This is a genomic window from Paraburkholderia sp. GV068 (assembly GCF_003058125.1).
Classification (GTDB): domain Bacteria; phylum Pseudomonadota; class Gammaproteobacteria; order Burkholderiales; family Burkholderiaceae; genus Paraburkholderia; species Paraburkholderia graminis.
Genome location: NZ_QBUB01000006.1, coordinates 114201 through 169996 on the forward strand (window position 1 = coordinate 114201; position 55796 = coordinate 169996).

At 62.2% G+C, this 55796-nt stretch carries 56 protein-coding genes (2 of these 56 cut by a window edge); 28 read left to right on the forward strand and 28 right to left on the reverse strand.

Going from position 1 to position 55796, the window contains the following annotated elements; all coding sequences use genetic code 11:
* A protein-coding gene (locus C8K18_RS14610) for an MFS transporter (RefSeq protein WP_107707896.1) crosses the window boundary here: on the forward strand, positions 1 to 511 show its 3' portion. It extends 719 nt beyond the left edge of the window; the window shows 511 of its 1230 coding nt (coding positions 720–1230); its start codon lies beyond the left edge, outside the window; the stop codon is at positions 509 to 511.
* 98 nt (positions 512 to 609) lie between these two features.
* Here C8K18_RS14610 and C8K18_RS14615 read toward each other — a convergent pair whose 3' ends face one another.
* Both C8K18_RS14615 and C8K18_RS14620 read right to left on the reverse strand, forming a co-directional pair.
* A complete protein-coding gene (locus tag C8K18_RS14615; RefSeq protein ID WP_006050386.1) occupies positions 610 to 1023 on the reverse strand; it encodes a VOC family protein in 414 nt (137 codons plus the stop codon).
* Between the two features lie 176 nt (positions 1024 to 1199).
* The gene (locus C8K18_RS14620; protein WP_006050387.1) at positions 1200 to 1775 is read right to left on the reverse strand and encodes a TetR/AcrR family transcriptional regulator; all 576 of its coding nucleotides are present in this window, start codon (positions 1773 to 1775) and stop codon (positions 1200 to 1202) included.
* A 189-nt stretch (positions 1776 to 1964) separates the two neighbouring features.
* Here C8K18_RS14620 and C8K18_RS14625 point away from each other — a divergent pair, with 189 nt between their 5' ends.
* The gene (locus tag C8K18_RS14625; RefSeq protein WP_107707897.1) at positions 1965 to 3374 is read left to right on the forward strand and encodes an amidase; all 1410 of its coding nucleotides are present in this window, start codon (positions 1965 to 1967) and stop codon (positions 3372 to 3374) included.
* 270 nt (positions 3375 to 3644) lie between these two features.
* Positions 3645 to 4541, forward strand: coding sequence for an oxidoreductase (locus C8K18_RS14630; RefSeq protein ID WP_107708133.1), 897 nt, complete (start codon positions 3645 to 3647; stop codon positions 4539 to 4541).
* A gap of 45 nt (positions 4542 to 4586) precedes the next feature.
* Here C8K18_RS14630 and C8K18_RS14635 read toward each other — a convergent pair whose 3' ends face one another.
* Positions 4587 to 5324, reverse strand: coding sequence for a FadR/GntR family transcriptional regulator (locus C8K18_RS14635; RefSeq protein WP_107707898.1), 738 nt, complete (start codon positions 5322 to 5324; stop codon positions 4587 to 4589).
* A gap of 139 nt (positions 5325 to 5463) precedes the next feature.
* Between C8K18_RS14635 and C8K18_RS14640 the strand changes: the two genes are divergently transcribed.
* The 7 genes from C8K18_RS14640 to C8K18_RS14670 all read left to right on the forward strand — a co-directional run bounded on the left by C8K18_RS14640 (position 5464) and on the right by C8K18_RS14670 (position 13198).
* Positions 5464 to 6342 (forward strand): fumarylacetoacetate hydrolase family protein, encoded by an 879-nt coding sequence (locus C8K18_RS14640; RefSeq protein ID WP_107707899.1) that lies wholly within the window; start codon positions 5464 to 5466, stop codon positions 6340 to 6342.
* Positions 6343 to 7128, forward strand: a complete 786-nt coding sequence (locus tag C8K18_RS14645) for an alpha/beta fold hydrolase (RefSeq protein WP_006050392.1) — start codon at positions 6343 to 6345, stop codon at positions 7126 to 7128.
* 106 nt (positions 7129 to 7234) lie between these two features.
* On the forward strand, positions 7235 to 8572 hold the full coding sequence (locus tag C8K18_RS14650) for an amidohydrolase family protein (protein WP_107707900.1): 1338 nt from the start codon (positions 7235 to 7237) through the stop codon (positions 8570 to 8572).
* 70 nt (positions 8573 to 8642) lie between these two features.
* Positions 8643 to 9662: an ABC transporter substrate-binding protein gene (locus tag C8K18_RS14655; RefSeq protein WP_165919857.1), complete on the forward strand. Its 1020-nt coding sequence runs from the start codon at positions 8643 to 8645 to the stop codon at positions 9660 to 9662.
* Positions 9663 to 9672: 10 nt separating this feature from the next.
* Positions 9673 to 11229 carry a sugar ABC transporter ATP-binding protein gene (locus C8K18_RS14660; RefSeq protein ID WP_107707902.1) on the forward strand — a complete coding sequence of 519 codons (1557 nt, stop codon included), beginning with the start codon at positions 9673 to 9675 and terminating at the stop codon, positions 11227 to 11229.
* Positions 11226 to 12233: an ABC transporter permease gene (locus tag C8K18_RS14665; protein ID WP_107707903.1), complete on the forward strand. Its 1008-nt coding sequence runs from the start codon at positions 11226 to 11228 to the stop codon at positions 12231 to 12233. Before C8K18_RS14660 ends, C8K18_RS14665 begins: the two co-directional genes overlap by 4 nt.
* A complete protein-coding gene (locus tag C8K18_RS14670) occupies positions 12230 to 13198 on the forward strand; it encodes an ABC transporter permease (protein ID WP_107707904.1) in 969 nt (322 codons plus the stop codon). The genes C8K18_RS14665 and C8K18_RS14670 overlap by 4 nt, the downstream gene beginning before the upstream one ends.
* Before the next feature lie 442 nt (positions 13199 to 13640).
* Here the strand turns inward: C8K18_RS14670 and C8K18_RS14675 are convergent, their stop codons facing one another.
* From C8K18_RS14675 to C8K18_RS14700, 6 genes are all read right to left on the reverse strand, one after another.
* Positions 13641 to 13874, reverse strand: a complete 234-nt coding sequence (locus tag C8K18_RS14675) for a hypothetical protein (protein ID WP_107707905.1) — start codon at positions 13872 to 13874, stop codon at positions 13641 to 13643.
* Between the two features lie 90 nt (positions 13875 to 13964).
* Positions 13965 to 14198 carry a hypothetical protein gene (locus C8K18_RS14680; protein WP_029968917.1) on the reverse strand — a complete coding sequence of 78 codons (234 nt, stop codon included), beginning with the start codon at positions 14196 to 14198 and terminating at the stop codon, positions 13965 to 13967.
* Between the two features lie 89 nt (positions 14199 to 14287).
* A complete protein-coding gene (locus tag C8K18_RS14685) occupies positions 14288 to 14521 on the reverse strand; it encodes a hypothetical protein (protein WP_029968915.1) in 234 nt (77 codons plus the stop codon).
* Positions 14522 to 14610: 89 nt separating this feature from the next.
* On the reverse strand, positions 14611 to 14844 hold the full coding sequence (locus tag C8K18_RS14690; RefSeq protein WP_107707906.1) for a hypothetical protein: 234 nt from the start codon (positions 14842 to 14844) through the stop codon (positions 14611 to 14613).
* Between the two features lie 89 nt (positions 14845 to 14933).
* Entirely contained in the window at positions 14934 to 15167 is a 234-nt protein-coding gene (locus tag C8K18_RS14695; protein WP_107707907.1) for a hypothetical protein, read from the reverse strand.
* 332 nt (positions 15168 to 15499) lie between these two features.
* Positions 15500 to 15952: a helix-turn-helix domain-containing protein gene (locus C8K18_RS14700; protein ID WP_107708135.1), complete on the reverse strand. Its 453-nt coding sequence runs from the start codon at positions 15950 to 15952 to the stop codon at positions 15500 to 15502.
* Between the two features lie 141 nt (positions 15953 to 16093).
* Between C8K18_RS14700 and C8K18_RS14705 the strand changes: the two genes are divergently transcribed.
* From C8K18_RS14705 to C8K18_RS14720, 4 genes are all read left to right on the forward strand, one after another.
* On the forward strand, positions 16094 to 16729 hold the full coding sequence (locus tag C8K18_RS14705; protein ID WP_107707908.1) for an NADPH-dependent F420 reductase: 636 nt from the start codon (positions 16094 to 16096) through the stop codon (positions 16727 to 16729).
* A gap of 52 nt (positions 16730 to 16781) precedes the next feature.
* Positions 16782 to 17723: an SDR family oxidoreductase gene (locus C8K18_RS14710; protein WP_107707909.1), complete on the forward strand. Its 942-nt coding sequence runs from the start codon at positions 16782 to 16784 to the stop codon at positions 17721 to 17723.
* A 151-nt stretch (positions 17724 to 17874) separates the two neighbouring features.
* Positions 17875 to 18495: an NADPH-dependent F420 reductase gene (locus C8K18_RS14715; RefSeq protein ID WP_107707910.1), complete on the forward strand. Its 621-nt coding sequence runs from the start codon at positions 17875 to 17877 to the stop codon at positions 18493 to 18495.
* A gap of 62 nt (positions 18496 to 18557) precedes the next feature.
* The gene (locus tag C8K18_RS14720; RefSeq protein WP_107707911.1) at positions 18558 to 18953 is read left to right on the forward strand and encodes a nuclear transport factor 2 family protein; all 396 of its coding nucleotides are present in this window, start codon (positions 18558 to 18560) and stop codon (positions 18951 to 18953) included.
* Between the two features lie 57 nt (positions 18954 to 19010).
* Here the strand turns inward: C8K18_RS14720 and C8K18_RS14725 are convergent, their stop codons facing one another.
* Entirely contained in the window at positions 19011 to 19589 is a 579-nt protein-coding gene (locus tag C8K18_RS14725; RefSeq protein ID WP_107707912.1) for a TetR/AcrR family transcriptional regulator, read from the reverse strand.
* 287 nt (positions 19590 to 19876) lie between these two features.
* Here C8K18_RS14725 and C8K18_RS14730 point away from each other — a divergent pair, with 287 nt between their 5' ends.
* Positions 19877 to 20581, forward strand: coding sequence for an SDR family oxidoreductase (locus tag C8K18_RS14730; RefSeq protein WP_006050409.1), 705 nt, complete (start codon positions 19877 to 19879; stop codon positions 20579 to 20581).
* A gap of 37 nt (positions 20582 to 20618) precedes the next feature.
* On the opposite strand, the gene C8K18_RS14735 is transcribed toward C8K18_RS14730, so the two are convergent.
* Positions 20619 to 21473, reverse strand: coding sequence for a PA4780 family RIO1-like protein kinase (locus tag C8K18_RS14735; RefSeq protein ID WP_006050410.1), 855 nt, complete (start codon positions 21471 to 21473; stop codon positions 20619 to 20621).
* A 356-nt stretch (positions 21474 to 21829) separates the two neighbouring features.
* On the opposite strand from C8K18_RS14735, the gene C8K18_RS14740 reads away from it, so the two are divergent.
* From C8K18_RS14740 to C8K18_RS14755, 4 genes are all read left to right on the forward strand, one after another.
* Positions 21830 to 22312: a MarR family winged helix-turn-helix transcriptional regulator gene (locus C8K18_RS14740; RefSeq protein WP_006050411.1), complete on the forward strand. Its 483-nt coding sequence runs from the start codon at positions 21830 to 21832 to the stop codon at positions 22310 to 22312.
* A gap of 73 nt (positions 22313 to 22385) precedes the next feature.
* Positions 22386 to 23396: a carbon-nitrogen hydrolase family protein gene (locus C8K18_RS14745; RefSeq protein ID WP_107707913.1), complete on the forward strand. Its 1011-nt coding sequence runs from the start codon at positions 22386 to 22388 to the stop codon at positions 23394 to 23396.
* A gap of 107 nt (positions 23397 to 23503) precedes the next feature.
* Positions 23504 to 24856 carry an epoxide hydrolase family protein gene (locus C8K18_RS14750; protein WP_107707914.1) on the forward strand — a complete coding sequence of 451 codons (1353 nt, stop codon included), beginning with the start codon at positions 23504 to 23506 and terminating at the stop codon, positions 24854 to 24856.
* A gap of 55 nt (positions 24857 to 24911) precedes the next feature.
* Positions 24912 to 26258 carry an epoxide hydrolase gene (locus C8K18_RS14755; RefSeq protein ID WP_107707915.1) on the forward strand — a complete coding sequence of 449 codons (1347 nt, stop codon included), beginning with the start codon at positions 24912 to 24914 and terminating at the stop codon, positions 26256 to 26258.
* Between the two features lie 49 nt (positions 26259 to 26307).
* On the opposite strand, the gene C8K18_RS14760 is transcribed toward C8K18_RS14755, so the two are convergent.
* Positions 26308 to 26991, reverse strand: coding sequence for an HD domain-containing protein (locus C8K18_RS14760; RefSeq protein ID WP_107707916.1), 684 nt, complete (start codon positions 26989 to 26991; stop codon positions 26308 to 26310).
* Between the two features lie 220 nt (positions 26992 to 27211).
* Here C8K18_RS14760 and C8K18_RS14765 point away from each other — a divergent pair, with 220 nt between their 5' ends.
* The 6 genes from C8K18_RS14765 (at position 27212) to C8K18_RS14790 (ending at position 33548) form a co-directional block, all read left to right on the forward strand.
* Positions 27212 to 28111 carry a LysR family transcriptional regulator gene (locus C8K18_RS14765; RefSeq protein WP_006050416.1) on the forward strand — a complete coding sequence of 300 codons (900 nt, stop codon included), beginning with the start codon at positions 27212 to 27214 and terminating at the stop codon, positions 28109 to 28111.
* Positions 28112 to 28238: 127 nt separating this feature from the next.
* Positions 28239 to 29561, forward strand: a complete 1323-nt coding sequence (locus C8K18_RS14770) for an MFS transporter (protein WP_029968896.1) — start codon at positions 28239 to 28241, stop codon at positions 29559 to 29561.
* A gap of 42 nt (positions 29562 to 29603) precedes the next feature.
* Positions 29604 to 30644, forward strand: coding sequence for an amidohydrolase family protein (locus C8K18_RS14775; RefSeq protein ID WP_107707917.1), 1041 nt, complete (start codon positions 29604 to 29606; stop codon positions 30642 to 30644).
* Positions 30641 to 31309, forward strand: a complete 669-nt coding sequence (locus C8K18_RS14780; RefSeq protein WP_053860513.1) for an RraA family protein — start codon at positions 30641 to 30643, stop codon at positions 31307 to 31309. The genes C8K18_RS14775 and C8K18_RS14780 overlap by 4 nt, the downstream gene beginning before the upstream one ends.
* Positions 31310 to 31320: 11 nt before the next feature.
* Positions 31321 to 31719, forward strand: a complete 399-nt coding sequence (locus tag C8K18_RS14785) for a hypothetical protein (RefSeq protein WP_107707918.1) — start codon at positions 31321 to 31323, stop codon at positions 31717 to 31719.
* A 149-nt stretch (positions 31720 to 31868) separates the two neighbouring features.
* Positions 31869 to 33548 (forward strand): thiamine pyrophosphate-binding protein, encoded by a 1680-nt coding sequence (locus C8K18_RS14790; protein WP_107707919.1) that lies wholly within the window; start codon positions 31869 to 31871, stop codon positions 33546 to 33548.
* Here the strand turns inward: C8K18_RS14790 and C8K18_RS14795 are convergent.
* The 13 genes from C8K18_RS14795 to C8K18_RS14855 all read right to left on the reverse strand — a co-directional run bounded on the left by C8K18_RS14795 (position 33529) and on the right by C8K18_RS14855 (position 48757).
* Positions 33529 to 34482, reverse strand: a complete 954-nt coding sequence (locus C8K18_RS14795) for a LysR family transcriptional regulator (RefSeq protein WP_107707920.1) — start codon at positions 34480 to 34482, stop codon at positions 33529 to 33531. The genes C8K18_RS14790 and C8K18_RS14795 overlap by 20 nt on opposite strands.
* A 57-nt stretch (positions 34483 to 34539) precedes the next feature.
* Positions 34540 to 35721 (reverse strand): lactonase family protein, encoded by a 1182-nt coding sequence (locus C8K18_RS14800; RefSeq protein WP_258196120.1) that lies wholly within the window; start codon positions 35719 to 35721, stop codon positions 34540 to 34542.
* A 130-nt stretch (positions 35722 to 35851) separates the two neighbouring features.
* Positions 35852 to 36793, reverse strand: a complete 942-nt coding sequence (locus C8K18_RS14805; RefSeq protein ID WP_053860508.1) for a helix-turn-helix domain-containing protein — start codon at positions 36791 to 36793, stop codon at positions 35852 to 35854.
* Between the two features lie 298 nt (positions 36794 to 37091).
* Positions 37092 to 38117, reverse strand: coding sequence for a porin (locus C8K18_RS14810; protein WP_107707922.1), 1026 nt, complete (start codon positions 38115 to 38117; stop codon positions 37092 to 37094).
* A gap of 122 nt (positions 38118 to 38239) precedes the next feature.
* A complete protein-coding gene (locus C8K18_RS14815; protein ID WP_107707923.1) occupies positions 38240 to 39550 on the reverse strand; it encodes an MFS transporter in 1311 nt (436 codons plus the stop codon).
* A 2-nt stretch (positions 39551 to 39552) separates the two neighbouring features.
* Positions 39553 to 41481, reverse strand: a complete 1929-nt coding sequence (locus C8K18_RS14820; protein ID WP_258196122.1) for a hypothetical protein — start codon at positions 41479 to 41481, stop codon at positions 39553 to 39555.
* 81 nt (positions 41482 to 41562) lie between these two features.
* Positions 41563 to 42471, reverse strand: coding sequence for a phosphate ABC transporter substrate-binding protein (locus C8K18_RS14825; protein ID WP_107707925.1), 909 nt, complete (start codon positions 42469 to 42471; stop codon positions 41563 to 41565).
* A 33-nt stretch (positions 42472 to 42504) separates the two neighbouring features.
* The gene (locus tag C8K18_RS14830) at positions 42505 to 43362 is read right to left on the reverse strand and encodes an HpcH/HpaI aldolase/citrate lyase family protein (protein ID WP_006050430.1); all 858 of its coding nucleotides are present in this window, start codon (positions 43360 to 43362) and stop codon (positions 42505 to 42507) included.
* A gap of 61 nt (positions 43363 to 43423) precedes the next feature.
* Entirely contained in the window at positions 43424 to 44410 is a 987-nt protein-coding gene (locus C8K18_RS14835; RefSeq protein WP_006050431.1) for a protocatechuate 4,5-dioxygenase subunit beta, read from the reverse strand.
* Between the two features lie 59 nt (positions 44411 to 44469).
* Positions 44470 to 45750, reverse strand: a complete 1281-nt coding sequence (locus C8K18_RS14840; RefSeq protein ID WP_006050432.1) for an MFS transporter — start codon at positions 45748 to 45750, stop codon at positions 44470 to 44472.
* 34 nt (positions 45751 to 45784) lie between these two features.
* Positions 45785 to 46636, reverse strand: a complete 852-nt coding sequence (locus C8K18_RS14845; RefSeq protein WP_107707926.1) for an amidohydrolase — start codon at positions 46634 to 46636, stop codon at positions 45785 to 45787.
* Between the two features lie 96 nt (positions 46637 to 46732).
* A complete protein-coding gene (locus C8K18_RS14850) occupies positions 46733 to 47758 on the reverse strand; it encodes an amidohydrolase family protein (protein ID WP_053860503.1) in 1026 nt (341 codons plus the stop codon).
* A 24-nt stretch (positions 47759 to 47782) separates the two neighbouring features.
* Entirely contained in the window at positions 47783 to 48757 is a 975-nt protein-coding gene (locus C8K18_RS14855; RefSeq protein ID WP_107707927.1) for an ABC transporter substrate-binding protein, read from the reverse strand.
* Positions 48758 to 49031: 274 nt separating this feature from the next.
* Between C8K18_RS14855 and C8K18_RS14860 the strand changes: the two genes are divergently transcribed.
* Complete coding sequence (locus C8K18_RS14860; protein ID WP_107707928.1) at positions 49032 to 50057, forward strand: porin; 1026 nt, start codon at positions 49032 to 49034, stop codon at positions 50055 to 50057.
* A gap of 54 nt (positions 50058 to 50111) precedes the next feature.
* Here C8K18_RS14860 and C8K18_RS14865 read toward each other — a convergent pair whose 3' ends face one another.
* On the reverse strand, positions 50112 to 51194 hold the full coding sequence (locus C8K18_RS14865; protein WP_258196123.1) for an AraC family transcriptional regulator: 1083 nt from the start codon (positions 51192 to 51194) through the stop codon (positions 50112 to 50114).
* A gap of 146 nt (positions 51195 to 51340) precedes the next feature.
* Here C8K18_RS14865 and C8K18_RS14870 point away from each other — a divergent pair, with 146 nt between their 5' ends.
* A complete protein-coding gene (locus C8K18_RS14870; protein ID WP_006050438.1) occupies positions 51341 to 51775 on the forward strand; it encodes a GFA family protein in 435 nt (144 codons plus the stop codon).
* Between the two features lie 137 nt (positions 51776 to 51912).
* Positions 51913 to 52746, forward strand: a complete 834-nt coding sequence (locus C8K18_RS14875) for a class I SAM-dependent methyltransferase (RefSeq protein ID WP_107707930.1) — start codon at positions 51913 to 51915, stop codon at positions 52744 to 52746.
* A 228-nt stretch (positions 52747 to 52974) separates the two neighbouring features.
* On the opposite strand, the gene C8K18_RS14880 is transcribed toward C8K18_RS14875, so the two are convergent.
* Together C8K18_RS14880 and C8K18_RS14885 are read right to left on the reverse strand one after the other, a co-directional pair.
* Complete coding sequence (locus C8K18_RS14880; RefSeq protein WP_006050440.1) at positions 52975 to 54486, reverse strand: aldehyde dehydrogenase; 1512 nt, start codon at positions 54484 to 54486, stop codon at positions 52975 to 52977.
* A 20-nt stretch (positions 54487 to 54506) separates the two neighbouring features.
* Positions 54507 to 55796: the 3' portion of an MFS transporter gene (locus tag C8K18_RS14885; protein WP_107707931.1), read on the reverse strand. The gene runs 111 nt beyond the window's last position; 1290 of the gene's 1401 nt are visible here — the last part of the coding sequence; the start codon falls outside the window, past its right edge — the gene reads right to left on this strand; its stop codon occupies positions 54507 to 54509.

Here is a 55796-nt window from a genome sequence, read left to right on the forward strand (position 1 = left end):
GTTCGCAGCATTCAGCATTTTCTGGAGTGCACTTGTTCTACCGCTAAGTGCGCCGCCTCATGCAATGTCACATATGGGCATAGGTGCATTCGGTCTGGTCGGGGCACTCGGCGCAATGGCGGCGGCACGTGCCGGCAGCTTGACCGACCGGGGCCACGGTCAGACCACAACGTGCGTCGCGCTGGTTCTTCTCTGCGCGTCATGGCTACCGATCTCGCTTATCGATAAGTCAGTGATCCTATTAATTGTTGGCGTCATACTTCTTGACATAGGCGGGCAAGCAATACACGTCGTCAACCAGAGCATGATATTCAGCACGCGTCCCGAGGCGCACGCCCGCCTGGTCGGCTGCTACATGCTTTTTTATTCCGCTGGAAGCGGCTTGGGCGCGATATCGTCGACGGTGATTTATTCGCGTGCAGGGTGGCCAGGCGTTTGCGCACTAGGTTTCGTCGTCAGCATGACTGCATTCGCATTCTGGGCAGCGACGGTCCGGCATGCCGGGAGATAAATGCCGCTTGCCGGAACGTCTGTGCCCGTTCCTGTCGAAGCCGGACTGTCGCGGCCTTCGCGACTCGTCGCGAAGGCTCCTGCCCGGCGAAGTACTCGTCAGCCGTGTGGCGGAACCGCCTCGGGATCCATCCACATCACTTCCCAGATATGACCGTCCGGGTCCTCGAAACTGCGACCATACATGAAGCCGAAATCCTGCACAGGCGTAGGGTCTGCCTTGCCGCCCGCCTTACTCGCCTTTTCGACAAGGCTGGATACCTGCTCGCGATCATCCGCAGACAGACAGAGCAGCACCTGCGCGTCGGTGTGCGCATCGACGATCCGCTTGCTGGTGAACTGGCGCCACTTGTCGTGTGTGAGAAGCATCGCGAAAATGGTATCGGAGAGCACCATGCACGCTGCGGTATCGTCACTGAATGCGGGATTATTGACCGCGCCAACTGCCGCGTAGAAGGCTTTCGACCGCTCCAGGTCCGTCACCGGCAGGTTAACGAAGATCATCTTGGTCATCATTTTTCCTTTGAGATCGAGCCGCGGCAGGATTGCCGCCACCATACATACCGACGAATGACATGGAGAAGAATCGACGAAAGCCGCGAAGAATTTTTGAACGCGCAACGCGCGCTCAAAAATAACATGTCCGCTTTCGACGATCTCGCGGATTAGGCCGATGTTGGTCCGACCTCTTACCCTGGCAACAAGCCGACTGCCCTGTAAGTGCCGATCAAGGTGTCGAACAAGGCAATGTCCGCCCGCCCGCGCGCCATCAACTGAGCGCCCGCGACTGCGGCGTAAATCGCGCACGCGCGTTCGCGGCTCCCCTCGCCGGTGACGACGCCAGACGCCTCCAGCGACCGACGGAGCCAGGCCACGTTGACGTCAGCGAAGGCCTGCACTTCCTTTTTGACCGCTTCAGGCAGATCGTCGTATTCCGCGGCCATGAAGCTGCTCAGGCACATGCGGTTGTCGCACTCCAAAGACCGGCGAAACGTCTCCGGGTATCGACGCAAACTGACGAGCGGATCGCCTGACGCCGCCGAGAGTTCTTCCAGCGCAGCGGCCGCGTCCTCGTAGTAGCGTCGCGCGACTGCCGCCGCGAGGTCCGCCTTGCTCGCGAAGTGATGGTAAATGCTGGCAGCTTTAATGCCGACATCCTGCGCCAGGTCCCGAATATTGAGCCCGGTATAGCCGTGCGCCTGCGCCATTCTTGTCGCAGCAGCAAGGATGCGGTCCCCTGAGCCGGTGACGGCTGCAATGGTCACGACAGTCTCCTCAAAAAGTTGTTGACCTGACGCATTGTACCGCCTAAAGTTGCCCCTAACAAACGTTAGGTAGACAACCCACACGTCGCATCGCAAGAGCGGCATTTTTTTGATAATGGTTGCCTAACTACTGTTAGGTAGCCTCATCCGTTCCGACTCAATCCGTCCCACAACCGCCAAGGAAAAACCATGACCTCCGAACTCCTTTACCTCGATGCCACCCGACTGGCCGAACTGATCCGCACACACGAAGTCTCGCCCGTCGAGGTCGTGAAGGCACACCTTGATCGCATCGACGCGGTCGATCCGAAAGTCAATGCAATCGTGACGGTCGCGGACGATGCGCTGGAAGCCGCCAGGGCTGCCGAAACGGCAGTGCTGTCGGGCAAGGCGTTGGGGCCGCTGCACGGAGTGCCCTTCACCGCAAAAGATTCGATCGACACGGCGGGCGTGGCGACGCAACGTGGCTCGCCCATCTTTAAAGGACGCGTTCCTGACGCCGACGCAACTAGCGTGGCCCGGCTGAAAAACGCAGGCGGCATCCTTCTCGCAAAAACGAACTTGCCCGAATTCTCGTACTGGATCGAAAGCGACAATCTGCTCAGTGGCCGATCGAATAATCCGTGGGATCTGGAGCGCACTCCGGGCGGCTCCAGCGGCGGCGAATCGGCGGCCATCGCAGCGGGTATGTCGCCGCTGGGGCTCGGCACCGATCTGGCGATCTCTGTGCGCGGACCCGCTGCGCAGACAGGCATCGTGTCGCTAAAGGCGACTCACGGACGCGTGCCCATGACAGGGATCTGGCCGCGCGCCCCACGCCGCTTCTGGCACGTGGGTCCGATGGCTCGCAGCATCCGCGACCTGGCGCTCGCGTTCTCGCAGTTGTCCGGTCCCGATGGGCACGACGCTTTTTCAAGCAGTACCGTCCCGTTCGATGCCGGCGTGGGCCGCTCACCAGACCGTCCGCTGCGAGTGGGCTGGATGGTTGAACCGGGCTTCGGGCCCGTCGATCCGCAAGTCGCGGCAACGGTGCAGGCGGCGGCGGAAGCGCTCAAAAGTTTGGGGCTAGTGGTGGAGCCTGTACGCATTCCTGCCCTCGAGCGTGACTTCGCTCTCGACGTATTCAACCGCCTGCACGTCATGGAAATGAAGCCGGCCTTTGCGGAAGTGACAGCAGGTCGCGCTGAGGACGAACTCTACAAGATGGCCAAGACGATGCTGGCGCTGCCCGACACTTCGATGAGGGACTACATCGACGCTGAACAGGCGGCCGAGCGTCTGCGAGACGGATACGCCGAATACTTCCGGAATTACGACGCGCTGATTACGCATGTGCTTCCGATCCCGGCTCACAAGCACGGCGTGGACACGTTCTCGATCAACGGCCACACAGTGGATGCCACCTATCTTCAGGGCGCAACTGTGCCGTTGAACGTCACGGGCTTGCCTGGCATCTCGATGCGATTCGGCACGAGCAAGGAGGGCCTGCCGATCAACGTGCAGATTGTCGGGAGTTGGCAGGCTGAGTCAACCATTCTTCACGTTGCGTCACTACTCGAATCGGTCAGCCCGGTGCGCGATCTACGTCCGCATATTTGAGCCTTCAGCTCTGCGCAAACCGGCCATCGCCGCCCTGGATCAAGCGACCAAAGCGGCAAAAGTTTAGACTTCGCATCTGGCCGCAAACATGTACGACGCGCTCGACGGCCCGCAGCAAATCGAGAAATCGGCCTCGGCGATTTGCCTGCCTGAAGCGCGTTCGCCGATGTGCTAAAACCTGCGTGGTCGCTCAACGAACTACTGCTCAAACTGCGGCGCGGCATGGGGCCAACCCGCACTAACTACACTGACTATTGAAACGGGACGATGATGACGATGTCAGAAAATCCAACGATCGCCCTGGTTGGGCCGGGAGCAATCGGCACGACCGTAGCGGCGGCGCTTCATGAAGTCGGACGCACGCCGGCCATTTTCGGCCGCTCGGCGCACGAACAGCTGGAACTGCGCTTCGACGGCGGCCGCATCGCGGTGCCGGGACCTGTGCGCACCAATCCGTCCGAAGTCGACAACACGTTCGACCTGGTTTTCGTCGCGGTGAAGTCAACGCAAATCGACGCAACAGCGCCGTGGCTCTCCGCGTTGTGCAACAAGAACACCGTGGTCTGCGTGCTGCAAAACGGCGTCGAACAGAAAGCGCTTGTCGCGCCGCATGTGCCCGGCAGCCCGGTCTTACCCTCGGTGGTTTGGTTTCCTGCTCAACGCGAACCGGACGCCTCGGTCTGGCTACGCGGCAAAGCTCGCATTACGTTGCCGGACACGCCGGAAACCAGCCTTGTCCTTGCGGCATTGAGTGGCACACGGTGTTCGGTCGACGTAGCAGCCGATTTCACATCCGTCGCGTGGCGCAAGCTTTTGCAAAATGCTGTCGCAGGTTTAATGGTTCTGGCGGGCCGCCGTGCCGGCATGTACTCACGAGCCGATATCGCCGGCCTGGCTCTCGCCTACTTGCAGGAATGTCTCGCGGTTGCCCGTGCGGAAGGCGCGACACTCGGCGACGAAGTCCCGCAAGAAATCGTCGATGCATTTCGTGGTTATCCGGCCGACCTGGGCACGTCGATCCTCGCCGACCGGGAGGCTGGCCGCCCGCTCGAATGGGACAGCCGCAACGGCGTCGTGCAGCGACGTGCCCGGTCTCACGGTATCGCCACACCGATCAGCGATCTGGTCGTGCCGCTCCTCGCGGCCGCGAGCGACGGACCGGGCTAATACTTCCACGAAGGATGTGACGGCGCGACGCGCCCACTCTCGGACTCACCCGCCAAACAGGTTGTGCCGGATCTGCTTCAAATGTCCGGTCAGCAATTCGCACGCGAGGTCGGCGTCGCGGTCGCGCAGCGCATCGACGATCGCGCGATGCTGCGCCTCATACTCCGCGCGCCGCTCGGCCGTCAGCGACTTGCGTTTGAGCCGGCCCCACTCGCCCTGCTCGCGCACTTCGTTGGTCAGTTCGAGCACGCGCAGAAAAAAGCTGTTGTGCGTGGCCAGCGCGAATGTCTTATGCAATTCGCCGTCCCACTTCTCGAACTCTTCGATGCTCTGCGCGGCTTCGGAACGCTCGATGCATTCGACCATCCGCGCGAAATCGGCCGCGGTCGCATAACGCACGATCAAGCCGGGCATCAGCGGTTCGATGAGCAAGCGCGCTTCCATCAGCTCGGCGGGACTAGTCTGCACGACCTCTTGTGCGCCATGCGCGGCCTGCGCGTTCTGCGCTTCCACACGCACCGCCGCTGCGGCGACGTCCTTCTGCGGCAGCACGAAAGTGCCGCTTCCCACCACCTGCGTGATGAACCCGCGCCCCTTCAGATCGGCCAGCACGCGCCGCACCGCGCCGCGTGACGCGCCGAATTCCTCGCTCAATTCGCGCTCGGCGGGAAGCTTGACGCCCTCTCGCAAACGCCCGGTGCGGATGGCCTCTTCCAGATAGCTCGCAAGCGCACGCGCGCCCTCCGCTCTCACAGAAATCTTGCCGGTCTCAACGTCGCCCATGACTTTCTTCCTTGCCGGTGAAGCCTCTTGCATAGAACCAATTGGTACTTATTTTTGGTTAACCCTGGTTGGTTGTGGTCGCATTTGGTCCTACAGTGACACAAATTCTCACCAACTGGACCTAGATTAAGGGCTCGACATGAAATTGGCAAATTTGCTGGTAAATGGCGCGAAAACCATTGCTGTGGTAGATCCCGAACGACAACAGTATTGGCCCGTAGCGGAATTGAGCGACGGCTTTCGCGGCGATATGATCCAATTGGTACATGACTATTCGTCGATCAGGAGCGCGCTGGTGCCGAAGCACGACGGCCGACCCTTGAGCGGCGTCACGGTTCGGGCGCCGATCGACGAGCCGCGCCGCAACATCTTCTGCGTTGGCAAGAACTATCACGACCATGCGGAAGAGTTCAGCAAATCCGGCTTCGACAAAAGCGCCCAGGCCGGCGAACACATTCCCGAAGCACCGGTCGTCTTCACCAAACCGGCGACGACGGTGATCGGCCCAGGCGACAAGATTCCGCGTCACGCCGCAGTCACGCAGCAACTCGACTACGAGGTCGAGATCGGCGTCGTGATCGGCAAAGCGGGCCGCGGTATCCGCAAGCAGGATGCACTCGCGCACGTGTTCGGCTACACGCTGATCAACGACGTGACCGCGCGCGATCTGCAAAAGCTGCATCGCCAATGGTTCCTCGGCAAATCGCTCGACGGCTTTTGCCCGATGGGCCCGTATCTCGTCACCGCCGACGAACTCGACGCGAACGACATCGACGTGCGCTGCTGGGTCAACGGCGAGCTGCGTCAATCGTCGAACTCGCGGCATCTGATTTTCGACATCCCCACGCTGATCGAAACCATTTCGGCCGGCATCGAACTGCAACCGGGCGACGTGATTGCAACCGGCACGCCGGCGGGCGTCGGCATCGGTTTCAATCCGCCGCGCTTCCTGCAATCCGGCGACGTCGTGCGGATGGAAATTCCGCGCGTCGGCGTCCTTGAAAACGAGGTGGCATAAATGGCAACAACTCTGGTCCAGGGTCTTTACATCGAAACGCAAGGCGACGGCGCGCCCGTCGTGTGCATTCACGGTCTCGGCGGCTCGTCGAATAACTGGACGCCGGTGCTCGGCGCATTCGAAGGCAAGCGGGTGATTCGCATCGACCTTCCCGGCAGCGCGCGCTCGGAACTGCCGGCGCAAAAGCTGTCGATCGACGGGTACGTGGACGTGATCGCCGCCGCGCTGCGCGAGATGAAGATCGAACAGGCGGACGTGGTCGCACATTCAATGGGCACCATCGTCGCGCAGCATCTTGCGATCCGACATCCGCAACTGGTGAAGAGCCTCGCGCTGTTCGGGCCGCTGCTCGCGCCGCCCGATGCCGGCCGCGAAGGCATGCGTCAGCGCGCGGCGCTCGCACGCGACAAGGGCGTCGCGGGCTTGCAGGAGATCGCCGACGCGATCGTCAAAGGCGCGACGAGCGACGAGACCAAGGCTCAGCGCCCCGTCACGCTCGCGCTGGTGCGCGAGAGCGTGATGCGCCAGTCGCCGGAAGGCTACGCGCAAAGCTGCGAAGCGTTGGCTGGCGCACAGGCCGCGCCGGTCGAACAGATCAAGGTGCCCACGTTGCTCGTCACCGGCGATCAGGACGGCGTGGGTAAGCCCGAAGCCGTGCAGGCGATGGGCGAGCGCATCGCGGGCGCGAAGGTAGTCGTGCTGAGCGGCTGCGGACACTGGACGACGTTCGAAAAGCCCGCGGAATCGCAGGCTCAATTGCAGGCGTTCTACAGCGCCGCCCGCTGATAAAGAAGTGACCGACAAGGCCCAAGCGGGTGATACGTCTTTAGCGAAACATAACCCTTAGGGCGAGATGCGCGCCAGTCGCAGTCCGCCCGCCTGGAGGAGACACATGAGCTCGATCGTATTCACGAACGTAACGGTTTTCGATGGCAGCGGCGCGCAACCCTTCAAAGGCGAAGTGCTCGTCGAAGGCCAACGCATCGCCAAGGTAGGACGCGAAGGCGAGCCGGTCAGCGCGCCGCACGCGCAACGCATCGACGGCAAGGGCGCGTTCCTGATGCCCGGCATGACGGAAGCGCACACGCATTTCTCATGGAACGATCAGCCTTCGCTGTCGGCGATCCAGTTCATGCCGCCGGAAGAACACATGTTGTGGTGCGTGCGCGTCGCCAAACGCTATCTGGAGATGGGCTGGACTTCGGCGCTCGGCGCGGCGGCCGCCAAGCCCCGGCTCGACGTCGTGCTGCGCAACGCGGTCAACGCGGGCGAATTCCCCGGCCCGCGCTATCTGGCCGGCAGCCAGGAGATCACGATACTCGGCGGCCTCGCCGACAACACCCTGCCGCACATGCCGTTCAAGGAACTGAACTTCGGCGCGGTGGTGAGCGGTCCCGAGGAGATGCGCGCCACCACGCGCATGTTCGTCAAGTACGGCGTCGATCATCTGAAGATCAATCTGTCCGGCGAGTACATTGCCGGGATTTCGGCGGAATCGTCGCCATTCTCCGAAGAAGAAATCGCCATGCTCGCCGCCGAGGCGAAACGTGCAGGCAAGCGCGTCGCCGCGCATGCGCGTTCGAGCGAGTCGGTCAAGCAATGCGTGCGTCACGGACTGGAACTGATCTTCCACGCAAGCTTCGCGGACGACGAAGCGCTCGACATGCTCGAAGCGAACAAGGACAAGCACTTCGTCGCGCCGGGAATCGGCTGGCTGATCAGCACGCTGTATCACGCGGAACCGTGGGGCATCAGCGAAGCCGCCGCCACGCAGATGGGCTATAAGCGCGAGCTCGAAACCGCGGCGATCACGCTGCAGAAGATGCACAAGCGCGGCATCCGTATTCTGCCCGGCGGCGACTACGGCTTCGCATGGATGCCGCACGGCACGAATGCGCGGGACCTCGAATACTTCGTGAAGTACATCGGCATGACGCCGATGGAAGTGCTGTTGGCGGCCACCCGATATGGCGGTGAACTGATGATGCGGCCGCATGAACTCGGCCAGATTCGCGAGGGATATCTGGCTGACATCCTGCTCGTCAATGGCGATCCGCTGAAGGACCTGGCCGTGCTGCAGGACCCGCAAAAAATCACGCTCGTCATGAAGGACGGCGAGATCTTCAAGACCTCGCACGACGTCGTGCCGCCGCACGGCGAACTGCATGCGGGCGCGCCGTTGCCGGCCGATGCCGGCGTCGCGCAGACGACTCACGCGCCGGTTCACTGAGCGGCGCGGACTTCGGCGCGGGTGCGGGCCCATCAAAACAGCAACCCCTGTTCACGGGACGGGAGACAGCATGAAATCGCTTGCTCTGCTCGCCGCTTGCGCGGCGAGCTTCGTGTGCGCGTCGGCTTGGGCCGCCGCGCCGGATATCGGTTTATCGAACGGTTATTTCGGAACCGAATGGCGCAATCAGATGGTCGACGGCGCCAAGGAACAGTTTCAGACCTACAAGTCCAAGGGTCTCGCGGGCAATCTCGTGATCCAGCAATCGGGGACGAACACGGGCCAGCAAATCCAGGACATGCGCAACATGATCCGCCAGAAAACCCGCGCGATCATGGTCGACGCGAATTCGGCCACCGCGCTAAACGGCGTGATTTCCGAAGCGCAGCGTAGCAAGATTCCTGTTGTTTCGTTCGATCAGGCCGTGTCGAACAAATACGCGGTGAACGTCACCGTCGATCACTACAAGTGGGGGCAGCGCTACGCCGAGTGGATCGTGCAGCAATTGAACGGCAAGGGTAACGTCGTGGTCCTCGACGGCATTCCCGGTCATCCGGCAGCCGAAGCGCGCAAGAAGGCAGCGCTCGACACCTTCGCGAAGTATCCCGGCATCAAGGTCGTGTGGTCCGGTTACGGCGAGTGGGACGAAGCGAAGGCGCAGGCGGTGATGGCAACGGTGATCGCCGCGCAACCGAAAATCGACGCGGTCTTTACCGAAGACGCGATGGCGCTCGGCGTGCTGCGTGCGTTCGAGAACGCGAACCGGCGCGTCGCGGTGATGACCGGCGAGGCGCAGAAGGGCTTCCTCCAGGAATGGAAGAAGCAGCGCGACGCGGGCAATCCGATGAAGGTGTTCGTGCAGGTGAATCCACCCGACATCAGCCGGACCGCGCTCGGCATCGCGGTGCGGCTCGCGCAGGGTCACAAGCTCAAGCCGCTGCCGGATAACACCTACTACTTCCCGATCACGAAGACGGTCACCGCCGACACGCTGGACGCCACGCTCGCGTCGATGAACGGCAAGCCCGACAGCTATTTTCTGGGGCAATGGCTGAGCGAGCCGGAGCTCGACGCGCTCTTCACGCCCTGACGGAACGCGCATGCCTTTACTGACTGCCACAGGAATCACGCGGCGCTATGGCGGCGTGGTCGCGCTCGATAACGTCAGCATCGAAGTGAACGCCGGTGAAGTGCTCGGTTTGCTCGGCGCGAACGGCTCCGGCAAGTCGACGCTGTCGAGCATTCTCGCCGGCGACAATCGGCCCGACGCGGGCACGCTTTCGCTCGACGCGCATCGTCTCCCACCGGGCGAGCCGCGTGCGGCTCGCGCGGCGGGCATTGCGATCGCGCATCAGCATCCGGGGCTCGCACCCGATCTGCCGGTCTGGGAGAACGTGTTTCTCGGCGCGGAAATGTGCCGGCGTGGGCGCTTTCTCAATCGCACGGTGGCAAGGCGGCGCGCGGCGCAGTTGCTCTCGAGCCTGCGTGCCGGCTGGAACCTGGACCTTCCCGCGGGGCAACTCTCCGTCGCGGATCAGCAGCTCGTCGAAATAGCCAAGGCGCTGGCGCTCGAACCGCGCGTGCTGATCTTCGACGAACCGACGGCCGCGCTCGCCGCCGCCGAAGTCGACAGCCTGATGCGCGTGATCCGCGCACTGGCCGCGCGCGGTACAGCGATCGTGTTCATCTCGCATCGAATGGCGGAGATTCAGGCGCTGTGCGATCGCGTGATGGTGTTGTGCAACGGAAGGGATGCCGGCGAAATTCCGGTGCAAGGCAAGCTCGACGAAGCGCGCGTGCTTGCGTGGATGGGCGGCGCAACTGCTGCGGATATGCACGGTGAAAGTGCGGCCGCTCGCCGGCATTCGCAACACAGTCCGCGCATGAGTGCCGTGATTACAGCTAGCGCATCCAACGACATCAGCCCTATCGCGTTGAGTGCCCGTGGACTGCGCGCCGGCGCCCGCCTGCGCGGCGTGGACTTCAAATTGCGGCAAGGCGAAATACTCGGCGTGGCCGGACTGCAAGGACACGGGCAGGAAGAACTGCTCGATGCGCTCGCCGGATATCGCAAGCTCGATGATGGCGAGATAACGCTCGACGGCGCACCGATCGCTGTCCGCTCGCCGCGTCAGATGATCGACGCGGGCGTGTGTCTGGTGCCGAACGATCGTCATCGGCAGGGACTGTGGCTCGATCATTCGGTCGAGTTCAATCTCGCGCAAGTCGCGGCTAATTTTCAGCGCGAGCCGTGGCGTTTGCGAAGTGCGTCGATCCGCCAGTTGGTCGACTTTGCCGTGAAGCGTCTGCGGATCAAGACGTCCGACGCGCGACAACCCGTGCGTGCGCTGTCGGGCGGCAATCAGCAAAAGGTCGTGATAGGCCGCTGGCTCGATCGCCGAATCAAGGTGCTGCTGCTGAGCGATCCGACCAAGGGCGTCGATGTGATCGCGCGCAAGGAAATCTACGAAGCGATCGGCGCGCTGACCGAAGCGGGCGCGGCCGCGATCGTCTACGCATCCGACACCGATGAACTGCTCGCCGTTTGCGACCGCCTGATCGTGATGTACGAAGGCCGCGTGGTCGCGCAACTCGAAGGACCCGACATGAACGAAGCCCGCGTCACGAGCGCGCTGTTCGGCAGGAGCGCCGCATGAAAGCCGGCCTGACCGAACGACTTCAGCCTGCGCGCGAGCAGCCCGTCCACGGTTTGCGTCAATGCATCCACGCGATCACGTCACGCAACAGCAGCGCGTTGCCGGGCGTCGCGATGCTGCTGATCGTGCTGGCGTGCAATGCGTTTCTTCAACCTGATTTTTTCAGCGCCGATTCGCTGTCGAGCAATCTGCAAAACGCGGCGCCCGTGATTCTCGTCTGCATGGCGCAGGCGGTGATCGTGCTGCTCGGCGAGCTGGATCTTTCAGTGGGGTCCGGGATCTCGCTGATCAATTGCGTGCTCGCCGCAGTGCCGTCGCTCACCGGCTGGGGCACGGCGGCGACCTGCATCGCGGCGCTTGTCATCGCGGTTGCGGCGGGTGTCTGCAACGGCTTGCTGGTCGGCTACCTGCGGCAAAGCGCGCTGATCGCGACGTTCGCCACCGGCGCGATCTGGTTCGGCGGCGCCCTGCTGCTGATGCCGCAGCCCGGCGGCGCAGTGCCCGAAATACTCGGCGAGTGGTTCGCGATGCGCGTCGGCGTGTTTCCGCTTGCGGCCATTCCGGTGCTCGCGGCGTGGGCGTTGTGGGCACTGCTGCAACGTCATCGCTTCGGACGCCGATTGATCGCGACCGGCAGTTCGGCGGATGCGGTGTTCAAGTCCGGCGTCGATACGCGGCTCGTCAAGCTGCTCGGCTATGTGCTCGCGTGGCTGTTCGTGTTCGGCGCGGCGCTTTGCATCTCCGCGCAAACCTCGTCGGGCGATGCGCGCCTCGGCTTGCCGTACACGTTGAATTCGGTGGCAGCGGTCGTGATCGGCGGGATTTCGCTCGCGGGCGGACGCGGCTCGATGCTCGGCGCGATCTGCGGCGCGCTGGTGCTCGTGCTGATCGGCAACGTCGTCTACTTCGCGGGCATTCCGAGCAACTATCAGGAAGTGTTCAAGGGCGCGGTGATTCTGCTCGCGCTCGGTTGCACTTTCATCGGCGCGAGGAAACCGGCATGAGCGCGACGCTGACTTCCCGGCGCATGTTGCTGCTGGTGCTCGTCGTTCTCGTGATGGTCGGCGGACAGTGGGCGGTGCCCGGCTTTACGAACGCGGACCAGTTGGGCAACCAGTTGAAGATTGCCACTTTCCTCGGCCTCTTCGGCATCTCGCAGACGCTCGCGATGATGGCCGGCGGCCAGGGGCTCGACCTCTCGGTCGGCGCGGTCGCGACGTTGGGCGGGATCATCGGCGCGGCGGTGATCAATGTGGGGCCAGCGGGTTTGCCCGTTGGCTTGCCGCTCGCGTTTTTTGCGGCGGCGTTGTGCGGCGCGGTGGTCGGTGTGATCAACGGTTGCGGGATCACGGTGTTCAAAGTGCCGCCGCTGGTGATGACGCTCGCAATGGCGAGTCTGGTCGACGGCGGTTTGATCGTGTGGTCGTCGCTCATGCATGTGAATACCGCGGCCAGTGCGACGCTCGTTGCGCTCGCCGGACGCAGCGTGGCAGGCGTGCCGACGATCGCCGTGTTGTGGCTCGTCGCCGGCACTGCGGTCTGGTGGTTTCTGGATCGCTCGGCATGGGGCCGCCGCCTGATGGCGACCGGCGCGAATCCCACCGCTGCCCTGCTCACCGGCACTCGCGTGCGAGCCGTGCGTATCGCGGCTTATACGGCGAGCGCGATGATTGCCGCGCTGACCGGCGTGCTGCTGGTGGGCTACGTGGGCCAGGCGTTTCTCGGACTCGGCAGTGGCTATGTGCTGACGAGCGTCGTGGTCGCGGTGATCGGCGGCGTGTCGCTGGGCGGCGGACGCGGCGATTACATCGCGGTGGCGATTGCCGCGCTGTTCATCACCGCGCTGACCAGTTTTCTGACCGCGCTGCAGATCGGCGAGGCCGGACGTCAGTGCATCTTCGGCGCGACGCTGATCGTATTTCTGACGATGAACGGCTGGTCGGTCGGACGTCGGGCGATGGCGGCTTGATGCGGGCATCGCCCTGCGGGTAATGCAGCGGTTTTCTGAAGGCGCTCTACGGCCAATACCACATCCATCACCGCAGCGTTTGGAGAAACCGGCCCACACATTTAAGGCACGTAGGGTCGCTCACAACCATTCACCGAACCGGGCTGCGCCCGCAGTCGCAACCAGGACTAAAAAGCGCGCGAAAAAAAGCCCGCCGGGTGGAGTGGCCGGCGAGCCCTTAGATCCAAACCTCGGTGACAAGTCCGGATGGTTCGGAAGGGTAACGAACTAGGGTGGCTGGATCAACCGCTTGGTCCTGCCACTACGCTCCCCTTGTTATGAAACGGTCAACGAGACAGCGCGCGCTATCCTGTCGACGACGCTTGCCGCCCCCGACGCTGCGGAAAGCCCGCGTCACGCGATCGGGCCTTGACCCTTGGGCGCAACGCCCAATCCCTTCGACTCATGCCTTCGCGAACTGCAGGCCGCCGAAATTCTGGATCGTCGGAATCTCGACCTTCGTGTACGTGTCGATCTGCGTGACCGGTGCCACGACGATAGCAGGGCTGGCGAAGCCGCCGCCATAGGCAGCATTGAAGTTGCCGAAGTTGAAGTTGCTGCCGCCGCGTACAGCGCACAGGGCCTTGGCGGACAGGTCTTCGGTATGGGCGATGTCTTTGATGGTGAGCGAGGTCATGGTAGGTCTCCTGGAGCTGTTTGTCTGTTTCGGTTTGGAAGTACGGTCGGCGTGCCGTCAGGGAGAGCGCCGCTCTCCCCGGCGCTTAACTCACGCCTTCGCGAACTGGAAGCCGCCGAAGTTCTGGATCGTCGGGATCTCGACCTTCGTGTACGTGTCGGTCTGCGTGACCGGTGCCACGACGACGCCCGGGCTGGCGAAGCCGCCGCCATAAGCAGCATTGAGGTTGCCGGCGTTGTAGTTGCTGCCGCCGCGTACAGCGGACAGAGCCTTGGCGGACAGGTCTTCGGTGTGGGCGATGTCTTTGATGGTCAGTGAGGTCATGGTAAGTCTCCTGGAGCTGTTTCTTTGTTTCGGGTTGGAAGTACGTTCGGCGAGCAAGGGGGAGAGCGCCGCTCTCCCCGGCGCTTAACTCACGCCTTGGCGAACTGCAGGCCGCCGAAGTTCTGGATCGTCGGGATCTCGACCTTCGTGTACGTGTCGGTCTGCGTGACCGGTGCGACGACGACGCCGGGGCTGGCGAAGCCGCCACCATAAGCAGCATTGAGGTTGCCGAGGTTGTAGTTGCTGCCGCCGCGTACAGCGGACAGAGCCTTGGCGGACAGGTCTTCGGTATGGGCGATGTCTTTGATGGTGAGCGAGGTCATGGTAAGTCTCCTGAGATGTCTCTGTTTCGGGTTTGGAAGGTACAGTCGGCGTGCCGTCAGGGAGAGCGCCGCTCTCCCCGGCGCTTAACTCACGCCTTGGCGAACTGCAGGCCGCCGAAGTTCATGATCGTCGGGATCTCGACCTTCGTCTGCGTGTCGGTCTGCGTGACCGGTGCCACGACCACGCCCGGGCTGGCGAAGCCGCCGCCATAAGCGGCATTGACGTTGCCGACGTTGTAGTTGCTGCCGCCGCGTACAGCGGACAGAGCCTTGGCGGACAGGTCTTCGGAATGGGCGATGTCTTTGATGGTGAGCGAGGTCATGGTAAGTCTCCTGAGATGTTTCTCTGTTTCGGGTTTGGAAGTACGGTTCGGCAAGCAAAGGGAGAGCGTCGCCCTCCCCGGCGCTTAACTCACGCCTTGGCGAATTGCAGGCCGCCGAAGTTCATGATCGTCGGGATCTCGACCTTCGTCTGCGTGTCGGTCTGCGTGACCGGTGCCACGACCACGCCCGGGCTGGCGAAGCCGCCGCCATAAGCGGCATTGACGTTGCCGACGTTGTAGTTGCTGCCGCCGCGTACAGCGGACAGAGCCTTGGCGGACAGGTCTTCGGAATGGGCGATGTCTTTGATGATCAGCGAGCTCATGGTAAATCTCCTGTGAGGGTCTTCAGTCTGGAAGGAAGAGCACTATTCGTTGCGCTCACGGGGGTATTTGCACAGGGTATGCCAGGCTTAATCGCGCAAAGCGGAAATAGCCGTCCAAGCCGCTGAAAACAAAGGGGAATTAAAAATTTACCAGCGGGCTTTTCAAGCGCTTTCGGCACGCGAGAGGGAGAAAGGTGTCGTGCCGTAGCAAACAGGTTTTTGAGGACTGTCTGCGTCGCGAAAACAGCAGCGGGGTTTCGGTAATTCGCGACGCACCCGGTGGTGTGCGCATATCGTTCGTGCGACGTGACACGGCGCGCTTGCCGTCTTGCTTATTCCTTGCTCTCAGGAAACATAGATCCGCCATTGCGGATCAGCGCCTTCACCTCTTCGCTCACTTGCACGGGGTTTCGATTTAATCGGGCAACGAACTCCTTGCAGCGCCGCACGTACGACTTCGAATCGTGCTTCGCGCTCCAAACGACTATGTTAAGCACGACGGGAATGAGGTCCAGGCCCTTCTCGGTCAGCGTGTAGAAGTCCTTCCGCCTGTCGTCGGCACTGGGTGCCCTCGAGAGAATTCCTTGCTCCTCAAGAAACGCAAGGCGCGAAGCAAGGACATTGGTCGCGATTCCCTCCTCCGATCTCAGGAACTCGCCATACGTCTTCTTGCCGGCAAAGACGATGTCGCGAATGATCAGGAGCGACCACCGGTCGCCGAAAACCTCCACGCCGTAGTTCACTGCGCAATGGGACCGAATGTCTTCTTTAGATGTCGTCTTCATGGATGTCGTCTTCATCGCTCGATATTAACATCGCTTGCATAACGCAAGTAATTTGCGCCGTTTACTTGTTTTTTGCAAGCAATGTGTTTAGCATGGTTGTTCGGGAGTACGAGCAGCACCCAACAAACCAGGAGGCTGCATATGAGCACTATCAGCATCATCGGCACAGGCGGCATGGCCGCAGCGATCGGCGGCCTCGCCGCCAAGGCGGGACACATCGTCGAGGTGACGAGTCGCGACGCCGTCAAGGCGCGGACGCTCGCCGCGCAGATCGGAGCCGGCGCGCCGACAGGCGCGTTCGGCGCCGCCCCGGCCGGGGACATTGTCATCCTGGCGGTTCCCTACTCCGCCGTTCTCGACGTGGTAAAGCAGTACGGCGAAGGGCTGGCAGGCAAGGTTCTTGTCGACATCACGAATCCGGTCGCCTCCGATCACACGAGCTTCGTGACCCCTGGAGACAGTTTCGGCGCAAAGGAGATCACTAAGGCCGCCCCTGCCGATGCGAAAGTCGTCAAGGCGTTCAACACCCAGTTCTCCCACGTCCTGGCGGCCGGTCCCGTCCCGGGCCACGCATTGGACGTGTTCATCGCCGGAGACGACGCGCAGGCGAAGGCACGCGTGTCGGCGTTCATCGAGAGCCTCGGATTGCGTCCAATGGATACCGGGCCGTTGCCAATGGCGAGGTCACTGGAGCACGCGTGCCTGCTGTCGCTGGGCCTCCTCGCGCACGCCGTCAAGCACACGAACTTCTCAATCGGCGTCAGCCTTCCCGGCTGAATGCACCGGGACCACCGCTTCCGGCATCACATTACTCATAAGGAACATTCACATGCAGGTTTTCGTCACCGGCGGGACCGGCCATTCCGGCCCGTACATCATCTCCGACCTCATCGCCGCAGGCCATCAGGTCACAGCCCTCGCTCGTTCGGACAAGGCGGCGGCTGCGGTGTCCGCACTTGGCGCGAAGCCGCGTCTCGGTAGCCTCGTGGATCTCGACGGCCTTAAAGAAGCGGCCGCCGCCTCCGACGGCGTCATCCATGTCGCACACCGGCAAGACCTGATTCCGGTCGGCGGGATCAACGCCGTGGCCGATGCGGAGCTTCAGATCATGCTCGCATATGGCGAGGCGCTGGCCGGAACCGGAAAGCCGCTGGTCTCATCGGGAAGCATCGGCTCGCCCGGCTGGGACAACCTGGGCCGGCCGGCCACCGAGGAGGATCCGCCTCTTCCCGGCGGCGATCCGTACAAGAACACCTTGCGGGTTCGTAACATCGTGGAAACCACGGTAATCGGGCTCGCCGAAAAAGGCGTGCGGTCTTCAGTCGTTCGGATCCCTGAAATCATGCACAGCGCGACCGACAATGCCGGCTTCCTTCCGCTGCTAATCGGGCTGGCGAAGGAAAAGGGTGTCGTCGGTTACCCCGGAGACGGTGCGAACAGGTGGGCCGCCGTGCACACCCGCGACGTCGCCACCGTGTTCCGCCTGGCGCTTGAGAAAGGCGCCGCCGGCAGAAGCTGGCACGCGGTTGCAGAGGGGAGCATTGCGTACCGCGAGATCGCCGAGGCGATCGGCAGTCGCTTGAAGCTGCCCGCCGTACCCATTCCCGCGGACGTGCTGATGCTGCCTGGGTACTTCGGATTCCTTGCAAATCTGGTCATACTGGATACCCCGGCGTCGAATGCGATCACGCGCGAGACGCTCGGCTGGACACCAACGCAGCCCGGCCTGTTTGCCGATATGGACAATGGCCACTACTTCCCTGTCCGTTGAACTAAGCAGACGGCAGTGACTCCCCCATCGCGCCGAGCCCGTCACGGAGTAGCAGGAAGGTGACGCAAGTGGCTCGGCGCACACGAAAAAACATCATGGGCGAAGCCTCGTACAGATCACGGGCATACCCCAACTCAGAAGGATATTTGACATGAGCACGATTAGCATCATTGGCGCAGGAACCATGGCCACGGCCGTCGCCGGCCGTATCGCCAAGGCAGGACATACCGTCGAGGTCCTGAACCGCGACCCAGCCAAAGCGCGGGCGCTGGCCGATAAGCTCTCAGCGGGAGCAACCACGGGGACTTACGCCGCCGCGCCGACAGGCGATATCGTCATCCTCGCCGTGCCGTACGGCAGTGCGGCGGCGGTCGTCGCCGATTACGGAAACGCGCTCGAAGGCAAGGTGATCATCGACATCACCAATCCGGTCGCCCCGGACCTTTCCGGCCTCATCACCCCGCACGGCAGTTCCGGCGCGCAGGAGATCGCCAAGGGTCTTCCCGCCACCGCGCACGTCGTAAAGGCGTTCAACACCGTCTTTGGCCACGTACTGGCCAAAAACGGACGCCTCGACGCGTTCATCGCAGCCGACGATGCACAGGCCAAGGCGCGCGTCTCGACCTTGATCGAGAGTCTCGGACTGCGTCCGCTGGATGTGGGTGGCCTGCACATGGCCGCGACGCTCGAGGCGCTCGGTCTGATGATGATCGGCCTCGCGAAAAACGGCGCCGGCACATGGGATATCGCGTTGAACGTCGAGATTGGCTGAATCACCGGCGCGACGTCCTCCGGTGGCTTTTCGGCCACATGAAACAGAAACGGAGAATTTCAATGAGCACGCAAGAGAATGTCCAGATTGTGAAGGATTTTTTTGCAGCAATGGGCCGCGGCGATAAGCAGGGCCTGCTCGCGATTTCCGCCGAAGACATAGAGTGGATCATTCCGGGCGAGTGGCCGCTGGCCGGCACTCATCGCGGACACGCGGGATTGGCGGATTTGCGTCAGAAGGCTTCCGACACGGTTGAAACGTCATACCCAGCCCCTTTCGAATTCGTCGCGCAGGGCGACCGGGTTCTGGTCGTCGGCTTTGCCACGGGCAGAGTCAAAGCCACGAACAGGACGTTCGACGACGATTGGGTCTTCGCCATTACCGTTCGAAATGGCAAGGTGACGAACATCCGCGAGTACATCGACACACTTGCACTGGCGCGGGCCTGCGATCTTTAAAGCTGAAGGCCCCGCAACTCGCGACGTGCTCGCCCGCCGTGAATTCGGAGCCAGCGCTCATGGCGCCTTAGGTGGCGTCCTATCGACAAGCGTGCGGCGCCCCACCTCCAGGATCTCGTCGGCGAAGGCGGGATCGGCGCTCACGACCGCACGCGACAACACGAGTGCGCCGACCATCTGGCTGAACGCCGCGATGGCATCGTGACGGCTCTGCTTCGCCGTTGCGCCTTCCGCGGAAATCATGGCTTCAAGCCGGCGGAGATACGCCGCCAGGCCGCGCGTGTAGGACGCGCGCGCCGCGTCGCTCATACGGGGCACGTCGCCCGCGAACCCGGACAGCGGACAGCCGGCCTCGATGTTGCCGCGGTGCCGCGTCGACAGGTAGCGCGCCGCCTGCTTTGCCAGGCTCCCGGCGTTCGGCGAATCTGCATAGTCTTCCATCGCCTTTTCCATCACCGCGGCGACCAGCGCGTCCTTCGACTTGAAATGGTTGTAGAAGCCGCCCTGTGTAAAACCGGCTTCTTTCATTAACTCCGCGAGCCCCACAGCCTCGACCCCGCGCGCGCGGAACAGCCGCTCGGCCGCCGCGACGATCGCGCTGCGGTTCTCGGCGGCCTGCTGTCGTGACACACCCATCGATTCCTCCTTTGTTCAGGCGATCGCATCGATTAATAAACACAATGTCGATCACCATTGACACGCTCGTGTTGCGTCGACACAATGCGTCTTAAGACGATGGCGATCGACATTGAGATAAGTTTAGCCGACTTTGGCCCATGACGCGAAGCGACGCGGGACAAGGTGCAAACGGCAATGTGGGTCATGCCGTCTTTGATGCCGATGTTTCATCCGATTGTTTTCACCCGATTTCTTGCGCCCGGCGAGCCCGCGCGCCGGCGATCAACCCCAGGAAAGGATGCGTCATGAAAATCGAAGGTTCTGTTGTTTTGGTGACGGGCGCGAACCGCGGGCTTGGCCTCGAGTTCGCGAGACAGGCGCTCGAACGAGGCGCGCGCAAGGTCTATGCGGGCGCGCGCGATCCGGCCAGCGTGACGCTGCCGGGCGTCGTGCCTCTCAAGCTGGACGTGACTGATCCGGCGGCTGTGGCCGCTGCCGCGGAAGCCGCGCGCGACGTCACGCTGCTGATCAACAACGCGGGCATTGCGCGGTTCAGCAGCCTGACCGACGACGGCGCGCTCGACGTGTTGCGCGATCACTTCGAAACCAACGTCTTCGGGATGCTCGCGATGTCGCGCGCGTTCGCGGGCCACCTCGCCGGCAACGGCGGCGGCGCGATTCTGAACGTGCTGTCGGTCGCGAGCTGGATCAACCGGCCGATCCTTTCCGGCTACGGCGTGTCGAAGTCGGCCGCGTGGGCGGTGACCAACGGCCTGCGTCATTCGCTGCGCGAGCAGCGCACACAGGTTGTCGGGCTGCATGCCGGCTTCATCGACACCGATCTGACGCGCGGGCTTGAAGTGCCGAAGGCGACACCGGCCGACGTCGTGCGTCAGGCATTCGACGCGATCGAGGCCGGCGCGGAGGAAGTGTCCACCGACGAGTTCACGCGAGAGGTGAAAGCCGCGCTGTCCGCGGGCGTCTATCTGAACGAGCCGGCTCCTCGCTGACGGCGTCGCGGCGTTCGCCCGAAACCGAGCGCGGCTATCAACCCGCGCTCAGTTCCTGCTGCCGCCGCAATCGCGCATCTTCCTCAAGACGCGTCTCTTCGAGTTCCTGAAGCACGCCATCGAGATCCACCGGTCGCGTGTCGACTTCGATGCGGCCGGTCAGTTCGATATCGACATGCAGCTGCCCCGATTCGAACAGCGTCCAGATCTCCGCGCCATAACTCGCGGTGAGAATTTGCGGCGCAAACCGTCCGAAGTATGCGGCCAGGTTGTCGACGTCCCGCTTGAGCATCGAGGCGGCTTCGTTGTTGCCGGCGGCGTCGACGGCCTGCGGCAGATCGATGATCACCGGGCCGTCCGCTGCGAGCAGGATGTTGTATTCCGACAGATCGCCGTGAATCATGCCTGCGCAGAGCATGCGGACAACCTGGTTCAGCAGCAGCGCGTGCAGTTCGAGGGCGCGGGCTTCGGTCATATCGACGTCGTTAAGCCGCGGCGCGACGTCGCCCATCTCGTCGATCACCAGCTCCATCAGCAACACGCCGTCGGTGCAAATATAGGGTTGCGGCACGCGCACGCCTGCCGCGGCGAGCCGGAACAGTGCGTCGACTTCAGCGTTCTGCCATGACGCTTCCTGCATCTGACGGCCGTAGCGCGTGCCTTTTTCCATCGCCCGCGCCTGCCGGCTGTTCTTGACCTTGCGGCCGTCCCGATACGACGCGGCTTGCCGAAAGCTTCGCTGCTTCGCGTCCTTGTAGACCTTTGCGCAACGCGTCGATTCGCCGCTGCGCACGACGTAGACCGTTGCCTCCTTGCCGCTCATCAACTGGCCGATGACTTCGTCGATGAGCCCTTCTTCGAGAAGCGGGGCAAGCCGTTTAGGTATTTTCATGCGACCGCCGACTGCAGCTCGACGAACGTGGATTCCGCACGAGTGGAGGGTGAATGGACCGGGCCGATGAAACGCGCAGCCGGTGCCGCTGCGCGCAAGCTTACTGCTGTGGGGATGAATTGAGTCATGCCGGATTATACGGGGGCCGCGGATAAGCCGATTTAAATTCCCCGGCGACTGCTCCTTCGACCCTGCTGCTTCCCCCGCCGCGCCTTTATGTATCTCAACGTATCCACGTCCGACAGCGATACGCACGCTTACAAACAACCGACTTCCGGACACAAGCGAGATACGTCCGTCCGCTCAAATACGCCCATCGCGAGCAAACACCGCTCCGCAAACTGAAGGTGGTGCATATGCAGCATAAGTGGAACGAACCCGTTGAATCCGACCGCACCGCGCGTGAAGTGCCGAGCAGACAGATCGCGCGCAGTTGTTTGCTGACGCGCGCCCGGCAGATCTCCCGTTTCCTCACTTCGATCTACGACGACGCGTTGCGCCCGTTCGGCATTGTTGCTTCGCAGTTCTCATTGCTCGTGATGATCGCGGAGTTCGGGCCGATGAGCCGCTCGGATCTGGGCCGACGCAATTATCACGAGCGCTCGACGCTGACACGGAACCTGCAACCGCTGATCGCCCAGGGCTGGGTTGCCGAAGGCGCGCCAGGCAGCGATGGTCGCAGCCGCCCTCTTTCGCTCACGCACGAAGGCAACGCGCTGCTCACGAATGCCGCTAACGCGTGGGCCGCGGCGCAGAGCCACGCGACGCGCGTCCTCGGCGAGGGCGGCGCACATGGCCTCATGAATATCGCGCAGCAATTGCCGCCGCGCATCGTTTGAAGTTTTTCGGTCGATGTTGCATGTGCAAGATCGACCAACGCCTCGCACCCTTCCCCGCATCAAGGAGTTCGTCATGAAAGTTGTCAAAGCCGCCGCCGTCCAGTTCAGTCCGGTGCTTTATAGCCGTGAAGCCACCGTCGCGAAAGTGGTGCAGAAGATCCACGAACTGGGCCTGAAGGGCGTGCAGTTCGCGACTTTTCCCGAAACGGTCGTGCCTTATTACCCTTACTTTGCGGCAGTCCAGACCGGCATCGAACTTCTTTCGGGATCCGAATATTTGCGCCTGCTCGAGCAGGCTGTGACTGTGCCGTCCGCTGCGACTGACGCGATCGGCAAAGCCGCGCGAGAGGCAGGCATGGTCGTGTCGATTGGCGTGAATGAGCGCGATGGCGGCACGCTGTACAACACACAATTGCTCTTCGATGCTGACGGTACGCTGATCCAGCGCCGCCGCAAGATCACGCCGACGCATTTCGAACGCATGATCTGGGGCCAGGGAGATGGCTCGGGCTTGCGTGCAGTCGACAGCGCCGTCGGCCGCATCGGCCAGCTCGCATGCTTCGAACACAACAACCCGCTCGCCCGCTACGCAATGATCGCCGACGGCGAGCAGATCCATTCGGCGATGTACCCCGGCTCTGCCTTTGGCGAGGGGTTTGCGCAGCGCATGGAAATCAATATCCGCCAGCATGCGCTCGAGTCCGGCGCATTCGTCGTCAACGCGACGGCATGGCTCGACGCCGACCAGCAGGCGCAGATCATGAAGGACACCGGTTGTGGAATCGGTCCGATCTCGGGTGGCTGCTTCACCACCATCGTCTCGCCTGACGGCATGTTGATGGCCGAACCGCTCCGCTCCGGAGAAGGCGACGTGATCGTCGATCTCGACTTCGCGCAAATCGACCGCCGCAAGATGCTGATGGACGCGGCCGGCCACTACAACCGCCCCGAATTACTCAGTCTGATGATTGACCGCACGCCGACCGCGCATGTTCACGAACGCGCTCCGCACTCGTTGCCTGTCAGTGACAAGGCTGACGACGATGTGCGCACGCAGGCGGCCGCTGTTGCAGGTTCGCGCTGACCAGAGGATGCTGGTTCGCAAATTTCAAATGATGTGTGTATTCGTGAGGCCGCACGCCGCCGACTTCACCCGCAACACAACACGCTGATCAAGCAGGAGACAATCTCATGTCACAAGACACGCCCCAATCCTCATCCCGCCGCCACTTCGTCAGTGCGGCCGCTGCGGCCCTGGCTGCCGGTTCGCTCAGCCGGCTTGCGTTCGCGGACACCAGCCCGGCAATCGGCAGGATCACCGAACCCGCGAACGGCGACAAGTCCGCAATTCGCCCGTTTCGCGTTCACGTGCCCGAGGCACAACTCGTCGACATGCGCCGCCGTATCAAGGCGACCCGCTGGCCTGATCGCGAGACCGTGCCCGACGAGTCACAAGGCATCCAGCTCGCCATGATTCAGACGCTTGCGCAATACTGGTCGACCGGCTACGACTGGCGCAAATGCGAAGCACGGCTGAATTCGTATCCGCAGTTCATTACGGAGATCGACGGGCTCGATATTCATTTCCTTCATGTGCGCTCGAAGCACGAGAACGCGATGCCGCTCATCGTGACACACGGCTGGCCCGGCTCGATCATCGAACAGTTCAAGATCATCGACCCGCTCCTCAATCCGACTGTGTACGGCGCACCGGCTTCGGATGCATTCCACCTCGTGATTCCGTCGTTGCCCGGCTACGGCTTTTCGGCACGGCCCACAACGACCGGCTGGGGTCCGGAGCGCACCGCCCGTGCGTGGGTCACGTTGATGAAAAGGCTCGGCTACGAGCGCTTTGCATCGCAGGGCGGCGATCTTGGCGGCATCGTCACCAACATCATGGCGAAACAGGCGCCGCCCGAACTGATCGGCATTCATGTGAATTTCCCGGCGGCCGTTCCGGCTGAGATCCTCAAATCGCTGGCGGCCGGCGATCCAATGCCTCAAGGCTTATCGGACGAGGAGAAGCACGCTTATGACCAGTTGAGCGCGAACTTCAAGAAGAAGCGGGGCTACGCGGTCGAAATGGGCACGCGGCCACAGACGCTCTATGGACTTGCCGACTCGCCCGTTGCGCTGGCGTCCTGGCTGCTGGATCACGGCGATGGCTACGGCCAGCCCGCAGCGGCGCTGAGCGCGGCCGTGCTCGGGCATCCCGTCAATGGACATTCCGCAGGCGCGCTGACGCGGGACGACATTCTCGACGACATCACGCTTTACTGGATAACCAATACAGGTGTGTCGGCTTCGCGTTTCTACTGGGAGTCGCACGCGAATTTCTTCCTTGCGGCCGACGTCAACGTGCCTGCCGCAGTGAGCGCTTTTCCGGGAGAAAACTACCAGGCGCCGAAGAGCTGGACCGAAAAGGCCTATCACAACCTGATGTACTTCAACAAACCCGAAACCGGCGGACACTTCGCGGCATGGGAAGAACCGATCATCTTCGCGAATGAAGTGCGAGCGGGGTTAAGGCCATTGCGTGCGTAAAGCGCGAAACGCTCCGACCCGCATGCGTTGGAGCACTCATTGCAGGAGAGTCACCATGTATTTTGCAGCATCATCAACGCCCGCGCGGCGCAAGCTTGCTGCGTTTGTCGCAGCCTCTTTGGGCCTTACGCTAACGACGGCTTTCAGCTCTGCGTACGCGGTTCCAGCACCGGATGTACTTCCGGCAACACAGCATGCAAGCGTCCAGGACGAGTCGATCCGTCCGTTTGCACCGGTTCATGTGCCGCAGGTCGCGATCGACGACCTTCGCAGGCGTATCGCCGCCACTCAATGGCCGGAAAAGGAGACCGTAGCGGATTCGTCACAGGGCGTGCAGCTTGAGACGATGCAGAAACTCGCGCGCTATTGGGCAACGGATTATGACTGGCGTAAAGCGGAAGGGGCGCTCAATGCGTTACCGCAATTCGTGACGACCATTGACGGCGTGGACATCCATTTCATCCATGTTCGATCGAAGAACCCGAATGCGCTTCCATTGATCATCAATCATGGCTGGCCCGGCTCGGTGCTGGAACAGGTCAAGCTCATCGGGCCACTGACCGACCCCGTCGCGTATGGCGGAAAAGCCGACGATTCGTTTGACGTCGTCATCCCGTCGATGCCCGGCTACGGTTTCTCCGGCAAGCCGACGACGACCGGCTGGGGTCCCGAACACATGGCGCGCGCGTGGGCCGAGTTGATGCGCCGTCTCGGCTATCAGCATTACGTCGCTCAAGGCGGGGACTGGGGTGCGTTCGTCGTCGATCAAATGGGCTTGCAGGCACCTCCGGGGCTGCTCGGCATCCACACCAACATGCCCGCGACAGTTCCTGCGGACATCGACGAGGCGCTAAGAATCGGCGCCCCGGCGCCAGCCGGTATGTCAGCGGATGAGAAACGCGCCTACGGGCAGCTCGCCCAAACGTTCAAGCAAGTGGACTACGCCCGCTTGATGGGCTCGCGCCCGCAGACGCTCTACGGCATTGACGATTCACCCGTCGGCCTGGCGGCGTGGCTACTCGATCACAACGACGCCAATGCTCAGCCTGCCGCGGCAGTCGCTGCAGCGCTGAACCGGAATGCGAGCGCAACAGGCGAACTGACGCGCGACGAAGTTCTCGACAACATCACGCTGTATTGGCTGACTAATACGGGCGTGTCTGCGTCGCGTCTCTATTGGGAATATAAGGGTGGATTCTTCAACGCAAAAGGCGTCAAGGTTCCAGTCGCCGTCAGCGTATTCCCCGGCGAGCAATATCAGGCGCCGCGTAGCTGGACCGAGAAGGCCTACCCTCACCTCATCTATTACCATCAGGCCGAGAAAGGAGGCCATTTTGCAGCGTGGGAGCAGCCGACGATATTTGCTCAGGAACTGAGGGCGGCTTTCCGGTCGCTACGGTAAGCGACGTGCTCTCTCTCCTGCTGTCCGCACTCGCCGTCATCAATCCAGTTCAGCCGTGCCGATGCCCCGGATCATTGCAGGTGCACGCGTAATTCGAGTCGTTCCACGCGTTTCCGAGAATGATGCTGCAAAAGTTCTTGCGACGGAAACCGGGGTCCTTCAACGCAAGCACGTCGTCGTTGACCGTGCCGAATGTCGAGTCCGGCCGGTGCTTCATGCCCTCGTTAAAGGCGTCAATAATCTGCTCCTTGAAGTTCTCCCCGCGAGGGTGAGCCGCCACCACCACCTTGCGCTGTTCCTCGGTGAGCTCGTCATACGCGAAGCCGAGCACGTCCATCTCGACGCCTGCCGTCACGAGTTGAACCACTGGTTTCTTGAACGGCGGAATACCCGGTGTGGTATGCAGGGCGATCGCGTCCCACACGAGGTCGACCTCGCCTTCGGGAATGCCATGCCCCTGAAGGAAGCTGCGTGCCGCATTTGCGCTGTCGACCTCGAAGCGGTTCTGCGATCCGCGAAATTGTTCGCTAAGACCCATGTCATGGAACATTGCGCCTATATACAGAAGCTCGGGGTCATACTTCAACCGCTTGCGCTCGCCGGCGAGGGCGCCGAAAAGAAATACGCGAGTGGAGTGATGGAAAAGCAGGTCCGACTCTGTGTCGCGAACCAGTTGAGTGGCTGCGCGTGCCATTGCGCTGTCGGGAATCTTGATTCCTGCAATCGTCGTCATGTTCGTTGCTCCAATGTGTGCGTAGTTGCCGCGCATTCCGGGCGGCTTGAGATAGCTACGTTGAGAAGGAAAGCCCGCACCCAAAGTATCGGAGTGCGGCAAGCAACTTTCAATTCGATCGATGCCTGGAACACAGCCAACCAGACGGCGTTTTCTGCCAACTGCGGCGCCTACGACGGTGTAGGTTATCCTGCGCATACCGACGACAGACACCATCGCCATGAACCTTAGGGCTCTACAGTGCTTCGTGATTCTTGCAGAGGAGCTCAACTTCAGCCGCGCCGCGGAGCGCTTGCATATCGCGCAGCCCGCGCTCAGCCAGCAGATCCGTTCACTCGAAGACCGGCTCGGCACGCAGCTTGTCGATCGCGCGAGGCGTCCGCTCGCGCTCACGGAAGCCGGCCACTATCTTTGCACAGAGGCTCGCCAGATACTCGGCGCATTGGAGCAGGCCGGCCTCGCGACGCAGGAAATCGGCGTGGGCCGGCGCGGCTGGCTCAGCGTCGGCTTCACGCGCTCGGCGATGTACAGCATCTTGCCGCCCGCGCTCAAAGCGTTTCATCACGCGTATCCGCAAGTGGAATTGAAGCTCTTCGAGATGCTCACCGAAGAACAGACCGATGCGTTGCGCGACATGCGCATTCATATCGGCATCGGCCGGCAGCCGCTGGCCATCGACGGTTGCACGTCATATCCGCTGCTGCGCGAACGGGTCATGGTCGCACTGGAGCCCGGTCATCCGCTCGCCGCGCAGAAGAAAGTCAAAATCGCCGATCTCGCGGATACGCCGTTGATCCTTTATCCGAAGCATCAAAATGCGCAGTTCAAGCGCTCGGTTCTATCGTTGTATCGGGACGCCGGTCTGACGCCGCTCGTCGCTCATCAGGCGTATGAAATCCAGACTGCAATCGCGCTCGTGGCGGCCGGACTCGGCGTCACCTTCATCGGCGAATCCGTCGCGCGGCTCGGCCGCAGCGACGTCGTGTATCGCCATCTGACCGGGCCCGGTTCAACGCATCGCTCGACGCTCGCCGCAACTTTTCGTACAGACGACGCTTCACCCCATTTGCGTGCATTCCTCGCCTGTCTGCCGCCGCCGATTGCGGACGCAGCACTATAAGCAAAAACCTATAGAAGCATAAGCAACCCGTCTTGGACTCATCACCGCCGCGTTCTTATCATTGATTCCACACATGACAAGAACGCAGGGACGGCAACTTCGCCGTCGCCGCAAGGTAGGAGACAGGATGAATCCGATCGACGAAGCCGCCACCATGCGAAAGGTCTATGGGCGCCTGATGCCCCTGCTTTTCGCCATGATGTTTTTCAACTATCTGGACCGGATCAACATCGGATTCGCCGCGCTGGATATGAACAAGCAGCTCGGCTTCAGCCCCGCTGTGTTCGGATTTGCCGGCAGCATTTTCTTTGTCGGCTACATGCTGCTCGAAGTGCCGAGCAACCTGCTGTTGCATCGCGTCGGCGCACGCCGCTGGATCGCGCGCATTCTTCTGACATGGGGCGCTGTGGCCGCGGTCACCGCGTTCGTCTTCAACGACACGAGCTTCTACGTGCTGCGTTTTCTGCTCGGCGTGATGGAAGCGGGCTTCCTGCCGGGCGTCGCGGTCTATCTGACGAAATGGTTTCCTGTACGTTACCGGGCGCGCGCCGTGGGCGGCTACATCATTGCCGGTTCTTTTTCGGCGGTGCTGGGCGGTCCCATTTCCACCGCGCTGATGACTTACGCGGACGGCATTCTCGGCCTGCACGGCTGGCAGTGGATGTTCATTCTGGAAGGCGTGCCGGCGATGCTGCTCGGTCTTCTCACACTGCGCATCATGACCGAGCGCCCCGCCGACGCCGCCTGGCTTTCCGCCGATGAAAAACGCTGGCTCGAATCGACGCTCGCCGCCGAGCGCGAGGCCTTGGGAGGCAACACGCATTTTCCGCTGCTGCGCGTCGCGGCCGACATCCGCGTGTGGAGTCTTGCATGTCTGTTCGGCTGCGCGCTGGTCGGCATTTATGGATTGTTCCTGTGGCTGCCGCAGATCGTCAAAAGCCTTGGACATCTAACTAATCTCGAAGTCGGTTTTCTGTCCGCCGCGCCGCCATTGCTCGGCGTACTCGGGACTTTCCTGATTAGCCGCAGTTCCGATCGCACCGGCGATCGCAAGAAACACCTCGCTTTCGTCTATGGCATGAGTGCACTTGCCATTGCCGGCAGCGCGTATGCGCCCAATCCTGTCATCGCCTATGTGCTGCTTTGCATCACGGGCCTGTTCATCTACGCGGGCAATCCGCTGTTCTGGAGCCTGGCGTCATCGTTCAGAACGGGAGCCGCGGGCGCCGCGACGATCGCGCTCATCAACACGATTGCGCAGTTCGGCGGGCTGGTCGGGCCGTGGAGCATCGGACTCGTGCGCAGCGCGACCGGCAACTTCAAGCTTGCGCTGCTGACCATTGCCGCGTTCCTTCTTGTATCGACGATCATCGCGCTCGTGATGCGAGTCACGGCATCGGACGACGAAACCGCCTCGCTCACCGCCGGCGATGCCGCGCCGCGTGCATGACCAACCAATCTTGCGACAACCAGAACGAAGGTATTTGCAGACATGATCATCGATTGTCACGGGCACTACACGACCTCGCCGCCGCAGCATGAAGCATGGCGCATACAGCAGATCGCCGCGCTAAAGGACGGTCACATGCCACCGGCACGCCCCAACATTAGCGACGACGAAATCCGCGAAAGCATCGAAACGGGCCAACTGCGCATTCAACGCGAGCGCGGAACGGACGTCACGATTTTTTCGCCACGCGCCGCAGGCATGGGTCACCATCTGGCCACCGCCGAAGCGAACGCGCACTGGTCGCGCGAATGCAACGACCTCGTGCATCGCGTGTGTTCGCTGTTTCCGCGCAATTTCGTCGGCGTATGCCAGTTGCCGCAAGCGCCGGGCGTGCCGCCCGCGAACTGTATCGACGAATTGCGGCGCTGTGTCGAAGAACTCGGCTTTATCGGCTGCAATCTGAATCCCGATCCATCCGGCGGACATTGGTCTGGACTGCCGCTCACGGATCGTTCGTGGTATCCGCTTTATGAGGCGATGGTGGAACTGGACGTGCCCGCGATGATCCACGTGTCGTCATCGTGCAATCCGAATTTCCACGCGACGGGCGCGCATTACATCAACGGCGACACGTCCGTGTTCATGCAGTTGCTCACCGGCGATTTGTTCGCCGACTTTCCCACCTTGCGCTTCGTCATTCCGCACGGCGGCGGCGCAGTGCCCTATCACTGGGGACGTTACCGCGGTCTCGCGCAGGACATGAAGCGTCCGCTGCTGCGCGACTATCTGCTGAACAACGTGTTCTTCGATACGTGCGTGTATCACCAGCCGGGCGCGGAATTGCTCGCGAAAGTCATTCCGGTAGAGAACATTCTGTTCGCGTCGGAAACGATAGGCGCGGTGCAAGGCATCGATCCGGAAACCGGCCACTATTACGACGATACGCGCCGCTACATCGATGCAATCGGTTGGCTCAGCGACGCGGACCGGCAACGTATCTACGAAGACAATGCGCGAGCGGTGTATCCGCGGCTTTCGCGTCAACTCGATCGACAATTCGCGGCGCAAGGAGCGATTGCATGAACCCAATAGGATGGCGGGAATTTGAGTCCGCACCGCAGGCTCGGCCCGCGACGCTCGACGCATTGCGCGAGCTCGCGGTCTCGCTGCTCAGCGACAACATGGCGCGAGCGAGCGGCATGATCGGACTGCGGCCGTATCATCGGCCGAAGCCTCTCGCGGGCACTGCGGTGACCGTGCATACGCGGCCCGGCGATAACCTCGCGATTCATCGCGCTTTCGATTTTTGCCGGCCCGGCGACGTGCTGGTGATCGACGGCGCGGGCGACCTCACCCAGGCGCTGATGGGCGAGATCATGGCGAGCTTCGCGCAAAGCCTCGGCGTCGAAGGACTCGTGATCGACGGTGCAATCCGCGATGTCGGCGCGTTGCGTCAGCGCGATTTTCCGGTGTATGCGCGCGGCGTCACGCATCGTGGTCCGTACAAGAACGGCCCTGGCGAAATCAATGTGCCTGTCACGGTAGGCGGCATGGTTGTCCATCCAGGCGATATCATTGTCGGCGATGAAGACGGCCTGCTCGCAATCGCGCCCGCCGATGTCGACGCCGTTATCGAAGGCGCGCGCCGGCAACATGCGAAAGAAACGGCGGCCTTGAAGTCGATTGCGGAAGGCAATTTCGACCGCTCGTGGGTGGCCCCGCAACGCGACAGGATGATGAACACCTGAATGTGAGCCTCATGGCGCAATATCTGAACGCTGCAACGCTTCTTGAACTCGCGCGCGCCGCGGAAGCACGCGCAAGCGCGCCCTGCCCGTGCATGAAGACGCCGCTCGACGGCTGGCAATCGCAACCGCTGTCACTCGATGAAACGCAGTTCGCGGAAATCGGTACGCTTTCTACTGAAGACTATGCGGAGCCGACCTTCAGCGAGTATCTCCCCGGCAAGACGACCTACTGGTCCGTCGATGCGCCTATTGCACCAAGGTACTTTCCGTACAACCGGTGCGCGGTATGGGAATGCAAACTGTGCGGGCGTCTCTATCTGCACTACACGGAAGGCGGCGGCTATTTCGTCGATCGCAGGATTCGCGCTGTAAAAGCCGGGCTGGTTGAAGACGTGCCGTTGCCGTCTTAATCGGCCAGGCACTCACCAGCCGCCAAACTCATAACTGCTATGCATCCCTCGCAATGTGCAGCGCAAACGGCAACCGCATAATGCCGTGACGCAACGCTCACATTGAAGCCGCGTTTGTCTCGCGAACCGGCAACGAGGAACCCCAATCCATGTCTGACAATGCAAATGCAAATGCCATTGCACAACCGCGCAATGGCGGACGCATTCTCGTCGATGCGCTCGCGCGCAACGGCGTCGATACCGTCTATTGCGTTCCCGGCGAAAGCTATCTGCCGGTGCTCGACGCGCTGCACGACGCGCATGGCATCCGCGTGATCACGACGCGCCATGAAGGCGCAGCGTCGAACATGGCCGATGCATACGGCAAGATCACCGGCCGCCCCGGCATCTGCTTCGTCACGCGCGGCCCCGGCGCCACGCACGCGAGCAACGGCGTGCACACGGCCAGTGAAGACTCCACGCCGATGATCCTGTTCATCGGCCAGGTGGAACAGGACTTCATGGGCCGCGGCGCATTCCAGGAAGTCGACTACCGCCAGATGTTCGGCGGGATTGCCAAGTGGGTCACGGAAATCGACAGCACCGAACGCATTCCCGAGATTCTCGCGAAGGCATTCAGCATCGCGATGTCGGGGCGTCGTGGTCCAGTGGTGATCGCGCTGCCCGAAGACGTGCTGTTCGGATCGGCAACCGTAGCCGATGCACCCGCGGCACGCGTCGTCGAGGCGGCGCCCACGGCGCACGCGCTGAGTGAACTGCGCGCGCTACTCGAACGCGCGTCGCGGCCGCTCGCGATCGTCGGCGGCACCGGTTGGGATGCCGACGCAACCGCCGCGTTCGGACGCTTCGTCGTATCGAACGATCTACCCGTCGCCGCCTCGTTCCGCCGCCAGGACCTCTTCGATAATCGCGATCCGCACTATGTCGGCCAGCTCGGCCTCGGCGTATCGCCGAAGCTCGCCGAACGCGCGCGCACCGCCGACCTGTTGATCGTCGTCGGCTCGCGGCTCGCGGAGACGACGTCGTCGGGCTATACATTGTTCGAAAGCCCGACGCCCGCGCAGACGATGATTCATGTGCATCCCGATCCGCAGGAACTCGGCCGCGTCTACCAGGCGCGCTTGCCGATCAACGCCGGCCTGCGCGAGTTCGCGCTCGCGCTGGATAGCGTCGCGCCGGTCAGCTCGCATGCATGGGCGCAATGGACGAAGGACGCGCGCGCCGACTACGTGGCTCATTCGACGCCGCCCGCACCATCGCCGGAAATTGTGGGCGTGGATCTCGCGCATGTGGTCGGCCACCTGAACGAAGTGCTGCCCGACGACGCCGTCATTTCGAACGGCGCGGGCAACTACACGGTCTGGGTGCACCGCTACTACCGCTACAGGATGCCCGCGACCGAGCTCGCTCCCACGAACGGCGCAATGGGCTACGGCTTTCCCGCCGCCATTGCCGCCAAGCTGCGCGATCCGCAACGCAGCGTGGTCTGCTTCGCCGGCGACGGCTGTTTCATGATGTACCCGCAGGAGCTCGCCACCGCCGTACAGTTCGGCGCGCCGCTTATCGTAATCGTCGTCAACAACGGGATGCTCGGCACGATTCGCATGCACCAGGAACGCGAGTATCCGGGCCGCGTCTCGGCGACCCAACTCGCGAATCCGGATTTCGTCGCGCTAGCCAAAGCGTTCGGCGCACACGCGGAGCGCGTCGAACGTACCGAGGATTTCCCCGCTGCGTTCGAGCGCGCGCAACAGGCCGGCGTCGCGGCGCTGATCGAACTGCGCACCGATCCGCGGCAGATCACGCCGATTAGCCGTCTGAGTGCATGAGCGTGGCCGCGTGCAACGTCGTATTCGGCCACGTGCCGTCGCTGACGAGATCCGCGGCAAGATCGCGGATCATCTGCGCGACGTTCCATACGCCTTCCGGCATCACGCGGTTTTGCGGCCAAGCGATGGCGACTTCCCGCTGCACGACGGGGTCCGTCAGCGGAAAACATTTCACCGTGCCCGATGCCACTTCGTCGACGACGGCGGCTGCGGGCAGCACAGTCGCGCCGCATCGTTCGATCACGAGGCGCTTCGTGATGGATATCGAGCCATCGCATTCGAGCGCGATCATAGGCGCAAAGCCGTGCCGCGCCGCAAGCGATTCCACGAGCACGCGCAGTCCGTGATGCGTGCTCGGCAGAATCAACGGAACGCCGGCGAGCCCGCTGACTGCAAACGGCCCGTCGGGCACCGGCGATGCGGCGGGCGTCACGAGGCACACCTGCTCCGACAGCAGCGCGTCGAACTGGCTCGCACCCGGATGCTCGGGCACATACATGATCGCGAGGTCGATCTCGCCGTCGTTCAGCAAGCCGAGAAGATGAGTCGCGAGTCCTTCGACGAAACGCACTCGCGTGGCCGGATAGCGCGCCTTCAGACGATGGCCGAGACTGCCGAACATCATGCGCGCGATGGTGGGCTGCGCGGCAACGGCGAGCGTGGCCGGCCCGCGCGTGGCGCTGTCCTGCATCGCGACGCGAGCTTCGTCGAGCGTCTTTTCCATCGCGAGCGCGTAACCGAGGAGTTGTTCACCACGCGCGGTGAGCCCGACTCCGCGGCCGCTACGGCGAAAGAGCCGCACGCCGAGCTCCGCTTCGAGCATGCCGATACGCCGGCTGATGGTCGACTGATTCGCGCCCAGTTCCATCGCGGTGCGCGAGATGCTGCCGGTCTTCGCGACGCGCGCGAACAGGGCGAGATCGTCTGAGTTCATGGACGCGGAGTAGTTAGCCGGAATAGTTAGCCGTACTGCGCGAGTGCGTCGTACCGTTCACCGCGTTACAAACGCTATGCTCACAGGAGACGGCACGTTCGCCGATTGCCCGGTCTGCGACAGCATGCCAGAAGCACTGTCGATAGCGAGCACGTTCACTGTGCCGCTGCGCTGATTCGCGACCAGCATCCACTTTCCGGACGAATCGATCGCGAATGCCCACGGCTTCTCACCGCCCGACGAAATGCGCTGAACTGGCGACAGTTCGCCGGAGGCCGCATCGACGCGATAGACCGCGAGCAGATTCTCCGCGCGATTTTCGGCGTACACGAAGCGTCCGTCGCCGCTGACCGCGATTTCCGCTCCGCTCGGCGTGCCCTTGAAGTTTTCGCCGCTGACCGGCAACGACTGCCGCAACGTCAAGCGCCCTTGCGGTGCGTCCCAGCGAAACACCAGCACCTGCGCGGACAATTCGCTGATCACATAGACAAACTGACCGTTCGCGCCGAATGCGATATGACGCGGCCCGCTCCCCGGCGGCGCAGCGAACGATCGCGGAGGAGTGGCGTCGTCGGCCACGAGCGCGTGCGCCGCGCGGTCAAAGCCGTAAACGAACACGCGATCGGCGCCGAGGTCGGGAACAAGTGCATACCGCCCCGAGGGATCGACTGCCGCGCTATGCGCATGCGCGCTTGCCTGCCTGCGGTTCGGGCCCGAACCGGTCTCCTTGACCGTGCTGACGACCGCGCCCAGGCTTCCATCGTCATTGACGGTGATGCTCGATACCGAACCGCCACCGTAATTCGCAGCGAGCAACGTCATCGACGCGATGTCCAGGTACAGGTTCGTGGTGCCGCTGCCTCTCGTCGCAACCTCGTTGATCCTGGCGAGCGCGCCGTTCGAGCGATTCACCGCGTAGGCGATCACGCGCCCTTCTTTCGCGTTGTCGTCGTCGACCGCGTAGAGCACCGGCAAAGCCGGATGCGCGGCGACCCATGTGGAGCGCGGCCCCTCGGCGACCTTGCCGATCGTCGTGAGGCGGCCCGTGGATGTATCGAAGCGCATGGCGTGAATCTGGCGGTCCTGCGTGCCGATGTAGACGAGTTCCGTGCGCGCGTCTTGCGACGATGTACCCGCACTGCTGCACGCACTCAATGCCGCCGCGAGCGACATCAGTACAGCGAGCGCGCCGGTTTTAACGTATCGCGTACGCGTGATTCTTGTTAAAGGCTGGGTCATAGGCGGCGAATCTGGAGACCTGAGTGAACTGAAGATGTTTTCCAGACTATTCGATTCACCGCGGTACGTCCCTGCATAAAAGCACGATTCGCCGGCATTTTTCGCTGCACGCGCTGCGTTGTCCAGGCGCTTACTGTGACGAAGCCTTGCGATGAGGCTGCTGCCGCGCGGCCACGCGAAACTGGCTGGGTGCCTGACCGACTTCCCTGCGAAAGAAGCGCGTGAAATACGCGGCATCGGCGAAACCAAGGCCAAAAGCAATCTGCTCCACCGACATGTCGCCGAAAATCAGATTGCGCTTCGCCTCCGTAATGATGCGGGCGTGGATCATCTTGGTGGGGCTTTGCTCAGTCGCCGACGCGCACGCTGCACGCAGTTGCACGAGAGACACCGCCATCATCGATGCATAGTCCTGCAGCGGCAGATTCTCGCGGAAGTGTTCATCAATCAGCTTGCGAAAACGTTCGACGAGCCGAATGTCGTTGCGAGTCGAGCTTTCGTGCGCCGCATCGAGGCGCGCCTCGCGAACCAGCTTGAGCAAAAGCATGGTGAGCAGCGCTTCGGTGCCGACCACATGGCCGGTCGCATCCGATTCCACTTCTTCCTTCAGGCTGTGGATCAAGCTGCAGAACTCCATTCCCGCTTCTGCGGAATGGGCAAGCGGAATCACGCGCGGCGCAGCCCACAGTGCGATGAATTCGTGAAACCTGGCGTTCACCTGCGCCAGATAGGCGACCTCGATCGTGACGACCCAGCGGTCGGCATCGACTTCATAGTCGAGACCATGCACGCACTCGGTCGGCAACAGCAATGCGCACGGCCCTTCGAACGGCACGCTGCTGCCTTCGAGATTCATCACGCCGCGCCCATTGCGCACGAATATCACTTGCCCGTAGGCCGGATGTGCGTGAGGCTCGGTTCGCCAGCGGCCTCGTTCGGTGACATGTCCAACGTGCACGAACCAGTCCCGTTCTTCAGGGCGCTCAACGTACAGACGAACCTTCGGAACAGTTGTCAGCTTCGCCTTGGAACCGGACCGCGTTTGATACTTTGCCGACGCACTGTTTGTCATAAAGTCTCCTTGGCCGCTACGGATTCACGCGCCTATTGATTCACGCGCCCACTATCAGCATTCCGGTTTCGCGAGCCATCGGGCAGCGCGATGCGGATAACCGCATGCTGCTCGTGGCGTATGGCGAGTGGAACCGCGAAGTGCGTGAGAAGATGGACGCGGCACGAATTGCGGTGCGCATGCGCGAGTTTGCAGCAGCGCTAACAGCGGAAAAAACCCACGAGAGCGCCGTAGATTTTTGCATATCTTCGAACAGCACGCGCCCTGCTATTTACCCGAACGCGCAGCGCGGCGGCGATCAGAATCGATGCACCATGCCGATAATCGCGCCGCGCGTGTCGGCGCCCGGCGCGACGGCAAGGCCCGTATAACCGGTGCCATTGAGCGTGAAGCGCGCCTGATTGCGGTTCTGGATAAAGCCTGCGGAGCCGTACAGCGTCGTGCGTTTCGACAGTGAATAGGCGTACGTCAGACCGACCTGCTGCGCATTATTGCCCTGCCCGGTCCGGTCATGCGCATAGCCGTACATGACTGAAAACTGCGCGGCCGGACTGAATGCATAAGAACCGGATGCCTCATACACATCGCGTTTGATACTGTTATCGGTCTGGTGTTCGGTGTGGTACGCCAGATAGAACCGCGCGGCCCCTACAGCGACAGACGCCCCCGCGTTGAACAGTTTGAGTGTGGACGTTCCCGCGGCGTTTGCCGCGTGCTCGTAGCCTGCGGCGATGCGAAAAGGTCCGTTCTCGTAGCGAAGCGCCGCGTTATAGAACTGGAATCCGTTGGTCGGCTTCGTGGTGGAATCGCGCATTGCCACCATGAACTGCGCGCTCAGGCCGTACACCGTCGGCGTGAAATAAGAAATCGCGTTGTTCACGCGCACGGTCAGGCTGTTGAAGTTATTCATTGGCGAGCCAATGCTCATGACCGCCACAGGGTCGAGCTCGGGGTTGATAAAGATGTACTGAGGCGTGTTTTGCAGGCCAAAGCGCGTCTCGCCGAATGCGCCGGATAGACCGACCCACGCCTGCCGGTTAAAAGCGGCGGCCGAATTTGAAGCCGCGCCTGTCACGCCGGAGAAGCCCTGCTCCAACTGGAAATTGACGTGCAGACCGCCACCTATGTCTTCACTGCCCTTCAAGCCGTACCGGCTTGCGAACAGTCCGCCGGACACCGCGCGAAGAACCGTTCCCGCAGCGGAATTCCGGTATTCGATGCCGTTGTCGATAACCCCGTACAGCGTGAGCGACGACTGCGCGTATGCAGAATTGAAAGCGCATGCCGATGCAATCACGGATAAACCCATGATGGTCTTTTTCATTTCGTCTCCTGTTTATAGTTTGTTTGTGCGAGCCTGATCCCGGCCGCCAGGGCCGCTACGGTCGCTGTGCGCTATCAAGCGTATTGAATGAGCGGTGGCGCGTCCCTACACAAAAGTCAGTTTCACTGGCATTTTTTGGGTAGTACTGGCTTGAGCGAAAGCGCCTCGTCGACCTCGTTGATTTTTGGCGCCCATTCGCGGCGAAGCAGAATGACGGTGCTCGCCGCGCCCATTAACAGGAAGATAAAAATCGCCATCATCGGCAGTTCGTAGCTTCCGCCAACGTGCAGAAGCCAGCCCGAAAGACTCGCCGATACACCTCCCGCCAGGCTGGTCGCGACCTGCTGCAGCCCGGTGTTCAAGCCGACGGCCTGCGTCGGAATCAACGTCAGTTTGCACAGCGCGAGATTGTTCGCCGTGACGAGCCCCAGCAGCGACAGCGACGCTACGTTCCAGAAGAGCGCCATGTCCGCGGTGCGCGCATAGGCGCCGAGCAGAACCGTCGTGCCGCCGATAAAACCCGCCACGATAAAACATTTGCGCACGAACACGGCGTCGTGTCCGCGCGCGATTATTCTGTCTCCGGCGAACCCCGCGAGCGCCGCCACGACCGCGATCCCCGCAAAGCTAAAAAACGTATAAACGCCCGACTTCTCCAGCGAAAGCCCGCGCTGTTCCACCAGATAGGCAGGCATCCATGTCATGCAGTAGAACGCGAAGTAGCTGTAGCAGAAATTGTTGACGAGCCCGCCCCATACGACAGGGCTCGCCAGCAGATTTCGGAGAGGCACCGAAGCGGCCCGATGCATGGCCGCCGCAAGTTCATCGCGCGACGGGTAATCGTTTCGCACCATCAGCAGCCAGGGCAGCAACCAGATGAGTCCGACGAGTCCTGTTGCAATGAACATCAGTTGCCAGGAATACCCGACGATCATCCACGCCGCGATAGGTGCGCCGAGTGCGGGCCCCATCTTGCCGCCAATCGAAAAGATGCCTAATGCAGTGCCTTTCTGCGTTTCCGCGAAGTTGTTCGCGAGGTAGCGATAGGTGGCCGGCACCACCACCGCTTCCGCAACGCCGATAAGCAGACGCATCACGATCAGCGCCGACAATGTCGTCACCATGCCGGTAGCCGCGGCTGCCAGACACCACAGCACGAAGCACACGGAATACGGCCACTTCACGCCATAGCGATCGACGAGCCAGCCCATCGGCATCTGAAACAGGCCATAAGACCAGAAGACGGCGGAATTGAGCCAGCCGCGCTCGATGCTCGTCAGCGCAAAGTGCCGGACAAAGCTTTTGTCCGCGAGCGCAGCGGAAAGGCTCGTGCGATCGACAAAAGAAATCAGCAGGCCTAGCGCGAGAAGCACGAGGATGCCCCAGGGATTTTCTGCGCCCGCGCGTCTGTGCGTCAACTGATTCGTCTCCATGCTCACAGCGTCGGAATGTATAGCGGCATCGCTCCTTCCCACAGCGTATCCGTGATCGGCCGCTGATTGCTGCCGTCCGCATTCATCACCCAGTTCTGGCCGTCGGGCTGGAAGCTGTTGTCGTAGAGCGCGAGTTCGTCGCGAAAGCCGTACGTTCCCGAGCTATACGCGATGCGGCCGTCCCACGTCCATACGGCGTGCCCCTGATTCGAGCCGTCCGTCGTGAGCCGTGTGAGGCCGGTGCCGTCCGGTCGGATCGTGAACACGTCGTAGTTGAACCGGTTTGGATTCGTGGCGTCGATCTGCTTGCGCGTGAACACGATCCTGCTGCCGTCCGGCGACCAGCCCGGCAGATTGTCGGCGCCGCTCGTCAACACAGTCGTGCTGCGCGTGGCCAGGTCGAGAATGCGCAGCCCCTGAACCGCGTCGCTCCACACGCGGTACACGAGTTTCTTGCCGTCCGGCGAGTAGCTCGGAAAACCAGAATTGATGGAGCCGTCTGTCAATGCTTCAGCCTGGCCGTTCATGCTGCCGTCGGCCTTGATACGCATGATCTGCGCGGGGCCGGTACTGCGCGTGAAAAACCAGTTGCCCACACCGAAAGCGACCCACTGCCGATCGGGCGACCAGGCCGGTTGAAATGCGCCGGCGAGACCCTGAGCGATGGCAGCGGGGTCGAGGCCGCTCGTCGCCGGATCGTAAATGCGCGTGTAACCGGACAGATTGGGATTCGCAACGGCAATCGACGAATTAATTGCCTTCTCCGTATAAACGAGCTTCGCGCGATCCCTCGACAATTGCGGGAATACGTCCAGATACGTGTACTTCCATGCGGGGTCGAAACTGAAGAGCGGCGTGCCATTGGCGCGTGCGGGACTAAACGCGACTTTTTCGTAGACCAGCTTCGTGCCGTCGGGCGAATAACGCGGCGAGCGGATACCCGTATTGGCTGTCGAGTGGAAAGTACCTGCCGTTGTATAAAGCCCTTCGGTCGAGCCGCCCTTGACGTGATACGCGACGGTGGCCGCATTCAGATATTGCGGAAAGACCTTGAAGCCCGCCGTGGAGGTGAGCGCCGTTCGTGAAAGGCTCGTTATATCCACAGACACCAGTTGCGAGCTCACCGAGTTGATCGACTCGGGACGGTGCGCGCCCCATGTCGATTCCACCGGCGTTTCATAGAACACCACGCGCTTGCCATCCGGCGACCACGACGGCGAACCTTCGTCATAGCCGGAAACGCCGGCAATTTTCTTCCAGCCGGAACCGTCTGGCCGGACGATATAGATACTGCTTTCCTGCGTGCGCTCCCAGCCGGTCGGCAGATTATGGCCGCGCCAATCGGAGCCGGTATCCGAAGACAACGCAAGCCATTTGCCGTCCGGCGACCATGACGGTCTGAAGTAACCATGCGGGCGCGTCGGATCGAAACCGAGCGAGCCCGTCACGTTGTTCAATGCGCCCGTCGATAGGTTCAGCGTCCACACGTTGGTCGTGCCGAAGCCGTCGTTGCCGCGGCGCGACGAGACGAACGCGATCACGTTCGGGTCCGTCGGCGAGAAGACGGCCGCATCGTCGACGGCAATGTGATCGGTTAGCCGCTCGAGACCGGTGCCGTCCACTTTCACGCGATACAGATTCGATTGACCAGCGCCGTCGCGCTCGGACGTGAACACAAGCCACTGGCCGTCTTTCGAAAAGGACGCGTGATAGTCGAAGCCGGTACTCGGAATCAGCTTGCGTTCGCCAGTACCGTCGGCATTCGATATGTACAACTCTGAACTGACGGGGCCGACGCGGTTCAGGAACAAGGTTCCTTTCGGCGCCGTGCCCGCGGTGCCCGCAACGGCAAGCGAAACCGAAGCGGAAACCGAGACAGCCCCGATGGCGATGCACGCGAGAAGCTTCTTTAAGGACGAAGTGAGATACACAGCGAATGCCTCCATGAGTTTTATGATCAAGCGGTTTTATTTCCTCGATACCTCCGTTCGCTCCTGCTTTCCGGGCACGATTCAGCCGAGGCTGCCGGTCACGTCGTCGAACAGTTCATCCACCGAAAGCCGATGCGGAATGATCTTCTGATCGAGCGCCCAGTCGATTGCCAACTGAATGCCCTTGCGGTTCTCCTCGAGTCCAATAGGCGGAAACACGGCGGGCACACCGCCTTCGGTCTGCGTGCGGCTCTCCACGATCATCCGGTACAGTTCGCGCACAATGTCCGGACGCTTCTTCGAAATGTCCTCGTGCACGACGAACATGTGGTTGATAGGCACCACGCCTTCGCGCGCGAACCAGTCTTTGGCCGCGGCCTGCGCGTTAGGCACCAGCGTGCGTAGGCGTTGGTCTTTGGGCATGTCCTCGCCGAGCAGCGCGGCGGCGAGTTCGCCGTCCAGCATCATCTGCGGGATCGACGAACCGGCGGGCAAACGTTCGCAGTTATTCGGATCGCGGTACTCGGCGAGATGGCCGTCGCCGAGCGTCATCCACGTGACCTTGTCGAGATCGACGCCATATTCGTGGCGCAAAATGCCGCGAATCCATAGCGCGGTCGTCTGCGTATAAGTGCGAACGCCGACTTTCCTGCCTTCTATGTCCTTCGGATCGAGCTGGCCGAACTCGATGTTGTAGCCCGCGCAGTGATGCTGGAAGCGCCCCGAAATCGGCGTCGGCAACAACACGTAGGGCTTTCCGTAAGCCTTGGCCTGCAGGAACGTGACGATCGCGAGTTCGCCGGCGTCGAACGCGTTCTCGCGCACCATCGCCTTGAAGCCGTTGTGCGCCGGCGTGGGTCCGCAGTAGTCGAGCTTGACGAGGTCCGAGGCGACGCGTCCTTCCTTCATCGCCTTCGTGACCGGATAAGTGGCCAGATTCGTGCGTAAGACGGGCACGTCCGCGGACCGCTCGGTAAACGTCGTTGTCATTGCGCTTCTTTCCTGTGCTTGAATGAATCCGGTTCAATACCCCGCCATCTCGCGCGCCATGCCGACCACGCCATAGCTGCGCAACGGCGCCGACATCAGAAAGCGATATCCCTCTTCGAGCAGGCGTTTATGGTTCTTCGCGTTCACGTGCGGATTGCCGACCACCACGTTGTGCTTGCGGCACGTTTCTACAATCTTGCGCATTGCGTCGACGACCACCGGGTGCTCATAGTCGCGGGGATAGCCGAGCTCCTGGCTCAGGTCGCCCTCGCCGATCAGAATGAAGCCGATGCCCGGCACGTTCGACAGAATGTCGTCGAGGTTTTCGATCGCCTCGGTGCTCTCGCACATCAGCCCGACGAGAATTTCTCCTTGCGGCGCGAGCGGCCACACGTCGGCCTTGCGGTAGTAATCGGCCATGCTCAAACCCCAGTAACGCGCGGCGTTGGCCGGGCCGTCGCCGCGCACGCCCTTCGGCTCATACAAGGGCGCGCTTTTAGGCCGCGCATACCGGCACGACGCGACTGCGTTGTATGCCTGCTCGACTGTCGCCACATGCGGCCAGATCACGCCGTAAGCGCCGCGGTCGAGCACCTGCTTCGCGAACGCCTGATTCATTTCGGCGCCGTTGGCGGGAATGCGCGCGATCGGCGTCACACGCGGCGCTACCGAGCCCGACTCGGCGATCTGCTTGCGGCTGAGCATGTACTGCAACGCGTCGCCGAGCGCGGTCACGTCGTACGGGTTGTGCTCCATTTCGAAGACGATGCCGTCGTACGGCGCATCGCTCATCTCGATGGCGGTCTGCTTGTCGAGCTTCGAGAACGCGGCAAAAGCGGGCTTGCCGGATTCGAATGCGCGGATGATGCTGTTGAGTCGCGTGTCGCTCATGGTCTTTATCTCAGGATGAAGAGGGGCAGGCGTGGATGCATGAACTTGGGTTGGGCGCGGCTCATTCGTCGGCCTTCCAGTACATAAAGCCCATGCCTTCGCCGGTGCCGGCCGGCGTACGCCAGCACGGCACATAGTCGACGAGCGTCATGCTGGCGCGCGTTTCCTGCACGGCCTTCATCACGCTCACGTAAAGCTTGATTTCGGAAGTGCCCGACTGATACGAACGGTTGTCCACCGCGGCGAGACCTTCGTAGTCGTAGTCGGCGAGCATCTTCATGATGCGGCGGTCGAATTCCTCGTCGTTGACGAAATGCGAGAGACCGCCGGATGCAAAGATGCCGACTCGCACATCCTCCGGCCACGCGTCGATCGCATCGCGCAGTACCGCTCCGAACTCGATGCAGCGCGACATGGACGGCTGCGTCGGCGGATAAAAGCAGTTCATGATGATCGGCACATGCGGCGGCGGTTCGTCGCCCATGATCTGGTGATAGACGAAGCTGTACGCATGCGGCACGACCGGATACGCCGGCAATGGCTTCATCCACACGTTGTCGGGCCACGCGAACAGATCGGTGAGATCGAAGCCTTCGCGCTGGAAGTGTCCGATCAGATAACTCGCCAGCTTTGGATGACACTGGTGCGTAACGTGGTGGTCCGGTGCATAAACGGAGCGCTGCGGCGGGCCGTTATGCACTTGCTCGCCGCTGTAGATGGCGATGGACGGCGAGCAGTGCGTAAAGATCTCTTTCTGGTCCTTGCCGAGAATGATCGCGACGTCGATGTTCGCGTCGCGATACGCGGCGGCCATGACGTCGAGCGCGGCGCGGCAGCGCGCGGCGCGCGCGGTGCGCTCCTCGAGCGTCAGGAACTTCTCGAACGCCGCTTCGCGATGCGCTTCCAGCTCCGCGTAAGTCCAGGTCCGATTGCGATACCACAGCTCCGGATTGCTACGGTCGCGCTCACCGTTCTTTAGCCAGTCCTCCGGTGCCTGACCCAGCATGCCGCTATGCGGCACTGCCATCCCGAATACAATCTTCGCCATGTAAGGTTTCTCAGTGAATTAGTGTTTCAACATTGGTCTCGACGGCGCCGGCGTGCGTGCTACGCCTCGCGCAGCGCAGGCTGCATTTCCGTGACCTTCGGCGCCCATTCGGGGCGATAAAGAATCGCCGTGGCGAGCGCTCCAATCGCGAGGAAGACGAGGATCACCATCATCGGCAGGTCATAGCTTCCGCTCACATGCAGCAGCCATCCGGACAGGCTCGCCGTCACGCCGCCCGCGAGACTCGTCGCGACCTGCTGTACGCCCGTGACGAGTCCGATCGCCTGCTTCGGAATCAGGGAGAGCCGCGACAGCACCAGGTTGTTCGCCGTCACGAGGCCAAGCAGCGAGAGCGACAGCACATTCCAGAAGAGCGCCATGTCGAGCGTCTGCGCATACGCGCCGAGCAGCACCGTGCATCCGCCGACAAAGCCGGTGATGGTGAACACCTTGCGCACGAGAATCGCGTTGTGCCCTCTTGCGATGATCCGGTCCGCCGCCCATCCCGCGAGCGCCGCGACGATCGCGATGCCGGCAAAGCTGAAGAAAGTGAAAAGCCCCGACTTGGACAGCGACAGGTGACGCTGCTCGACCAGATACGCGGGCATCCACGTCATGCAGTAAAACGTGAAATAGCCGTAGCAGAAGTTGGTGATCAAACCGCCCCACACCACCGGGCTCGACACGATGCTGCCGAGACTCACCATGCGCGCGCGCCGGTTCGCCGCCGCGAGCTGCGCCTTGTCCGGCAGATCGTTGCGCGCGAGCAGTAGCCAGGGCGCGAGCCAGATAAGCCCGACGAGGCCCGTGGCGACGAACATCACCTGCCACGAATAGTGGACGATGAACCATGCGCCGACCGGCGCGCCCAATGCCGGGCCGAACTTGTTGCCCATCGCCAGCAGCCCGACCGCGAGACCATTCTGGCTCTCGTCGAAGTTGTTGCGAATCCAGCGGTAGCTCGCCGGAATCACAATCGCCTCGGCCATCCCGATGACAAGACGCATCACGACGAGGCTCGCGAGCGCCGTGACCGCGCCCATCATCGCGGTGGCGACGCACCACAACGCGAAACTGATCGCATACGGCCACTTCACGCCGTAGCGGTCGGCGACCCAGCCCATCGGAATCTGGAACGCACCGTACGACCAGAAGAACGCCGCGTTGATCCAGCCGCGATCCACATTGGTGAGCGCGAAGTGCCGGATGAAGTTCGCGTCGGCGAGCGTCGACGAAATGCTGGTGCGGTCGACGAACGAAATCAACACGCCGAGCGCAAGGAGTGCGAGCACCGCCCACCGGCTCACGCCTGCCTGTCGTTCAGATCTGCTTGTCTCCATCTTCTGTTTTCTCGTTGGTTTGTGTGAGGCTTGCTCAGGCCAAGGCGGGATACAGCCGCCGTGCGGTGTCGCCGAAGATCCACGCGCGATCCGCTTCGCTCAGGCAGGCGAGGCCGGCTTGCGCGGTCGCGAGAATGTCGGCGAGCGTGCCCGGCGAGGTCGGATAGTTCGAACCCCACGCGAGCCGCTGCGCGCCGAATGCGTCGGCGACACGCGGGAAAAAAGTTTCGGCGCTCGCCTGGTCCTTTTTCACATCGCCGAAAATGCGCGGCGTGAGCTTCAGGTAGATGTTCGGCAGCTCCGCCAGATCGAAGAGGCTCTGCGCTTTTGCATACGGCGCACCGTCGGCGACTTCGGGACGCGCCAGATGGTCGAGCACGATCCGCACGTTCGGAAAGCGCCGCGCGAGCGCCGTGACTTGCGGCAAACCGATCGGCCCGGTCTGGATGCACATCGGCAGCCCGAGTTCGCCGCACAGTTCCCACGCGGGAAACGAGCGCGGGTCGTCGAGTTCGCTTGGATCGAAGTCCTTCGTGCTGCCGCCCGTGAAGAGGCGCAGGCCCGCGAGGCCGCGCTCTGCCCAGCCGCGAATGACTTGCGGCGCATCGGCCTGCAATACGTCCACGGAACCGACGGCCACGAGACGCTCCGCGTATTTCGCGCAGCCGTCCACCACGTAGCTGTTGTCGAAGCCATACGTCGTCGACGAATGGACCACAGCGGCTCTCGCGACGCCGGCTTCGTCCATTGCCGCGATCAGCGTCTCGACCGTCGTGGGCCGCTCTTTCGACCAGTCCGAGCGCTTGCCGAACAACGGCGCCGGCGGGTAGCGGCTTTCGTCGTCGGAAATGATGTGCGGGTGAATATCAACGATTGAAAATGTCATGAGTGTCTCTGTGCTTTTCTGTGTGCCTGTCTATGTGCATGCTTATGTGCGTGCTCAGGTGCGCGATGTGTTGAGTTGCAGCGGCTCGCGCCGGCATCACTTGCCGCGAGCCTTCAGGCGCGCGTCGAGACGCGGATAGACGCGCCGCGCATTGCCTTCGAAGATCTTGTAGCGGTCTTCGTCCGAGAGCGCCGGGCAGGCGTCGATATAGCGCTTCGTGTCGTCGAAGTACTGGCCGGTGGACGGGTCCTTGCCGCGCACCGCGCCGATCATCTCCGAGCCGAACAGCACGTTGTCGGCCGGCACGACCTTGGTCAGCAGTTCGACGCCCGGCTGGTGATACACGCACGAATCGAAGAAGATGTTCTCGAGCAGCCCTTCCAGCGGACGCTCGCGCATTTCCAGCGACATGCCGCGATAACGTCCCCAGTGGTAAGGCACCGCGCCGCCGCCGTGCGGAATCACGAGGCGCAGCGTCGGGAAGTCCTTGAACAGATCCGACTGAAGCAGTTGCATGAAGACAGACGTATCCGCGTTCAGGTAATGCGCGCCCGTGCCGTGAAAACACGGATTGCACGATGCGGCGACGTGGATCATCGCGGGCACGTCGAGATCGACCAGCGCTTCATAGAGCGGATACCATTCGCGGTCGCTCATCGGTTTGCCGGTCCAGTAGCCGCCGCTCGGGTCGGGATTCAGATTGCAGCCGACAAAGCCCAGTTGCTCGACGCAGCGGCGCAACTCGGGAACCGAGTTGGCCGGCGCCGCGCCCGGCGACTGCGGCAACTGGCACACCGGCGCGAAATTGTCGGGGTACAGTTCCGTCACGCGATACACGAGGTCGTTCGACACTTCGGCCCATTCGAGGCTCGTCCGCTCGTTGCCCAGGTGGTGGCTCATCAGACCGGCAATCGGCGAGAACAGCGTGAGGTCGCTGCCGCGCTCGCGCTGCAGTTTCAGTTGCCCGTTGCCGATGGCCTCGCGAATCTGGTCGTCGGTGACATAAGCGTCGGCGCGCGACGGCGCGTTAGCGGGATCGTTCGCGAATTCGACCTGCTTTGCGCGCCAGTTGCGAAATGATGCGGGTACGGTCGTGAAGTGACCGTGGCAATCGATAATCATGGTTTCTCTCTAACTTGCGTGCGCTCAGCGTGCGAGCGGATCGACGAACAGCTCGTCGATGGACATGCGCCGCGGCGTCAGGCCCTGCCTGAACGCCGTCGCTTCGAGCGCCTGAATCGTCTTGAGGTTTTCGGCGAGACCGTAAGGCAGCGGGTCATGTCCGACGATCTTGCGCAACTCGATGTATTTCCTGTCGCTCGCGCTCGTGGCTTCGCCGGCATCGAGCCGCGCGAGCCATTCCTGCTTCGCCTGCGCGAAGGCATCGAATAGCGAGCGCGCGATCCACGGGTGCTCGGCCAGCACCGAATCCTTGACGACGATCGTGCCGTGCATCGGATAGACGCCGGTGCGCGCGTAGTACTCCGTTTCGAGCTCGGCCGCGTTCGGCAGCAGGTCGGGATAGTCGGCCTCGACTTCCTGCCAGCCGCCCGTCGGCGCGCCGGTGCGGCCGATGCCCGCGGCAGCCGCAAAGCCCGCCGCCAGTTCGCCCTTCTCCATCATTTCGGATAGCGAACTGTTGGCCGGCGCGTGAACCACATTCGGCGGCAACTTCAGTTGCGTCACGTGCTCTTCGTCGTCGACAACCCACGTCACTTTCGACGAATCGAGGCCGAATTCGTCGATCAGCACCTGACGCGTCCACACGCCGGTCGTCACCGAATAGGCGCGCACGCCGACCTTCTTGCCTTCGAGGTCCTTAGGCGTCTTGATGCCTGCGTCCGGGCGCACGAGCAGCCCGCCGTGGTGAAAGCGCCGCACGACGAACACCGGCAGCGCGACAAAAGGCGCGCCATAAGCGCGGGCGATGATGTAAGTGGTCGGCGCAAGTTCGCAGACATCGAACTCGACATCGCGGACCATCCGGCGAAACGCGCCGATCTGCGGCTTGACCGTGATGAATTCCGCGTCTACGCCTTCAATGGGAATGGAACCGTCACGGATGGCCGAGGTGTGCGGGTGCTCAGCAATTGCAATCTTGAGCGGGACTTTCCTTGTCAACTTCCTCTCCTTGGGAGTATTCGCCGCCGGCACCGGCGGAACACACCGGCGCCGGGCGCATCGTTTCGACGGACCCAGCATATTTGAGGAAGAGGCTCGCGTCCCTACACAAAAGTCACTTTCAATGGCACTTTTTTGTCAGCGCGCGAGCGTCGATCGGCATTTGAAAAGTGCCGGTGAAACTGGATTTTGTGCAGGGACGTACGCGCGGCGATCCCCTATTCTGCGTTCTCGCTTTTCGCGGCACGCCAAAAGAAACAGTCCCGGAGACAGAATGAAGAAGCTGGCCTATTCGCTATTGGCCGTTGCATCGGCATGTGCATTTAACGGCGCTTATGCGCAGTCGTCGGTGACGCTTTATGGCGTTGTCGATAACGGCATCGAATATCAGAACGGCGGTGCGGGAGGCGCGGTACGCGCGGTATCGAGCGGACTCTTCGCGACCGTGTATGGGCTGATGGGTCACGAAGACATTGGCGGCGGCGTGCGCGTCAACTTTCAGTTCGAGCAGGGCTTCTCAGGCGTGACGGGCGCGGCGACCGACCCGACCGCGTCGTTCAACCGGCTTGCGTGGATCGGCGTATCGGGGCGTTTCGGCGAATTGCGCTTTGGGCGGCAGAAGAAACCCGAATATCTGTTTCTGAACGGCGAAGTAGACCCGACCGCGGTCAAAAGCTTCGCATCGCCGATCAACAACTTTACCGACGCGTCCGTGCGCGCGAGCAACGCAATCGCGTACTTTCTGCCGGACTTCCGCGGGCTGACGGTTCAGGGCATGGTCTCGCTGCGCGATCAGACAACGAGCCCGTCCAACGGGCTGCGCTTCTATAACGTGGTCGCGCGCTATGTGCATGGGCCGTTTCATGTGGGGGCCGGCTATGAGTCGTCGGCGAATGCGACGGGAACGTCAGTGCAAAAAATCTTCCGCGCGGCGGCGTCTTATCGGCTCGGCGCCGCACGCTTTTATCTGGCGTATCAAACGGAGCGTCAGAGCGATCACACCGAGAAACGCGACATCTACGAAGCTTCGGGAACCTATCTATTCAATCCGTTCAACCGCTTTTCAGTGATGTACGGTTATGCGCACGACCGCACGGGCCAGGGCAACAACGCGCAGCAGGTCGGTCTGATCTACGAATACTATCTGTCGAGGTCGACGATCCTGTACACCGCTGCGGGGCTGATCCAGAACCGCCATCAGGCGCAATACACGCTCGACGGCACGCAGTATTCGGGCATCGCGGTTGAACCCGGCGCTTATGCGCGCGGTGCTATCGTCGGAATGACGCATAAGTTCTGACGGCGGCGAACAGCTTGCCGATCTGCATGATGAACCGCGTGGCCAGTAACCGGCTTATAGCGGCGAGATTCCACTGACACCCGTCTTGCAGCCGACCTCGGCCGAACATTCGCCTGAGAGAAAACGCGCGTTGGGCGCGTCGGACAACGAGTCGTGGCCGTCCGTCGTCAAGTGGCTGCGTCGCCAACTGGCGGGCGGCAAGCCGAATTCCCGCTTGAATGCGCGATTGAACGCCGCCTCCGACTCATAGCCCACCCTCTCCGCAATAGCCGTAAGTGACTGCGCTCCGTCACGTAACGCCTGTGCCGCAATTTGCAGACGCCAGCGCGCCAGATATTGCATCGGTGGCTGGCCGAGCAATTGAGTAAAGCGCTGTGCCAGCGCCGAACGGGAGAGGCCCGCTTTGCGGGCAAGTTCATCGACTGTCCAACCATGCGCCGGTTGCGCGTGCATTAACGCGAGCGATCGTCCCACGAAGCGATCGCTGACGCCGGCCAGCCATCCTTTGCGGTCCGCAGGCAGCGAATCGACACAACGCCGTACCGCCTCCACGAAAAGCAGTTCGGACAAACGTCCGAGCACGATCGCGCTGCCTACGCGCAATTCGGCTGCTTCGAGAGCCGCGAGTTTCAACGACGACTCCAGCCACGCGGATCTCGCGTCGTTGCGCATGTCGATCTTGAACATACGAGGCAATGCCGATAGCACCGGATTGGTCAGCGTATCGTCGCAGGCGAGGAAGCCGCAAATGAGCCGCGTTTTCGCGCCGCCCCCGCCGTAGCTCAACCTGATCACGTCGCCCGGCGCGGTTTCCAGATACTGCGACAGCATCTGGTGAGAGGGCGCCGGTTCGAGATCGACCGAACTGCCCATTAGATGCGCTTCGCCCTGCGGCACGACGAGAAGTTCTCCGGCATCGACGCAGATAGCGGACGACGGGTCGTCGACGAGCCGTGCGCGACAGCTTCCTTCCGTGATGAGGTGATAGGAGACGATGCGCTCCGCGCGCGGCAAAAACGATACGCACAACTCCCGCGTCGCCTCGCCGAAAACACACCACGGTGCAGTGAAGTCGGCGCTTAGATACACCGCTCCGCTCAGATGCACGAGGCGAAGTACGTCGGAAAGAGCATCCATGACGTCGTCCATCAGTTTCGGCGTCCTGCGCAAAATATCTGGACGACCGGTCATTCACCGATATGGCTTGCGTCCCGATACTAGCACTCACGCGAATCCGCAACAACGAACGGTAGAGCGCCGCCTTCCACCATCAGGAGAACGACATGAGTAACGCAGAGACTTATCGCGGTCAATGCTTTTGCGGCACCGTGCAATTCACGGTAAGCGGGGAGCCTGCGGGTATGGGCTATTGCCATTGTGAGTCGTGCCGAAGCTGGTCGGGAGCGCCCGTCAATGCGTTCACGCTGTGGAAGCCCGAGGCGCTGCACGTTACTCGCGGCGCCGATGATATTGGCACTTACAACAAGACAGCCCATAGCTACCGCAAGTGGTGCAAGTCATGCGGCGGCCATCTGTTTACCGAACATCCCGGGCTCGAACTGATCGACGTCTACGCCGCAGTCATCGCCGACTTCCCCTATGAACCCGGTGTGCACGTTCATTACCCGGAGTCGCGCCTTCGAATGAAAGACGGTCTGCCCAAGCAGAAAGATCTGCCGGGGGAAATGGGCGGCTCGGGCATCAGCGTTGCCGAATAGCCATTGCATCTCGCGGTTCTGGTTTGATTCGCCCGATCGTCGCGCGGGCTTTTTCACAGTGCAAGTTCGCGGCGTCATCTGAATGGCAGCAACTCTGAGTATTGACTCATCGCTGCCCCGGTTCTCAGGAGTCGTTTATGTCCGCAGTCGATTCTTCTTTTTTACCCGTCGCAGATTTCGCTGCCGTCAAGATCCGTCAACAGGCCGCGTGGTCGACCGGCAATTATGCTGTGGTCGGCACGACGCTGCAGATCGTCGGAGAAGCTCTATGCGAAGCGCTTGACCTGCGCGCCGGCTCGCGCGTGCTCGACGTTGCAGCAGGCAACGGCAATGCAACGTTGGCTGCCGCGCGCCGCTGGTGCGATGTCACCTCCACGGATTACGTCCCCTCACTGCTGGACGCCGGCCGTGCCCGCGCACAAGCAGAAGGTCTATCCGTCGAGTTTCAGGAAGCGGACGCGGAAGCGCTGCCCTACGCGGACGCCTCGTTCGATATCGTGATGTCGACTTTCGGTGTGATGTTCACTCCGGACCAGGCGAAGGCAGCGGCTGAACTGGCTCGTGTGTGCAAGCCGGGCGGCCGCATCGGCCTCGCGAACTGGACGCCGGATAGCTTCATCGGCCAGGTGTTCAAGACAATTGCCATGCACATTCCGCCACCTGCGGGCGTGGCGTCACCGGCGCTGTGGGGAACGAAGGCGCGGCTGGAAACACTGTTCGAAGGAAAAACCCGGAAGATCGTCGCGAACAGCCGCCACTTCACGTTCCGTTACCGCTCGCCCGAACATTTCGTGGAAGTTTTCCGCACGTTTTATGGGCCGGTGAACAAGGCATTTGGCGCACTCGAGGGCGAACGGCAAGCGGCGCTTCTCGGCGATCTGATGACATTGATAAAAAGCCGCAACCGGTCCGGCGACGCGACGCTCGTGCTGCCGAGCGAATACCTCGAAGTGGTGATTGAACGATCATGAACGGCGTCGGACGCAGCGCCGCCGTCCTGCACGGATTCGCGTCGCGCCTGTGGTCGGTGTTGGATCTTTCCGCTTAGCGCCGCACCATTGCAATCTGCTGCTTTGCCGCGCCTTCGTGCGCGGCAAAGCCAATCCATTTCCTCATGCCACGCATGTCCAAACGCAGCTCACTCCGACCAACCCGACAGCCGTGAGCGAAGTCAGTCCCCTTGCGTCACTCGAGAAGAATCAGTTAAGACGCTTAGGTTCGCCATCGTCCGCATACCAGTCGATGGTTTTGCCGCTCGTATTGATCGTCACCGCGCGCGGCTCGCTGAACTGATCGAACGATTCGACACCCGTCTCACGCCCCACGCCGCTGTTCTTGAAACCGCCCCACGGCGACGCCGGGTCGAGCCGGTGATGATCGTTGACCCACACCATGCCGAATTCGAGCTTGCTCGCCACGCGATGCGCCCGCGCGACGTCCTGCGTCCACACGGAAGCGGCGAGACCGAACTGCGTGTCGTTGGCGATGCGGATCGCGTCCGCCTCATCGTCGAACGGCATCACGACGGTGACCGGCCCGAACACCTCGTCCTGACCGATCTCCGAACGCGGATCGACGTCATACAGCACAGTCGGCTCGATGAAAAAGCCCTGCTTCAGGCTGGACGGCACGCCGCCGCCCGTCAGCACCTTCGCGCCCGCTGCCTTCGCACGCTCCAGCATCGCCAGAATGCGCTGACGCGAGCGCTCGGAAATCACCGGCCCGAGTTGCGTCTTCACATCGGCGGGATCGCCTACGCGAATGGCCGCCGCTTTCGCGCGGAAGCGTTCGAGAAACTCCGCATGGATCGACTTGTGCACCAGAATCCGCGCGCCGCACACGCAGGTTTGTCCCGCGCCGATGAAGGCCGCGAACGCTGCGCCGTTCACCGCTCGCTCCATGTCGAAATCGTCGAACAGAATCACGGCGCCCTTGCCGCCGAGTTCGAGCGTCGTCAACGCGAAGCTGCGCGCCGCGGCTTCGCCAATCGAGCGGCCGACTTCAGTGCCGCCCGTGAAAACGACCTTGCGGATCAGCGGATGCCGCGCAAGCGCCGCGCCCGCTTCGCGCCCTTCGCCGTTCACGACGTTCACGACGCCCTTCGGCACGCCGGCTTCATCCAGTAGACGCACGAGGCGCACGGTGGTCAGCGGCGTCTGCTCGGACGCCTTGATGACGACGCTGTTGCCGGTCGCGAGCGCGGGCGCAAGACTCTTCGACAGAATCATCAGCGGATGATTGAACGACGTCATCAACGCGACGACGCCGAGCGGCACGCGCTGCGTGTAGCACAGGTACGGCCCTTCGACCGGAATCACGTCGCTGCGGCGCGTCAGCGCAAGCGCGGCGAAATAGCGGTAGAACTGCGGCAGACGCGAAATCTGCGCGCGTGTCTCCGAGATCGGCCGGCCGTTGTTCAACGTTTCGAGCCGATAAAACTGTTCGAGGTCCGCTTCGAACAGATCGGCGAAACGATTCAGCACGCGCGCGCGTTGCTGGATCGGCATATCGCGCCACGCGCCGCTTTCGAACGCGCGATGGCCCGCGTGCACCGCGCGATCCACATCCTGCTCCGACGCGGCCGCGAGCGCGCCAATCACTTCACCGGTCGCCGGATTGACGATATCGAGCGTGCGGCCGGTGTCGGCGTCCGTCCATGCGCCGTCGATGAAAAGCTGTGCATCGAGATGGGTCTGGTTCACTGTGTCCATAGAGATCGATTCCAGGTGGTTCACTTCAGAGGCGATGCATGCGCATCGGTGCGCAGCGCATCGGGTGTCTGTGGGTCGGCGGGTTGCAGGTCTTCGAGACGCTGGCCGGTCGGCTCGACGCCGAGCCACGCGACGACGACGATCTGAATCGCGAGCAGGCCGATCATCAGTGCGAGTACGCCGACAATGCCGTGCCGCGCGTACAGCGCGATGACGATAAACGGCGTCACGATCGTCGCGCCGCGGCCCAGCGTGTTGCAGACGCCCGATGCGCGCAGCCGGACTTCGGTCGGAAAGAGTTCGGGTATGTAGATGGCGAACAGCAGCGCGACCAGCACGTAGATCGGAATGGTCAGCAACAGGCCGACGAGGGGCAGCAGCAGCGGATTCGAGACGAACGGATAGATCGCGCCGAACACGATCGCCGCGAGCGACGCGCCGATGATGGTCGGCTTGCGGCCCCACGAGTCCGCCGTCAATGCGCCGATTGCGGAGCCGATTGGCGCGCCGAGCGACATGACCAGCGCGAAGCCGAACGACTTCGCGATGCTGAAACCCTGATGCACGAAGAACGTCGGCAGCCAGGTAACGAAGCCGTACAGCAGCGTATTGATGACGACGAGCGTCACGCAGCCGACGATCATCCGTTGCAGCATCGCGCCGCTGAACAGCGAGCCGAACGACAGCGCAGCCGCAGCCTGGCTCGGCGTTTTCGCAACGGCTGGCGGCGGCAGCGGTTGGCCGCCGTGCGCTTGCGCGACTTCGTCTTCGATGCGTCGCAGGATCGCGTCCGCCTCCGCGTGACGGCCGACCGAGTCGAGCCAGCGCGGCGACTCGGGCAGCGACTTGCGCGCATACCAGACGCCCAGCGCGCCGAAGCCGCCGAGAACAAACATCGCGCGCCAGCCGAACGCCGGAATCAGCGCGAGGCCGATGAGCCCCGCGACCGGCAACCCGGACACGACGAACACAGCCATCAGTCCTTGTAGCTTGCCGCGCTTTTGCGGCGGCACGAATTCGGTCAAGGTCGAATAGCCGACGACGTTTTCCGCGCCGAGGCCCAAGCCCATCACGAAGCGGCACGCAATCAGCATGCTCATGTTCGGTGCGAGCGCCGCGCCGAGCGAGGCGAGTCCGAACACTGCAAGATTCGCCTGATACGTGAAGCGGCGGCCGAAGCGGTCGCCGAGAAAACCGGTGCCGAGCGAACCGAGCATCATGCCGAGAAAAGTCAGCGACACGAAAATCGCGTTCTGGCCGATTGTCGAGAACCCGGTTTTCAGCGTGGCGCCGAGCACCGTCGACGCGAC

Excerpts from the sequence above, each read along its gene's own strand:
- C8K18_RS14710 (WP_107707909.1), top strand. The coding sequence starts at position 16,782 with ATGCAGGTTTTCGTCACCGGCGGGACCGGCCATTCCGGCCCGTACATC.
- C8K18_RS14665 (WP_107707903.1), top strand. The coding sequence starts at position 11,226 with ATGAAAGCCGGCCTGACCGAACGACTTCAGCCTGCGCGCGAGCAGCCC.
- C8K18_RS14695 (WP_107707907.1), bottom strand. The coding sequence starts at position 15,167 with ATGAGCTCGCTGATCATCAAAGACATCGCCCATTCCGAAGACCTGTCC.
- C8K18_RS14670 (WP_107707904.1), top strand. The coding sequence starts at position 12,230 with ATGAGCGCGACGCTGACTTCCCGGCGCATGTTGCTGCTGGTGCTCGTC.
- C8K18_RS14645 (WP_006050392.1), top strand. The coding sequence starts at position 6,343 with ATGGCAACAACTCTGGTCCAGGGTCTTTACATCGAAACGCAAGGCGAC.
- C8K18_RS14765 (WP_006050416.1), top strand. The coding sequence starts at position 27,212 with ATGAACCTTAGGGCTCTACAGTGCTTCGTGATTCTTGCAGAGGAGCTC.
- C8K18_RS14700 (WP_107708135.1), bottom strand. The coding sequence starts at position 15,952 with ATGAAGACGACATCTAAAGAAGACATTCGGTCCCATTGCGCAGTGAAC.
- C8K18_RS14870 (WP_006050438.1), top strand. The coding sequence starts at position 51,341 with ATGAGTAACGCAGAGACTTATCGCGGTCAATGCTTTTGCGGCACCGTG.
- C8K18_RS14640 (WP_107707899.1), top strand. The coding sequence starts at position 5,464 with ATGAAATTGGCAAATTTGCTGGTAAATGGCGCGAAAACCATTGCTGTG.
- C8K18_RS14635 (WP_107707898.1), bottom strand. The coding sequence starts at position 5,324 with ATGGGCGACGTTGAGACCGGCAAGATTTCTGTGAGAGCGGAGGGCGCG.
- C8K18_RS14795 (WP_107707920.1), bottom strand. The coding sequence starts at position 34,482 with ATGAACTCAGACGATCTCGCCCTGTTCGCGCGCGTCGCGAAGACCGGC.
- C8K18_RS14685 (WP_029968915.1), bottom strand. The coding sequence starts at position 14,521 with ATGACCTCGCTCACCATCAAAGACATCGCCCATACCGAAGACCTGTCC.
- C8K18_RS14830 (WP_006050430.1), bottom strand. The coding sequence starts at position 43,362 with ATGAGCGACACGCGACTCAACAGCATCATCCGCGCATTCGAATCCGGC.
- C8K18_RS14735 (WP_006050410.1), bottom strand. The coding sequence starts at position 21,473 with ATGAAAATACCTAAACGGCTTGCCCCGCTTCTCGAAGAAGGGCTCATC.
- C8K18_RS14630 (WP_107708133.1), top strand. The coding sequence starts at position 3,645 with ATGACGATGTCAGAAAATCCAACGATCGCCCTGGTTGGGCCGGGAGCA.
- C8K18_RS14840 (WP_006050432.1), bottom strand. The coding sequence starts at position 45,750 with ATGGAGACAAGCAGATCTGAACGACAGGCAGGCGTGAGCCGGTGGGCG.
- C8K18_RS14720 (WP_107707911.1), top strand. The coding sequence starts at position 18,558 with ATGAGCACGCAAGAGAATGTCCAGATTGTGAAGGATTTTTTTGCAGCA.
- C8K18_RS14815 (WP_107707923.1), bottom strand. The coding sequence starts at position 39,550 with ATGGAGACGAATCAGTTGACGCACAGACGCGCGGGCGCAGAAAATCCC.
- C8K18_RS14805 (WP_053860508.1), bottom strand. The coding sequence starts at position 36,793 with ATGACAAACAGTGCGTCGGCAAAGTATCAAACGCGGTCCGGTTCCAAG.
- C8K18_RS14725 (WP_107707912.1), bottom strand. The coding sequence starts at position 19,589 with ATGGGTGTGTCACGACAGCAGGCCGCCGAGAACCGCAGCGCGATCGTC.
- C8K18_RS14845 (WP_107707926.1), bottom strand. The coding sequence starts at position 46,636 with ATGACATTTTCAATCGTTGATATTCACCCGCACATCATTTCCGACGAC.
- C8K18_RS14800 (WP_258196120.1), bottom strand. The coding sequence starts at position 35,721 with ATGACCCAGCCTTTAACAAGAATCACGCGTACGCGATACGTTAAAACC.
- C8K18_RS14775 (WP_107707917.1), top strand. The coding sequence starts at position 29,604 with ATGATCATCGATTGTCACGGGCACTACACGACCTCGCCGCCGCAGCAT.
- C8K18_RS14730 (WP_006050409.1), top strand. The coding sequence starts at position 19,877 with ATGAAAATCGAAGGTTCTGTTGTTTTGGTGACGGGCGCGAACCGCGGG.
- C8K18_RS14810 (WP_107707922.1), bottom strand. The coding sequence starts at position 38,117 with ATGAAAAAGACCATCATGGGTTTATCCGTGATTGCATCGGCATGCGCT.
- C8K18_RS14770 (WP_029968896.1), top strand. The coding sequence starts at position 28,239 with ATGAATCCGATCGACGAAGCCGCCACCATGCGAAAGGTCTATGGGCGC.
- C8K18_RS14865 (WP_258196123.1), bottom strand. The coding sequence starts at position 51,194 with ATGGATGCTCTTTCCGACGTACTTCGCCTCGTGCATCTGAGCGGAGCG.
- C8K18_RS14650 (WP_107707900.1), top strand. The coding sequence starts at position 7,235 with ATGAGCTCGATCGTATTCACGAACGTAACGGTTTTCGATGGCAGCGGC.
- C8K18_RS14860 (WP_107707928.1), top strand. The coding sequence starts at position 49,032 with ATGAAGAAGCTGGCCTATTCGCTATTGGCCGTTGCATCGGCATGTGCA.
- C8K18_RS14690 (WP_107707906.1), bottom strand. The coding sequence starts at position 14,844 with ATGACCTCGCTCACCATCAAAGACATCGCCCATTCCGAAGACCTGTCC.
- C8K18_RS14750 (WP_107707914.1), top strand. The coding sequence starts at position 23,504 with ATGTCACAAGACACGCCCCAATCCTCATCCCGCCGCCACTTCGTCAGT.
- C8K18_RS14745 (WP_107707913.1), top strand. The coding sequence starts at position 22,386 with ATGAAAGTTGTCAAAGCCGCCGCCGTCCAGTTCAGTCCGGTGCTTTAT.
- C8K18_RS14655 (WP_165919857.1), top strand. The coding sequence starts at position 8,643 with ATGAAATCGCTTGCTCTGCTCGCCGCTTGCGCGGCGAGCTTCGTGTGC.
- C8K18_RS14825 (WP_107707925.1), bottom strand. The coding sequence starts at position 42,471 with ATGACAACGACGTTTACCGAGCGGTCCGCGGACGTGCCCGTCTTACGC.
- C8K18_RS14880 (WP_006050440.1), bottom strand. The coding sequence starts at position 54,486 with ATGGACACAGTGAACCAGACCCATCTCGATGCACAGCTTTTCATCGAC.
- C8K18_RS14835 (WP_006050431.1), bottom strand. The coding sequence starts at position 44,410 with ATGGCGAAGATTGTATTCGGGATGGCAGTGCCGCATAGCGGCATGCTG.
- C8K18_RS14780 (WP_053860513.1), top strand. The coding sequence starts at position 30,641 with ATGAACCCAATAGGATGGCGGGAATTTGAGTCCGCACCGCAGGCTCGG.
- C8K18_RS14785 (WP_107707918.1), top strand. The coding sequence starts at position 31,321 with ATGGCGCAATATCTGAACGCTGCAACGCTTCTTGAACTCGCGCGCGCC.
- C8K18_RS14705 (WP_107707908.1), top strand. The coding sequence starts at position 16,094 with ATGAGCACTATCAGCATCATCGGCACAGGCGGCATGGCCGCAGCGATC.
- C8K18_RS14875 (WP_107707930.1), top strand. The coding sequence starts at position 51,913 with ATGTCCGCAGTCGATTCTTCTTTTTTACCCGTCGCAGATTTCGCTGCC.
- C8K18_RS14850 (WP_053860503.1), bottom strand. The coding sequence starts at position 47,758 with ATGATTATCGATTGCCACGGTCACTTCACGACCGTACCCGCATCATTT.
- C8K18_RS14740 (WP_006050411.1), top strand. The coding sequence starts at position 21,830 with ATGCAGCATAAGTGGAACGAACCCGTTGAATCCGACCGCACCGCGCGT.
- C8K18_RS14675 (WP_107707905.1), bottom strand. The coding sequence starts at position 13,874 with ATGACCTCGCTCACCATCAAAGACATCGCCCATACCGAAGACCTGTCC.
- C8K18_RS14625 (WP_107707897.1), top strand. The coding sequence starts at position 1,965 with ATGACCTCCGAACTCCTTTACCTCGATGCCACCCGACTGGCCGAACTG.
- C8K18_RS14680 (WP_029968917.1), bottom strand. The coding sequence starts at position 14,198 with ATGACCTCACTGACCATCAAAGACATCGCCCACACCGAAGACCTGTCC.
- C8K18_RS14755 (WP_107707915.1), top strand. The coding sequence starts at position 24,912 with ATGTATTTTGCAGCATCATCAACGCCCGCGCGGCGCAAGCTTGCTGCG.
- C8K18_RS14715 (WP_107707910.1), top strand. The coding sequence starts at position 17,875 with ATGAGCACGATTAGCATCATTGGCGCAGGAACCATGGCCACGGCCGTC.
- C8K18_RS14790 (WP_107707919.1), top strand. The coding sequence starts at position 31,869 with ATGTCTGACAATGCAAATGCAAATGCCATTGCACAACCGCGCAATGGC.
- C8K18_RS14660 (WP_107707902.1), top strand. The coding sequence starts at position 9,673 with ATGCCTTTACTGACTGCCACAGGAATCACGCGGCGCTATGGCGGCGTG.
- C8K18_RS14760 (WP_107707916.1), bottom strand. The coding sequence starts at position 26,991 with ATGACGACGATTGCAGGAATCAAGATTCCCGACAGCGCAATGGCACGC.
- C8K18_RS14615 (WP_006050386.1), bottom strand. The coding sequence starts at position 1,023 with ATGACCAAGATGATCTTCGTTAACCTGCCGGTGACGGACCTGGAGCGG.